Annotated in this window: 39 protein-coding genes; 15 read left to right on the forward strand and 24 right to left on the reverse strand. The window is 72.4% G+C overall.

The features are described 5' to 3' along the window. The 3 genes from ACWD10_RS34060 to fdxA form a co-directional block, all read left to right on the forward strand. A partial coding sequence (locus ACWD10_RS34060) for a 2-oxoacid:acceptor oxidoreductase subunit alpha (RefSeq protein ID WP_451097546.1) occupies nucleotides 1-1,431 on the forward strand: 1,431 nt, incomplete at its 5' end. Next, nucleotides 1,424-2,530 carry a 2-oxoacid:ferredoxin oxidoreductase subunit beta gene (locus ACWD10_RS34065; RefSeq protein ID WP_451097547.1) on the forward strand — a complete coding sequence of 369 codons (1,107 nt, stop codon included), beginning with the start codon at nucleotides 1,424-1,426 and terminating at the stop codon, nucleotides 2,528-2,530. The genes ACWD10_RS34060 and ACWD10_RS34065, both read left to right, overlap by 8 nt. Further along, nucleotides 2,527-2,829 (forward strand): ferredoxin, encoded by a 303-nt coding sequence (gene fdxA / locus ACWD10_RS34070; protein WP_451097548.1) that lies wholly within the window; start codon nucleotides 2,527-2,529, stop codon nucleotides 2,827-2,829. Before ACWD10_RS34065 ends, fdxA begins: the two co-directional genes overlap by 4 nt. 66 nt (nucleotides 2,830-2,895) lie before the next feature. On the opposite strand, the gene ACWD10_RS34075 is transcribed toward fdxA, so the two are convergent. From ACWD10_RS34075 to ACWD10_RS34085, 3 genes are read right to left on the reverse strand one after another with little or no spacing between them, the layout of a single operon-like run. Next, nucleotides 2,896-3,198, reverse strand: coding sequence for an acyl carrier protein (locus ACWD10_RS34075; RefSeq protein WP_451097549.1), 303 nt, complete (start codon nucleotides 3,196-3,198; stop codon nucleotides 2,896-2,898). A 44-nt stretch (nucleotides 3,199-3,242) separates the two neighbouring features. Then, nucleotides 3,243-4,181 carry a carbohydrate kinase family protein gene (locus ACWD10_RS34080; RefSeq protein WP_451097550.1) on the reverse strand — a complete coding sequence of 313 codons (939 nt, stop codon included), beginning with the start codon at nucleotides 4,179-4,181 and terminating at the stop codon, nucleotides 3,243-3,245. After that, a complete protein-coding gene (locus ACWD10_RS34085) occupies nucleotides 4,178-6,823 on the reverse strand; it encodes a LuxR C-terminal-related transcriptional regulator (RefSeq protein ID WP_451097551.1) in 2,646 nt (881 codons plus the stop codon). Before ACWD10_RS34085 ends, ACWD10_RS34080 begins: the two co-directional genes overlap by 4 nt. Nucleotides 6,824-7,004: 181 nt before the next feature. Here ACWD10_RS34085 and ACWD10_RS34090 point away from each other — a divergent pair, with 181 nt between their 5' ends. Together ACWD10_RS34090 and ACWD10_RS34095 are read left to right on the forward strand one after the other, a co-directional pair. Beyond that, entirely contained in the window at nucleotides 7,005-8,015 is a 1,011-nt protein-coding gene (locus tag ACWD10_RS34090) for an AfsA-related hotdog domain-containing protein (protein ID WP_451097552.1), read from the forward strand. An 89-nt stretch (nucleotides 8,016-8,104) separates the two neighbouring features. After that, entirely contained in the window at nucleotides 8,105-9,040 is a 936-nt protein-coding gene (locus tag ACWD10_RS34095; RefSeq protein ID WP_451097553.1) for an AIR synthase-related protein, read from the forward strand. 28 nt (nucleotides 9,041-9,068) lie between these two features. Here the strand turns inward: ACWD10_RS34095 and ACWD10_RS34100 are convergent, their stop codons facing one another. After that, nucleotides 9,069-10,628 (reverse strand): MFS transporter, encoded by a 1,560-nt coding sequence (locus tag ACWD10_RS34100; protein WP_451097554.1) that lies wholly within the window; start codon nucleotides 10,626-10,628, stop codon nucleotides 9,069-9,071. A gap of 376 nt (nucleotides 10,629-11,004) precedes the next feature. Between ACWD10_RS34100 and ACWD10_RS34105 the strand changes: the two genes are divergently transcribed. The 3 genes from ACWD10_RS34105 to ACWD10_RS34115 all read left to right on the forward strand — a co-directional run bounded on the left by ACWD10_RS34105 (nucleotide 11,005) and on the right by ACWD10_RS34115 (nucleotide 17,045). Then, a complete protein-coding gene (locus ACWD10_RS34105) occupies nucleotides 11,005-13,926 on the forward strand; it encodes a helix-turn-helix transcriptional regulator (RefSeq protein ID WP_451097555.1) in 2,922 nt (973 codons plus the stop codon). Nucleotides 13,927-14,719: 793 nt separating this feature from the next. Beyond that, nucleotides 14,720-15,751, forward strand: coding sequence for a LuxR C-terminal-related transcriptional regulator (locus tag ACWD10_RS34110; RefSeq protein WP_451097556.1), 1,032 nt, complete (start codon nucleotides 14,720-14,722; stop codon nucleotides 15,749-15,751). A 223-nt stretch (nucleotides 15,752-15,974) separates the two neighbouring features. Further along, complete coding sequence (locus tag ACWD10_RS34115) at nucleotides 15,975-17,045, forward strand: AfsA-related hotdog domain-containing protein (RefSeq protein ID WP_451097557.1); 1,071 nt, start codon at nucleotides 15,975-15,977, stop codon at nucleotides 17,043-17,045. Here ACWD10_RS34115 and ACWD10_RS34120 read toward each other — a convergent pair. The 8 genes from ACWD10_RS34120 to ACWD10_RS34155 all read right to left on the reverse strand — a co-directional run bounded on the left by ACWD10_RS34120 (nucleotide 17,020) and on the right by ACWD10_RS34155 (nucleotide 29,335). Next, a complete protein-coding gene (locus ACWD10_RS34120; protein WP_451097558.1) occupies nucleotides 17,020-17,925 on the reverse strand; it encodes a 4'-phosphopantetheinyl transferase family protein in 906 nt (301 codons plus the stop codon). The two genes, ACWD10_RS34115 and ACWD10_RS34120, sit on opposite strands and share 26 nt — an antisense overlap. Further along, nucleotides 17,922-18,278, reverse strand: coding sequence for an acyl carrier protein (locus ACWD10_RS34125; RefSeq protein ID WP_451097559.1), 357 nt, complete (start codon nucleotides 18,276-18,278; stop codon nucleotides 17,922-17,924). Before ACWD10_RS34125 ends, ACWD10_RS34120 begins: the two co-directional genes overlap by 4 nt. Then, entirely contained in the window at nucleotides 18,253-20,358 is a 2,106-nt protein-coding gene (locus ACWD10_RS34130) for an HAD-IIIC family phosphatase (RefSeq protein WP_451097560.1), read from the reverse strand. The genes ACWD10_RS34125 and ACWD10_RS34130 overlap by 26 nt, the downstream gene beginning before the upstream one ends. Then, the gene (locus tag ACWD10_RS34135; RefSeq protein WP_451097561.1) at nucleotides 20,355-21,410 is read right to left on the reverse strand and encodes a 3-oxoacyl-ACP synthase III family protein; all 1,056 of its coding nucleotides are present in this window, start codon (nucleotides 21,408-21,410) and stop codon (nucleotides 20,355-20,357) included. Before ACWD10_RS34135 ends, ACWD10_RS34130 begins: the two co-directional genes overlap by 4 nt. Continuing rightward, entirely contained in the window at nucleotides 21,407-24,136 is a 2,730-nt protein-coding gene (locus ACWD10_RS34140; RefSeq protein ID WP_451097562.1) for a beta-ketoacyl synthase N-terminal-like domain-containing protein, read from the reverse strand. Before ACWD10_RS34140 ends, ACWD10_RS34135 begins: the two co-directional genes overlap by 4 nt. A 409-nt stretch (nucleotides 24,137-24,545) precedes the next feature. After that, nucleotides 24,546-26,444, reverse strand: a complete 1,899-nt coding sequence (locus ACWD10_RS34145; RefSeq protein WP_451097563.1) for an acyl-CoA dehydrogenase — start codon at nucleotides 26,442-26,444, stop codon at nucleotides 24,546-24,548. Further along, nucleotides 26,441-28,318, reverse strand: coding sequence for a fatty acyl-AMP ligase (locus ACWD10_RS34150; RefSeq protein ID WP_451097564.1), 1,878 nt, complete (start codon nucleotides 28,316-28,318; stop codon nucleotides 26,441-26,443). Before ACWD10_RS34150 ends, ACWD10_RS34145 begins: the two co-directional genes overlap by 4 nt. A 132-nt stretch (nucleotides 28,319-28,450) precedes the next feature. Continuing rightward, the gene (locus ACWD10_RS34155) at nucleotides 28,451-29,335 is read right to left on the reverse strand and encodes a polysaccharide deacetylase family protein (RefSeq protein ID WP_451097565.1); all 885 of its coding nucleotides are present in this window, start codon (nucleotides 29,333-29,335) and stop codon (nucleotides 28,451-28,453) included. Nucleotides 29,336-29,455: 120 nt separating this feature from the next. Between ACWD10_RS34155 and ACWD10_RS34160 the strand changes: the two genes are divergently transcribed. Next, nucleotides 29,456-29,887, forward strand: coding sequence for a MerR family transcriptional regulator (locus ACWD10_RS34160; protein WP_451097566.1), 432 nt, complete (start codon nucleotides 29,456-29,458; stop codon nucleotides 29,885-29,887). An 81-nt stretch (nucleotides 29,888-29,968) separates the two neighbouring features. On the opposite strand, the gene tgmB is transcribed toward ACWD10_RS34160, so the two are convergent. The 3 genes from tgmB to ACWD10_RS34175 are packed head-to-tail and all read right to left on the reverse strand — an operon-like array spanning nucleotide 29,969 to nucleotide 32,141. Next, complete coding sequence (gene tgmB / locus ACWD10_RS34165; RefSeq protein WP_451097567.1) at nucleotides 29,969-30,937, reverse strand: ATP-grasp ribosomal peptide maturase; 969 nt, start codon at nucleotides 30,935-30,937, stop codon at nucleotides 29,969-29,971. A 3-nt stretch (nucleotides 30,938-30,940) separates the two neighbouring features. Continuing rightward, nucleotides 30,941-31,192 (reverse strand): putative ATP-grasp-modified RiPP, encoded by a 252-nt coding sequence (gene tgmA / locus ACWD10_RS34170; RefSeq protein WP_451097568.1) that lies wholly within the window; start codon nucleotides 31,190-31,192, stop codon nucleotides 30,941-30,943. 43 nt (nucleotides 31,193-31,235) lie between these two features. Next, nucleotides 31,236-32,141 carry a trypsin-like serine peptidase gene (locus ACWD10_RS34175; RefSeq protein ID WP_451097569.1) on the reverse strand — a complete coding sequence of 302 codons (906 nt, stop codon included), beginning with the start codon at nucleotides 32,139-32,141 and terminating at the stop codon, nucleotides 31,236-31,238. 563 nt (nucleotides 32,142-32,704) lie between these two features. On the opposite strand from ACWD10_RS34175, the gene ACWD10_RS34180 reads away from it, so the two are divergent. The 3 genes from ACWD10_RS34180 to ACWD10_RS34190 all read left to right on the forward strand — a co-directional run bounded on the left by ACWD10_RS34180 (nucleotide 32,705) and on the right by ACWD10_RS34190 (nucleotide 36,690). Next, on the forward strand, nucleotides 32,705-32,950 hold the full coding sequence (locus ACWD10_RS34180) for a hypothetical protein (RefSeq protein WP_451097570.1): 246 nt from the start codon (nucleotides 32,705-32,707) through the stop codon (nucleotides 32,948-32,950). A gap of 322 nt (nucleotides 32,951-33,272) precedes the next feature. Next, nucleotides 33,273-36,209, forward strand: coding sequence for a BTAD domain-containing putative transcriptional regulator (locus ACWD10_RS34185; RefSeq protein ID WP_451097571.1), 2,937 nt, complete (start codon nucleotides 33,273-33,275; stop codon nucleotides 36,207-36,209). A 22-nt stretch (nucleotides 36,210-36,231) separates the two neighbouring features. Then, entirely contained in the window at nucleotides 36,232-36,690 is a 459-nt protein-coding gene (locus ACWD10_RS34190; RefSeq protein ID WP_451097572.1) for a MarR family winged helix-turn-helix transcriptional regulator, read from the forward strand. A 36-nt stretch (nucleotides 36,691-36,726) separates the two neighbouring features. Here ACWD10_RS34190 and ACWD10_RS34195 read toward each other — a convergent pair whose 3' ends face one another. Further along, entirely contained in the window at nucleotides 36,727-39,681 is a 2,955-nt protein-coding gene (locus ACWD10_RS34195; RefSeq protein ID WP_451097573.1) for an AAA family ATPase, read from the reverse strand. Nucleotides 39,682-39,962: 281 nt separating this feature from the next. On the opposite strand from ACWD10_RS34195, the gene ACWD10_RS34200 reads away from it, so the two are divergent. Then, the gene (locus tag ACWD10_RS34200) at nucleotides 39,963-41,369 is read left to right on the forward strand and encodes an MFS transporter (RefSeq protein ID WP_451097574.1); all 1,407 of its coding nucleotides are present in this window, start codon (nucleotides 39,963-39,965) and stop codon (nucleotides 41,367-41,369) included. A 113-nt stretch (nucleotides 41,370-41,482) separates the two neighbouring features. On the opposite strand, the gene ACWD10_RS34205 is transcribed toward ACWD10_RS34200, so the two are convergent. The 4 genes from ACWD10_RS34205 to ACWD10_RS34220 are packed head-to-tail and all read right to left on the reverse strand — an operon-like array spanning nucleotide 41,483 to nucleotide 45,310. Next, complete coding sequence (locus tag ACWD10_RS34205) at nucleotides 41,483-42,943, reverse strand: amidase (protein ID WP_451097575.1); 1,461 nt, start codon at nucleotides 42,941-42,943, stop codon at nucleotides 41,483-41,485. Continuing rightward, a complete protein-coding gene (locus ACWD10_RS34210; protein ID WP_451097576.1) occupies nucleotides 42,940-44,199 on the reverse strand; it encodes an MAB_1171c family putative transporter in 1,260 nt (419 codons plus the stop codon). Before ACWD10_RS34210 ends, ACWD10_RS34205 begins: the two co-directional genes overlap by 4 nt. Then, nucleotides 44,196-44,759 (reverse strand): hypothetical protein, encoded by a 564-nt coding sequence (locus tag ACWD10_RS34215; protein ID WP_451097577.1) that lies wholly within the window; start codon nucleotides 44,757-44,759, stop codon nucleotides 44,196-44,198. Before ACWD10_RS34215 ends, ACWD10_RS34210 begins: the two co-directional genes overlap by 4 nt. Further along, entirely contained in the window at nucleotides 44,756-45,310 is a 555-nt protein-coding gene (locus ACWD10_RS34220; protein WP_451097578.1) for a helix-turn-helix domain-containing protein, read from the reverse strand. The genes ACWD10_RS34215 and ACWD10_RS34220 overlap by 4 nt, the downstream gene beginning before the upstream one ends. A 314-nt stretch (nucleotides 45,311-45,624) precedes the next feature. Here ACWD10_RS34220 and ACWD10_RS34225 point away from each other — a divergent pair, with 314 nt between their 5' ends. After that, nucleotides 45,625-45,978, forward strand: a complete 354-nt coding sequence (locus ACWD10_RS34225) for a hypothetical protein (protein WP_451097579.1) — start codon at nucleotides 45,625-45,627, stop codon at nucleotides 45,976-45,978. Nucleotides 45,979-46,088: 110 nt separating this feature from the next. Here ACWD10_RS34225 and ACWD10_RS34230 read toward each other — a convergent pair whose 3' ends face one another. After that, a complete protein-coding gene (locus ACWD10_RS34230; protein WP_451097580.1) occupies nucleotides 46,089-46,658 on the reverse strand; it encodes a transcriptional regulator in 570 nt (189 codons plus the stop codon). After that, nucleotides 46,651-48,126, reverse strand: coding sequence for a helix-turn-helix domain-containing protein (locus tag ACWD10_RS34235; RefSeq protein ID WP_451097581.1), 1,476 nt, complete (start codon nucleotides 48,124-48,126; stop codon nucleotides 46,651-46,653). Before ACWD10_RS34235 ends, ACWD10_RS34230 begins: the two co-directional genes overlap by 8 nt. A 164-nt stretch (nucleotides 48,127-48,290) precedes the next feature. On the opposite strand from ACWD10_RS34235, the gene ACWD10_RS34240 reads away from it, so the two are divergent. After that, nucleotides 48,291-49,763, forward strand: coding sequence for an MFS transporter (locus tag ACWD10_RS34240; protein ID WP_451097582.1), 1,473 nt, complete (start codon nucleotides 48,291-48,293; stop codon nucleotides 49,761-49,763). Nucleotides 49,764-49,773: 10 nt separating this feature from the next. Here ACWD10_RS34240 and ACWD10_RS34245 read toward each other — a convergent pair whose 3' ends face one another. Both ACWD10_RS34245 and ACWD10_RS34250 read right to left on the reverse strand, forming a co-directional pair. Continuing rightward, nucleotides 49,774-50,454: an indole-3-glycerol-phosphate synthase gene (locus ACWD10_RS34245; protein ID WP_451097583.1), complete on the reverse strand. Its 681-nt coding sequence runs from the start codon at nucleotides 50,452-50,454 to the stop codon at nucleotides 49,774-49,776. A gap of 33 nt (nucleotides 50,455-50,487) precedes the next feature. Further along, on the reverse strand, nucleotides 50,488-50,856 hold a 369-nt coding region (locus ACWD10_RS34250; RefSeq protein WP_451097584.1), incomplete at its 5' end, for an adenosylhomocysteinase.

Consider the following 50,856-nt stretch of genomic DNA (forward strand, 5'->3'; position numbering starts at 1 on the left):
GAGGCCCTCAAGGACTTCGAGCTCTCGCGCAAGGACGCGGGCCGCTCGAAGAACATGTTCGCGCTCGGCCTGCTGTCGTGGATGTACCACCGGCCCACCGAGGGCACGGAGCGGTTCCTGCGTGCGAAGTTCGCGAAGAAGCCGGACATCGCGACCGCCAACATCGCGGCTTTCAGGGCGGGTTGGAACTTCGGTGAGACGACGGAGGACTTCGCCGTCTCGTACGAGGTACGGCCCGCCGTCTCCGCCTTTCGGTCCGGTACGTATCGGAACATCTCGGGGAACCTGGCTCTGTCGTACGGCCTGGTGGCGGCGTCGCGGCAGGCGGATCTGCCGCTGTTCCTGGGCTCGTACCCGATCACGCCCGCGTCGGATGTGCTGCACGAGCTGAGCAAGCACAAGAACTTCGGCGTACGGACCTTCCAGGCGGAGGACGAGATCGCCGGGGTCGGCGCGGCGCTCGGGGCGGCGTTCGGCGGGGCGTTGGGGGTGACGACGACCTCCGGTCCGGGAGTCGCGCTGAAGTCCGAGACGGTCGGGCTCGCCGTCTCGCTCGAGCTGCCGCTGCTGATCGTCGACATTCAGCGGGGCGGCCCGTCGACGGGGTTGCCGACGAAGACCGAGCAGGCCGATCTGCTGCAGGCCATGTACGGGCGCAATGGTGAGGCGCCGGTTCCGGTCGTCGCGCCGTCCACTCCGGCGGATTGCTTCGACGCCGCCCTGGAGGCCGCGCGGATCGCGCTGACGTATCGGACGCCGGTGTTCCTGCTGTCCGACGGCTATCTGGCCAATGGTTCCGAGCCGTGGCGGATCCCGGACGTGGACGAACTCCCGGACCTGCGCGTCCAGTTCGCCCACTCGCCGAACCACCGGACCGAGGACGGCGCCGAGGTCTTCTGGCCGTACAAGCGCGACCCGCAGACCCTCGCCCGCCCGTGGGCCGTGCCCGGCACCCCGGGCCTTGAGCACCGGATCGGCGGGATCGAGAAGCAGGACGGCACGGGCAACATCTCGTACGACCCGGCCAACCACGACTTCATGGTGCGTACGCGGCAGGCCAAGGTCGACGGCATCGACGTGCCGGACATCCAGGTCGACGACCCGAGCGGGGACGCGGGGCTCCTGGTCCTGGGCTGGGGTTCGACGTACGGGCCCATCACCGCCGCCGTACGCCGTACCCGCGCAACGGGCGAACGGGTGGCCCAAGCCCACCTGCGGCACCTCAACCCGTTCCCCAAGAACCTGGGCGAGGTCCTGCGCCGCTACGAGCGCGTGCTTATCCCGGAGATGAACCTCGGCCAGCTCGCCACCCTCATCCGCGCCAAGTACCTGGTCAACGCCCGTTCCTTCACGCAGGTCAGCGGGATGCCGTTCAAGGCCGAACAGCTCGCCACGGCTCTCAAGGAGGCCAAGGAGGCCCTCGATGGCTGAGATCACGGAACGCAAGACGACGGAACGCAGGACGGTCGAAGCGCTCTCACTCGTGCCCAAGGCCGAGGCGAAGCAGTCGATGAAGGACTTCAAGTCCGACCAGGAAGTCCGCTGGTGCCCCGGCTGCGGCGACTACGCCGTCCTGGCGGCCGTGCAGGGCTTCATGCCCGAACTCGGCCTGGCCAAGGAGAACATCGTCTTCGTCTCGGGCATCGGCTGCTCGTCGCGGTTCCCGTACTACATGAACACGTACGGCATGCACTCCATCCACGGCCGCGCCCCCGCCATCGCCACCGGACTCGCCACCACCCGCCGCGACTTGAGCGTCTGGGTGGTGACAGGTGACGGCGACGCACTGTCGATCGGCGGCAACCACCTGATCCACGCGCTGCGCCGCAATGTGAACCTGAAGATCCTGCTGTTCAACAACCGGATCTACGGCCTCACCAAGGGCCAGTACTCCCCGACGTCCGAAATCGGCAAGATCACCAAATCCACGCCGATGGGGTCCCTCGACTCCCCCTTCAACCCGGTGTCGCTCGCGATCGGCGCGGAGGCCTCGTTCGTGGCGCGGACGGTCGACTCGGACCGCAAGCACCTCACCGAGGTGCTGCGCCAGGCCGCCGACCACCCCGGCACGGCCCTCGTGGAGATCTACCAGAACTGCAACATCTTCAACGACGGCGCCTTCGAGGCCCTCAAGGACAAGCGGCAGGCCGAGGAGGCGGTGATCCGCCTCGAGCACGGGCAGCCGATCCGCTTCGGCATCGACGGCGCGCAGGGAGTCGTACGCGACCGGAACAGCGGCGAGTTGAGGGTGGTCACGGTGACACCGGAGAACGAGGTGGACGTCCTGGTCCACGACGCGCACGCCACCTCCCCCACCACCGCCTTCGCCCTCTCCCGCCTCGCCGACCCCGACACCCTGCACCACACCCCCATCGGCGTCCTGCGCTCCGTCACCCGGCCCGTCTACGACACGCTCATGGCCGATCAACTCGACGCCGCCACCGAACAGAACGGCAAGGGCGACCTCGCGACGCTGCTCGCCGGCCACGACACCTGGACCGTCAAGAAGCCCTCCGAGGAGCCCCAGTGACCTACGTCATCGCCCAGCCCTGCACCGACGTCAAGGACAAGTCCTGCGTCGAGGAATGCCCCGTCGACTGCATCTACGAAGGCCGAAGCCTCCTCTATATCCACCCGGATGAATGCGTTGACTGCGGAGCCTGCGAACCCGTCTGCCCCGTAGAGGCCATCTTCTACGAGGACGACCTCCCCCAGGACTGGGCCCCGTACGCCGTCGCCGCCGAGGAGGTCTTCGCGACCCTCGGTTCACCTGGTGGCGCGGCCGCTACCGGGCCGCTGCCCGAAGACCACCCGGCGGTCGTCGGCTGAGCAGTCGTCGGCTGAGCGATCGTCGGCTGAGGGGCCGTTCAGGGCCGTGGGTGGCTCCGCTCCGGGTCACCCACGACTCTCGGCCCGGCGAACAGCGGGGTCCCGGGCGAACAGCGGGGTCAGGTAAGTGACCAGGTCGGAAACCGTCGGGTGGTCCCAGACGAGGGTCGGCTCGAGGATGAGCCCGTGCTCGTCCTCCAGGTCCCCGACGAGGCTGAGCGCCGAGACCGAGTCCATGCCGAACTCCGCGAGCGGGGTCCAGTGGTCGATGGTCGCCTCCGGCCGGTCGAGGTAGAGCGCGAGCCGGGCGGTGAGCCAGCCGCGTACCTCTTCGGCGAGCGCCGCCTGTCCGGCAGTGGGCGTGATCATGGCCCCTCCTCAGTCGTCCCCTTTATGCATGCTTTCCGCCGCACCTAAAGCGCTGCTTGTGCTGGTACGAGCGCTGGTACGAGCAGGGCCAGGTCGGCCGCCGCGTCCGGGCCGTACGCGTCGCGGATCCGCTCCGGCAGGCTCGGGAGCGCGGGGGTGTACCCCTGCGGCCCGGGGTTCTCCAGAGCCACCGCCGCCAGGGCGCAGCCCAACTGGGCGGCCCGCAGCACGTCCAGGCCCCAGGCGGCAGCCGTCAGAAACCCGGCGCGGAAGGCGTGCCCCGCCGGATACGCGGTCTTCTCCGCCGGATACGCAGTCTTCGGCGCCGGATACGGAGCCCTCTCCGCCGGATGATCGAGCGGGACCGCGGGTACACGCAGCGGATAGCGACCAGGGCGTACGACCACCGCGCCCTCGGCTCCCCGCGTGATGACCCAGGCCGCCCCGACCCGCCCGAGAACCTGCTGTTCGGTCAGAGCGGCGCGCTCCTGCAGACGTACGCTGTCCGGCTCGCTGGTGAACAGCCAACGCGGACGGGCAAGCAGGGCACGGGCCTCGACCCGGGTGAGCCGCCCGAGCCCCCGGCCCGGACTCGCGGCGAACGGAATACCGAGCTCCACGCTGCGCCGGGCATGCCGCACCATCGCCCCGGGAGCACCGGGCCCGACCACGACGAGGCTCGGATCACCACCGACCCGATGACACACGTCAGCGAGATCGGGCTCTCGCAGCACTGCCGCCCTGCCCCCGTCCCCGTCCCCATCCCCATCCCCGCCATCGGGCCCGATCCGTACCGAGTCGGTGTCAACGCCGTACTGCTTCAACCGAATCCGCTGGTTCTCGAAGTCCGTCCCCGCCGTACCGACGAGCAGCGGGCGCAGCCCGAGCGCACCCAGTCCGAAGCAGATCTGCACGGCAGCGGCGGCGGGGGCGCCGGCGGGCGGACGACCGCCGACGATCGAGCCCGTAACGGCGATCCTCATCCGCGCCCGCTCCTCTCCACACCCGCAACACCCGCAACACCCGCAACGCCCTCGACGCCCGCAACGCCCTCGACGCCCTCAACTCCGTCGCCCGCCGCGCGCAGCATCTTCTGGGCCACGTGCACCCGTGAGCTGCAGTCGAGCTTGCGCATGACCTTGCGGAGGGTGTTCACGGCGGTCCATTCGGCGATACCGAGCCTGCGGGCCACCTCGCGGTTGGTGAGTCCCTCGGCGACGAGCGCGGCCACTTCCTGTTCGCGACGGGTGAGCAGCCCGGTACAGCCGGGACCGGCGCCGGGGGCCGCACCCGGCACCGGATCCTGGTGCGGCGGAGCAAGAGCCCGCCCGACCGCCTCGGCAGGCGTGAGCCTGCGGGCGGTACGGCAACACGCGTCGTACGCGGCAGCACCAAGCCGTACGCGGGCTTCGTCCGCCAGCAACTCGGCTTCGCCAGGCGGCAGTTGGGACGGCAGTCCACCCACCCGTTCCTCTATGGCGACACCCGCGGCAAGCAACAGGGCGGCCCGTTCCCAGGACCGACTCCCGCGACCGCGCGCGTGCAACCAGGCAAGGACGAGAAGCGCGGCGCCGGTACCGGGCAGATCCCCGAGTTCGTGCAGGGTGACCAGGGCAGCGCGCGCGGGGGCGAGGACGGCCTCAGCATCGGCGTCAGGCCCGCCGTCGGCCGCGGTGTCCGGGTGTGCGTCAGCCGGTTCGGTCGTCGCCGTGGCCATGAGGCGGGCCCGTACGAGAGTCGTGCACGCGATGCGGTGCGGGTCACCGAGCCGTTCGGCGGCGTGGACCGCGTCGTCGGCCAGGCGCAGCGCCAGGTCCGGCGCACCGAGGGAACCGAGCACCTCGGCAAGAAGCGAGGTGGCGCGGACCCGCCCCGGCAGATCGTCGAGCGCCGCGAACTCCTCGACGAGCGGCGCGAGCAGATCGCGCGCGGTAGCCGGTTCGCCCTGCTCACGAACGGCCCGAGCAAGGACGAGACGGGCCTGAGCCAGCCCCTGCCGATCACCATGCGCGGCACACAGCTCGACGGCCTCCCGTGCACGGGCGCGGCCTTCGGCCAAGGCACCACAACCCAGCTGCGCCCGGGCAAGCGCGGTCAGCACGGCCGCACGCACCTCCGGCTTCAGCGGTCCGGCCGCCCGCCCGAGCGCGTCGAGCGCCGTGAGACGGGTGACGGCGGCCGCGGCCTCACCCCGGTGCAACCAGTACGGCAGCGCGGCCGCGGCAAGCCGGGCGGCAGCATCAACACCCCCAGAGGACTTGGAAGCCAAGGACTTGGAAGCCGAGGACTCGGAAGCCGAGGACTCGGAAGCCCTGGAAGACTCATCCCCCGCCAGGGTGTCGAGAGCCGCGAGCAGATCCTCGTGTACGCGATCGAGCCGCTCAAGGGCCCCGGGCCGTTCGGGACCGTCCAACAACGCCAGCACAGCATGGACCTGTTGACAGACATACGCGGCATGGGCGGCCCGCGCCGCGTCCCACGCCCCGTCACGGCGCAGCACACTCCGGGCGTGGCTCCGCGCGAGACTCGGCATCCGGAACCGCATCCCGCCGTCCGGCTGCTCCTCGCACAGCAGCAGACTGTGATCGACGTACTCCTCGAGCGCGCGATGCACATCGGGGAGCGGCAGCCCATACGTACCCGCCACATCCCCCGCATCGAAGCCACCGGCGAACACCGCGAGCCGCACAAGAAGATCACGGCGATGCGGGGGCAACGGCGACCAGCCATGAGCGAGGGCACCAGGCATGGTCAGATGCCGCGACGTGGTGTCGGCACGGGTGCCGTACAGGGCCCCCGGAGACCGCTCGAGAGCATCGACGAGGGCGGCCGGAGAGGTCACCTTGAGCCGAGCGGCGGCGAGTTCGGCGGCAAGCGGCAGACCATCGAGCCGCAGAGCGAGATCAGCGACAACGGCACAGTTCTCACGGGTGAGCCGGAACCCGGGCCGCCCCGCACGCAGACTGGACAGCAGCATCGCAACAGCGGGCACACGAGCGAGCCGCACCGGATCGGCACAGTCCCCCGGCCCGGGAACACGCAACGGCGCAAGCCGCATCCGCCGCTCCCCGTACACCCCGAGCGCCCGCGGCGCGACCGTAAGAACCCGCACGTCACGGGTGGTGTCCAAGAGTTCGGCGACGGCCGGGGCAAGGTCGTGCGTGTGCCGGATACCACAGTCGAGAACGGCGAGCGCGGTCACCCCCGGCGGCGGGCCGTCGCCGAACTCCCCAGCAAACGCCCGCAGTTCACCCAACGCGGCACGGGTGTCCCGAGGAGACAGATCGTCGAGCTCCAGATACCGGCCGCGACCGCCGCTCTGAAGTACGGAGTCGAACACGGCCGCGGCAAGACGACTCTTCCCCACGCCCACGGGCCCGGTGAGCGCGAGCATCCGGCTCTGGCCACCCTCGATCCAGGCGGCCAGCTCGGCGAGTTCGGCATCGCGGCCGACAAGAGGGGTGAGAGTGCGCAGTCCTCCAGCGCGGACGGTGCCGGTACGGGTATCGGTACGGGTATCGGTACGGGTGCGGGTGACGGTGCCCCCGGCCCGCACCGTGTCGTACGCGATGTCGTCCGCAATGTCGTCCGCGAGCACCATATGGCTCCCCCTGCCGATGGACATGGCCGGGAGGCTGGCAGCGGTGGCCTAAGTTCGCCTAAAGGACCGGGGATGGCGCCGATGTGTACTCGCTGCCAGGCAGGGACTTGTCAGCGGGGCTGTCTTGGCCGGGGCCGATGGCGCAGCGACGCTGAAACCGTGCGGCAGGGTACGGCGCAGGCCCGTACGACACGCAGGGAGTCTCATGGCACAGTCCACGTCCACCGTCGCCGGGCCCGGCTTCGGGCTTGAACTCTCTTCTGTCACCGGTCGGTTGACGCACCACCGCCGTACGGCTCCCGGGGCGGAGGAGCGGTTCACGCTGGCCGGGGAGATGCCGGTGGGGCATCCGCTGTTCGGGGACGCTCCGGGGCGGCACGACAGTCTCGTCTTCCTGGAGATCGTGCGGCAGGCCGGGCCGTTCCTCGGGTACCGGGGCCTTGGCGTGCCTGCCGAGCGGCCGTGTCTGTTCTCGCGGCTTGCGTTGCGTCTGGCCGATACGTCGGTCTGGGATGCGGCGGGGGTGGGGGCAGAGGCGGGGGCAGAGGCAGGGACCGGGGCTGCTATGGCGGTTGATCTGCGGGTGGCGCCTACGAAGTCGGTGCATGGGGTGCCGCGGGGGTTTCGGCTGAGTGGTGCCTTGGAGCTGGACGGGGCTCTGGGGTGTACCGGGGCGGCTGAACTCGTCTGTCTCGCCCCGGGGGTGGCTCGTCAGCACCGTGCCTCGGCCCGTCTCGCTACGCTCGCCGCCCGCGAGGCGCCGTATCCGGCCGGGCCTGCGCCTCGGCCGGTCGCCCCTGGTGAGGTGGGGCGGGGCGATGCGGCGAACGTGGTCGTGTCGGAGCCGGTGCCGGTGCGTGGTGTGGACGGGCTTGTCTCTGTGCTGGTGGTCGACCCGGCGCACCCTGTCTTCTTTGCCGAGGCTACGGACTCCGTACCGGGGTTGCTGCTTGTGGAGGCGGTGCGGCAGAGCGCCATGCTGGCGGTGGGGCGGGTGGTGGGGCTTGATGTGCGGCGGACGGTGCTGACCAGTCTGGCGCTGCATATCCGGGGGTTCGCGGAGCTTGATCTGCCGGTGGAGTGCACCGCGGTTCCCCAGCGGGAGTCCGGCGAACGCGGAGCCACCGGCGAAATCCGGGTCGTACGGAGCAGCCTGACCATGGCTCAGGCCGGACGGGTCGTCGTCGAGGCGGACGTGGTGGCGGTAGAGCAATGACGGAAACGGTGAGCTCCTTGACGTCAGCACCGGACAGCGCCGCCCGTGGGGCGGGACACGTCGGCCTTGGTCAGGATTCGCTCCACGTCTTGTTCGAGGATGTGCTGGGTGAGTTGCTCGGCGCGTGCCCGTCGTTCGGGTCGGGGGTGCCGGTGGTGCTTCCTGGTACGTACGTTGTCGATCCGCCGTTTCATGGGTGCGGTGACATCGGGCATGTCGCGGTGTGCGGCACCGTCAATGAACTTGCCGCCGCCGGGGCCGAGCCGCTCGGGCTGACCTTGTCGGCGGTGGTCGAGGCGGGGCTTCCCGTGCAGCGGGTGTTGCAGGTGGCCGCCTCTGTGCGGGAGGCGGCGGCCGCTGCCGGTGTGGTGGTCTGTGGTGTGGATGCTCGTGTGGTGCGGGCTGGTGAAGCGGACCAGATCTATCTGCACACCACTGGGCTTGGTGTGCTGCGGCGGCCGGGCGAGCGGTCGGCGGGAGCGGCGGATGCTCGCGCAGGTGACGCGCTCCTCGTCAGTGGGGCGCTTGGTGGGCATGGTGCGCATGTTCTTTCCGCGCGGCGGTCTCTGGGGTACGAGGGTGTCGTGTCCGGTGGGTGTGCGCCGCTGAACGGGCTCCTTGAGCAGGTGCGGGAGGCCGTTCCGCGGGAGGCGGTGCGCGCGGTGCGGACGGTGACGCGGGGCGGGCTCGCTGCGGCGTTGCGTGCGCACGGCGGTGCGGCGGGGCTTGCCGTGCGGGTGGACGAGGCGGCGCTTCCGGTGCGGTACGAGGTGCGGGTGGCTCTGGACGCTCTGGGGATCGATCCGTTGGACGCGGCCGGCACCGGATGTGTGTGCCTGTGTGTGGCCGCTGAGCATCGGGATGCGGTGCTTGCGGCGTTGCGGGCGCATCCGTTGGGGCAGGATGCGGCGGTGGTCGGCGAGTTGTGTGCGGGGCCTGCCGGGACGGTGCGGCTTGCGCGGGCCGATGGCGGCGGCACTGTGCCGGTCAGGGCCGAACCCGGGCCGCCTGCCCGGTTGTTGTGACCTCGGCCGTCCTCTCGCACCGCCCGCATTACCCGTATTGCCCGTACTGCCCGTACTGCCCATCCCTTCCGTACCGCCCATCCCTGCCGTACCGCCGTAGGCACCACAGCCCGACGCACACGGCCAGTGCGGGCAGCACGGACATGCCCGTCAGGACGCCCCAGTGCGCCGCCTCCGTCTGCTCGGCGGCGTGGCCGGTGTCCGAGGGGACGTATCCGGAGAGCTGGAGCGCGAGTGCGAACACGAAGGGGCCTACGGCGAGGCCCGCGGTTTCGGCTCCGCTGAAGGTTCCCGACATGGTGCCCGCTCGTGCGGCGTCCTGGGCGGTGCACTCGGCCAGCATCGCGTACAGGAAGAGGAGTTGACCGGCGTGCCCCACCCCGGCGATCAGCATGACGCCGAGTGTCCATGCCGCCGGTGGCGCGGCAGGCAGTGCCGGGGTGACGAAGAGCAGCAGGCAGGCCGCGGCGAAGAGGGACGACGCCGTGACTTGTCCGGTACGCGTGCCGTGGCGGGTGCCGTATCGGGTCCACAGGGGCGTGGTGCACAGGTTGGGCAGCACGAAGACCGCGACCATGGCGCCGATCAGGGTCTCGCTGCCCAGGACGTGGCGGGCGTAGTACGGGGTGCCGGCGAGGAGACAGCCGGTGGCGGTCACCTGCGCGAGGGTGCAGCGCAGGAGCGGCCCGAAGGAGTGCTTACGTATCAAGGGGTGCTTACGTATCACGGTCCGTGCTGTCGGCTCGGTGGACGGATCTGGGGGCTGCGCCCTCAGCGGCCCCATCGGCCTGAACGGCCTGAACGGCCTCGTCCTCAAACGCCGGACGGGCTGATTCTTGGCCCCCCGCCCCGTACCGAGGACCACCCCCAACGTCCCCAGCGTGATCACCCCGGCCCCGAAAAGACCCGCCCACCGATGCCCCGCGAGGCCCCCGCCGCCGGCCTCGACGACCGCCGGGGCCAGCGTGCCCGCGCAGACCGCCGCGACGGCGATGCCCGCGACGCGGCCGCCGACCAGGCGCATGCGGGACTCGGGGTGGTCGACGAGTTCCGCGGGCAGGGCGGCGTAGGCGGACTGGAAGACGGCGCAGCCCGTGGCGGTGAGCAGGAAGCCGACGGCGGTCAGGACGACGCCCGCCGTGCCCGGCCCGGCGAGGCCCGCGAACATCAACGCGAAGGCGGCGGCGGTGGCGAGCCCGCCGACCAGGATGTACGGGCGACGGCCACCCCGTCCGCCACCGTGCCCACGGTCGCTGACGCGGCCCGCCAGTGGCGCGAGGACGACCGCCCAGGCCTTCGGCAGCAGCACGACCAGACCCGCCAGCGCCGCCGCCACCCCGAGCGTGTCCGTCAGGTACGGAAGCAGCAGAAGTCCGGGCAGAGTGGTGCAGGCGCCGGTGACCAACGCGCCCAGGCCGTAGCCGATGCGGGCGCCCGCGGTCACAGGGCTTGGTCCGGCCGGGTTCGCGGCGGGGTGCGCGGAGGGGTGCGCGGCGGGGTGCCGCGGGCCGGTCGAGCCCGCCCGCAGTCCCGTCGTCACGGTGGGTGTCGCGGGCGTCGTCCCGGCTGTCGTCCCGGCTGTCGTCACGGTCGCCTCCCGGGCCTCAGGGCCTTGTGTGGTCTCGACCAGGAATCGCTCCGATCATGTAACTCGGGCTCCTTTGGCACCAGTCGGGCGATTTCCTTCGCTAGCGCGCGCGAGCCGACTCACGCGCCTCGAGGCCGCCTCTACCGAAAATCAATTCGGATGCGTCCTCGGTGCGCCGACGCGACCCGGCGTCAGGTATTTCCCGGACACATTCCGGGATCGGTAATGACCCGGGCCGTGAAAACCAGTACGTACTGCGGGAGACAGGAAGAGGGCATGTTCCAGAGTTCCCATCGGTCCACCGGTTCCCTCAAGTTGGCCGGTTTCCATCGGAGCGCCCGTACCGGGAGATCGTTCGGGACTCGAGGAGGTTTCCGTGGCTGAGGCTCATCGGGCCGGTCCGCGACGCCGCGATTTCGCTGTGTTGCAGCGCCAGTGGGAGCTCGCCCGTACCTCCGCGCGCTTCGTACGCATCACCGGTGAGCCCTGGTCCGGCAAGACCGCGCTGCTGCGTCAACTCGCCGAGCGGGCGGGGCGGGACGGCTGGATCTTGGCCATGGGGCGGGCGCCGCGCACCGGCCGGTCGAGCCCGTTCGACGTCCTCGTGGACGCCCTGGACGAGCATCTCGTGCGGGCCGACGGGTCGCTGTTCGAGCGCCTTGGACCGGTCGGAACACGGTGTCTCGCGCCGTACTTCCCGTCCCTGGCAACGACCGCCGCCCTGGCCGGACTTGAGACCGACCCGGACGCACGGCCGGTGGGCGACGACGGGGACGACGGGGACGACGGGCACGCCGTGATCCGTACCGTCCGCGCGCTCCTCGAACTGCTCGCCGCCCGTGGCAACGGGCTCGTGCTCGCCCTCGACGATGTGCACCGGGCGAGTCCGCGGGTCCTGGACTTTCTGGAGCACCTTGTCCGGCATCCGCCCGACGGGCCCGTGCTCACCGTGTTCGCGCACCGCACGCCGAGCACCGGGCGCCATCTGTGGGCGGTCGCCGACGACACCGACGCCGTACGGCACATCGCGCTGCGCCCGCTCACCGACGCCGAGGCCCGGCCGCTCCTGCCGACCTCCCTCGGGCCGCTGGCACGGGAGTTGGCGCTGCGCGACGCGGCGGGCGTACCGGGGCTGCTGCGGGCGGTGGCGGGGTACGAGCGCGGGGCGGACGGGCGGACGGGGGATCCGGACGACCACGACGGCGGCGCGGCCTGCCCCACCCCGGGGGCGCACCGCCACCGCCACGAGTCCCGGCCGTACGCCGCGCACGGCTCGCCCTGCTCGTGCAGCTCGTCCTGCTCGTGCGGCCGGACCTGCTCGTCGGTGGGGTCGTCCTACGACGCCCCGGGCCTGCACGGCGTCGCGGAGCTGCGCACCGGCACGCCGCCCGCGACGCTGCCCGGTGTGCCGGTCGAGCTGCACACGTTGTCGTCCCTGGGCTGGCGGACGGCGTGTGCGGCGGCCGTGGCGGGGGACCCGTTCTGTCCCGAAGTGGCCGCCGCCGTCGCCCGGTTGCCGGTCGAGGACGTACGGCGTGGCCTGGACGAACTGCACGACGAAGGTCTGGTGCGGGCCGGACGCGGCGGACTGCGGTTCGTGCGTCCTGCCGTACGGGTCCTGGTGCTTCAGGGCTGCGGTGCCGGGTGGCTGACGGCGGCGCGGCCGCGGGCCGTCGCGGCGCTGCGGGGCCGGATGGCTGTGGGCGCCGAGGGCGTGGCGGCGGCCTCGGTGCCGCTGGCCGCGCTCCTGGAGGACGCCGCCGACCTCACCGCGGAGGATGTACGCACCCTCGCCGTGACCGCCCGGGACGGTCTCTTCGTACGGCCATGGCGGGCGGTACGGGCACTGCGGCGCATCACGGGCAGGACGGGTGGACCTGGCGGACCTGCTGGGTCTGGCGCGTCTGGCGGGCCTGATGGGTCCGGCGGGTCTGGTGGGTCCGGCGGGCCGGATGGCTCGGGCGGCGCGGACGGCTCGGACGGTCCCGTCGGCACGCGGGGGTGGTGGCCCGTCGAGGCCCATTTGCTACTGCACAAGGCGCAGGTGGTGGCGGGGCGTCCGAGCGACGCGGTACGCGGGTACCGGGCGGTGTGGCCGCGCCTGCACGAGGTGCCGCCGGCCGCGGCGCGCGCGGACGCGGTGCTCTGGTACGCCCGCGCGCTGCGGTACGTGGGCCGCCGCGAGGAGGCGCGGGCGCTGCTCGCTCCGCTGACGCGCGCGCCGGGGGCGGGCTGTGCCGAACTCCTCGCCGAACAGGCCGCGCTCGAGCTGGAGTCGAGGGCGGGGGCAGGGGCAGGGGCAGGGGCGACGGTGCCTACGGTGCCGATGGCCGGTGCAGGTGCCTCCCCGGCCGCGTCAGCCGTGGTGGGCGCGCCAGCGCCATCGGGCCCGGGGGCGCCGACCGTACGTTCCGTACCCGAGGCACCGGGCGTACGAGCCGCACGCGCCGCACACCCCCCACGAACCGTCCCGGCCGGACCGACCAAGCCCACCGCGCCGAACGCCCCGACCACCCCGACCGCCCCGACCGCCCCGACCGCCCCGACCGCCCCGAACACACCTCCCCCGCCCACCACACCCACCCCACCCACCACCCCGGCCCAGTCCGCCCTGACCACCGCCCGTGCCGCCGTACACGCGGCCGACCCCGAGGACGCCCCGCGGTCGGGCACCGCCCTCGCGCTGCTCGCCGCGGCCTGTGCCGCCGTCGGGCGCCGGGCGGAGGCGCGGGAGCGGGCCGATGCGGCGGCCGAGCTGCTCGACGCGCTGCCGGACGGCGAACTCGCCGCGCACCTGGAGGCGTTGGGGCACCTGGGCGCCGCGCGCCTGGCTCTCGGGGACGGCGAGCGGGCCGGGCACCACTTCGGCCGCGGCCTGCGTGTGGCGCTCGACTGTGGGCAGGGCCCGCAGATCGCCGCGCACGCGCTCGGCCTCGCCCGGGTGCTGCTCGCCGCCGGGGAACTCACCGGCGCTGCCGACCGTGCCGCGCTCGCGCTCGACGCCGCGCGTCGGTTCGGCGGGCCGCCACTGGTCGAGGCGGCCCGCGGCCTCGGCGCCCTGGTCGGCGAGCTGTCCCTGTCGGCACGGCAGGACCAGCGGGTCGCCCAACTCAGCCACCGGGAAAAGGAAATCGCGGAACTCGTGGCATCCGGCTGCACCAATCGCAGCATTGCCGCGCGGCTCGACATCAGCGCGAAAACCGTGGAGACGTATATGAGCCGTATCTTCAAGAAGCTCGACGCGAATTCTCGGGCTCAAGTCGCACACACCATGGGACTGAATTCCCACATCCGTTGAACTCGTGAACCCGTGAACCCATGAATCCGTGAACCCGTGAATCCGTGAACCCGTCCCGAATAAATCGACCGGATCCAGCGTTCGCCATTCCCGGACGATCCGCCGTTCGCTATTCAGGGTTTTGACGGTGCCGCGGTGCGCGGGCCCTGCCGGTAATCCCGTGACGATTCCGGGTGCTGCGCTTCGGTTTCTGTACGGGCGGTTCTGAAGGCCGCACAACAAAAGCCCCGCCTCCCGGCCTTGGGGTTCCGGGGGGCGGGGCTGGGGGCGGGCTCGACCGACGGGGGATCCGGGAGTCGCCCGAGCCGAGCGTCACTCACCGTACTTGCGCGGCCCTAAAGGTGCGCTCGCGCGCCCCGTCCGCGCGCAGCATGCGCAACCCGCACACACGCCGACGGGCAGGTCGGCCGCCTGTGTGGCGGCCCACCTGCCCGTCGGGAGAGGACTGGAGCGGTCCGGGAGCTGCTCAGCCCCACTCGTCGTCGTTGGGTCCGTCGCCGATGCCGCCACCGCCGATCGGGGCCACCGCCACCACGTGATCATTGATTCCCGCGTCGGCGTCCGATACACCGGACACCCCCGCACCGACCACCGCCATTAGACCGGCGGAGACGGCAGCCGCAGCCAGAAAACCGCGAAAACGCACACTACCCATTACTGACCCCCAAGTAGGTTTCGGTGTTGCGTCGTGGTGCCAGTCTGCTCATCTCTGAAGCTACGCCCAAGAGTTGACCAATGACGTAAAGTTGCCTGGCAACTTGTTCTTCATTCGTCGGCCGGGGGTAACTGCTGGATGTCTGGAACTTCCCTTTCTGATCCAGAGTTCAACAAGTTCGACGGGATGGACGATGTCTGCGCCTCGGCCTACCAGCACGCGGTGCTGCGCGGCCGATTTGTACGGGACGAGACGGCCGCCGCCGTCGACCTGGACGAGAAGGAGGCGCAGCGAGTCGAGGAAACCCTGCTCAAGCTGCGCTTACTTCGGCCCATGCCGGGCCAGCCCACGGTGCTCGTGCCGGTCAGTCCGGACGCCGCCGCGGCCGACCTGGTGGGGCCCGCCGAGCACCACATACGCGCCCTGCAGCAGTCCGTCAGCGATGTCCGCACCCGCATGCTGGGCCTGCTGCCCGACTACTTCGAATCCCGGCGGAGACGCAATCACGACGAGGCGTTCGACGTCATCACCGACATCGGCATGGTGCAGGCCCTCATCAACGACTGGGGCCAGCGCTGCCGCAAGGACATGCTGACCGTGCAGCCGGGCGGCCCCCGCGCCCAGACCCGGCTCGAGCGCGCGCTGCCGCGCACCCTGGAACGGCTGGAGCGCGGCGTCCGCGTCCAGCACCTCTACCAGCACACCGTGCGCCGGGACCCGCCCACCACGGCGTACGTCCGGGCCGTGACCGCCGAGGGCGCGGAGGTCCGCACCACGGACCAGCTCATCGACCGCATGCTGATCTACGACCGGGAGATCGTCTTCCTGCCCGAGCAGCACGACGACCCCGACCGGCCACCCGGCGCGGTGGTCGTGCGCGAGCCCACCCTCGTCGGCTTCCTGTGCAAGCTGTACGACCATCTCTGGGCCAGGGCCACGGTGTTCGAGCCGGACGCGGAGGACGCCTCGGACATCACGGACGACGTGAAGCGGGCCATCGTGCGCCTGATGGCCCAGGGCCACAAGGACGAGCTGGTGGCCCGGCGCCTGGGCATGTCGGTACGGACCTGCCGACGCCATATCTCCCAGATCATGGAGGAGTTGGCCGCGTCCAGCCGCTTCCAGGCGGGGGTGAACGTGGCCCGCTCCGGGATGCTCGACGACGAGTAGTCGCCGGGGCAGGGGCCGGGGCCGGGACCGGGGTGGTGCGGTGTGGTGCGGGTGGCGGGAAGTACGCGTAGTGGGCCGGAAATAACTGTCGCGCAACTTGCTGCCACCCCGGGTCCCTGGCGCCCCGTACGACCTCGGCGCGACGCTGTCCGTACGGCTTGAACGACGCACAGATACACAGACGCACAGACGCACGCGGACGTACAGGGGAGGTGGTGGGCGCATGAGCGGAACCGCTCTCGCCGAAGGGCGCGCCGCGAGCGACGGCGGGCGCCGCCTCATCCACCGCCCGCGCGCGTGGGAGCACAGCGCGCTCGCCGTACTGCCGGACGTCGAGGAGGAGTTCGTGCTCAGCGGCGGGCTGCCGCGCGCACACCCGCTGCTCTGCGACGGGCCCGGGCTCTTTCACGATCTGCAGTCGGCGGCCGGGATGCTCCGCGAGGTCAGCGAGCTCATCGGCCGCAGCCATTTCGGGGTGCCGGGGCACCGCACCGGCGTGTTCTACCGGTTCGCCGTCGACACCGGCGACATCGGCGCCTGGCGCACCGGGGCGGGCCCCGGACAGCTCACCTCCACCCTGCGGGTACGCCCGGACAAGGTCATCGACGCGGTGCCGCGGGCCCTGGAGTTCCGTACCGAACTCACCCTGGACGGCGTGCCCTGCGGCACCGGCTCGGCGAATGTGGTGTTCCTGCCGCCCATGGTGCTGCGCGGGCACCGCGAGCACGGCCGCGCGTCGGCTGTCTCCGCCGGGTCTGCTGGCTCTGCTGGGTCTGGCGGGTCCGCCGTGTTCGCCGGGTCTGACGGGTCCGCCGGGTCCGCTGTGTTCGCCGGATCCGCCGGTTCCCGGGCGGGGCAGCGTCCGGAGCACGGCGGCGCGCCGGTGCCCCCGGCCGAGGTCGGCCGCACCACGCCCGCCACGGTGCTCCTGCACGACCCGTCGCCGGTCGCCAACGGCCGCCTCTCCGTGGCGGTTTCGGTGCCTGAGCACTGGCCGCTGGGCGGGGGCAGCAATCACCTCTCCGCGCTCGTGCAACTGGAGACGCTCCGGCAGACCTCGCTCCTCGCGGCCGGGCGCGCCCGGGGGCTCGCGCCCGCGCGCAGCACCCTCGGCTCGCTACAGGTCCACTTCCGCGGCTACGCGGAACCGGATCTGCCGCTGCGCTGCGCCGCGGTCGCCGGCCAGGCGGGCACGGACGGGCACGGCCGCCGCCGGGTCCCGGTCACGCTGACAATCGCCCAGTCGGGGCGTGCGGTCCTGGAGGCGGTCACGACGGTCGTGGAGGACCACTGAGCATGGCCTCGGACGACGTTGGCTCCCTCGGCTCACCGAGAGCCGCATGGATCGCCGAGACCGCCTCCGCGTCCAGCATCGTCGTGATCTCGGTGTCCAGGGTGCGGCCCAGGCCCGCGTCGTGCACCGCCGCCGAGACGCAGAAGGCCACGCCGCCGACGTCGAGTGCGTACGTACTGAAGGACCACTCGGCGCCCGAACCGGGCGTTCCGTCGGGTCGGTTGACGCGTACGGGCCTGCCGTCGGGGCCGAAGCCGAACTCGGTGAAGCGAAACTGCAGGCCCTGCCCGATGGCCTTGCTGTACGCCTCCTTGAGGGTCCACAGCCGCACCAGGCTCGGGTTGCGCCCATCCGGGGGCAGCGCGTCGAGGTCGCGGCGCTCCTGCGGGGTGCAGATGTGCCGGTCCAGGCCCTTGCCGTACAGCTGCCGATCGGCGCGCTCGGCGTCCACGCCGATCAGGCCGCGGGTGGTGAGGCCGACGAGCAGCAGGTCGTCGGTATGGCTGAGGCTGATGTCGATCTGGTCGCAGCCGCGCAGGGAGGGGCGTCCGGTGGGCCCGTAGGTGAGCTCCAGGTCGGCGGCGTCGGCGCGGAGCGCGGCCGCGGCGGCGTGTTTGAGCAGCCGTCGGGACGCGGCGTACCGGTCGCGGACCTCGGTGTGCGCGAGGTCGAGATAGCGCGCCCAGTCGCGGCCGAGCAGAGTGCGCAGCTCGGCGCCGGCGGCGCTGTCGGCGTCGCCTGCGGTCTCGGGCCGCCAGTCGGCGAGGCGGCCGTGGACGAGGACGCTGCCGTGGGTACGCAGTTCCTCGCGGACGAGGCATGACCAGCGTCCCCGGCCGTGGGGGGAGACGGCGAGGGGTTCGCCCGGACGCGAGTTCACAGCCGACCGTTTCCAGAGCCGACGCCGCCGCCGCCGACGCCGACGCCGCCGACGCTGACGCTGACGCTGACGCTGACGAGGGTGTGCAGACGGCGTACGGTGCGGGCCTCCAGGACGTCGGGCAGCGGCAGGCGCCGACCGGTGCCCTCCTCCAGGAGCAGGACGAGCCGCAGCAGATGGACGGAGTCCCAGCCGGGCAGGGCGTCCAGGTCGGTGTCCAGGTCCCGCTCGGTCAGTTCTACGCCCAGCTCGTCACGGAACAGAGCAATGAGTCCTGCGAGTTCAGTCCCTGCCGACTCAGTCCTTGCCGGCTCATTCCCTGCCGATTCAGTCCTTGTCGACAGAAGATCCATCGTCGTCCTCCCCGGGGCGGGCCTCTGCGAGGTCTGCGTCCAACGTCAAGTGCGTGGGTACGGGCGGCAGTTCGGTGAGGTCGTGGGTGAAGGACCCGACCTCGGACCCGGGCACGGGACGGAACCCGAGCGAGGGGTAGAACCCGGCGGCGCGGGCGTTCTTGTCCGTACGCCGGTAGCGGGCGTGCACCGCGGGCAGTCCGCGCCGGGCCGCGTCGGCGAGCAGCGCGGCGAGGCAGCCCTGCTCCACGCCGCGAGCCAGGACGCGACAGCTGAGCAGTACGGCATCGAGGTGCCGACCCTCGGCCCCGTCCCGCACGAGCAGCGCCCCCACGAGGCCGCTGTCCCCGAACCGGTCCCCGGCCCGCACGGCGAGCACCCGGCACCCGGGCCGCCGCGCGAACGAGGCGAGCTCCGCCTCCGCGAACCGTTCCCCGGTGAGGTTGAACTGATTGGTCCGCAGGGAGAGTTGGGCGATGCGGGCGAGGTCGTGGGGCGCGGCGGGCGCGAGCTGCACCCACGCGCCGAGATCGTGCAGGTATGCGTCGTAGCCGCCGGCGGAGCTGCCGCTGCGGCGGCGCAGTGCGTCGCGCGCGGCGGCGTCCCGGTAGCGGTCGGTCCGGAGGCGGTCGTCGTCGGTGAGGCGGGGGACAGTGAACCAGCCGTCTTGCAGCAACTGTTCGACGTAGTGGGCGGGTTCGGAGCCGAGCGGCACGACGGCGACCTCGGGCAGACGGTGCCGTATCAGGGCGCGCTCGGCCGGTGAGTCGTCGACGAACACGAGCGAGTCGACCCCGATGCCGAGCCGCCCGGCGATCTCCCTCAGGGCGGCGTCCTTGGGTTCCCAGGAGGCGGCGATGTGCACGAAGTCGCGCTCGCGGAGGGTCATTTCGGGGTGCTCGCGGAGGACCGCCCGGACCGGTCCGGGGTCGTTCTTGCTACTGACGGCGAGCAGGACGCCCTGCGCGGCCAGCTGCTTGACGGCCCGCTGGAGCGCGCCGTGGGGCCCGCCGCGCAGCCCGGAGGCGGTGACCCCGTCAGGGCCGTCGTCGCCGAGCACCCCGGACCACAGCGTGTTGTCGAGATCGAGGACCAGGCATTTTCGCGTGTGACCGCGACGCCGGGCCCGTAGTACATGGGCGACCTCGCGGGCGTACGCGGCGAACAGGGCGGTGGAGAACGGCGACCCGGTGTAGCGGGCAAGGCGGACGTCGACGGCCGGTCCGGGGGTATCGGCGACGAGGGGGTCGAGGTCGATGACGGCGATGTCAGCGCTATCAGTGATGTCGGTGTCCGGCACGGGCACGGGCGCGGCCGCCCGCCGCAGTACCCCGGCATTGAACTCCCGCCACACCACGGACAGTTGGGCCCGCTCGCGCTCGTCGATGAGCTGCTGGCTGTGGGTACGCAGGAGGGGCAGCGTATTGAGTACGAGGGTGCCGTGGCCGTACGCCGCATGGGCCCGGGTCACGGCGTCGAGCCGCTCACCGAGCCGGGCACAGGCGTCCGCCACGTCGTCGACGCCCCAGGGCACGGGCAGCTCGTCGAAGACGGCACCCGCGTCGAGCAGGCACAGCGTCAGATCGGCGTGGGCAGCGAGGAGTTGGCTGTGGCCGGGACCGGGCTCGGTGAGGTCGCGCAGATAGGCCCCGTGGTCCCCGTGGACGAGCCGGGCGAGCAGGCCGTGGCGGGCGAGCTCGGCGGTGAGCGGGTCGGTGAGCTGGGCGAGGGTGCCGTGTCCGGTGACGGCGACGGTGACGGTCGGCGTGTCGGGGTGGTGGGCCAGCACGTCGTCCGGGTCGAGCCCGGAGAGGATCCGTCCGCAGGCGAGCAGATCACCGGTCGGGGCGTTCCCGCTCCCCCCGGCGTTCCCGCTGCCCTCGACGTCCCCGACGCGCCCGACGCGCCCGGCGTTCCCGCCGTTCCCGGCGTTCCCGGCGTCGACGACCTCGGAGAGCAGGCTCGCGACCTCGGGATACGCGGCGGGGAGCCGCCCCTCGGCGCGCAGTTCCCGCAGGCGTCGTACGCCCTTCGCGGCGGCCGCTGCTGGCGACGCGGGCTCCACTCCGTACGTCGTCATACGGCCCCACCCGTCCTCTCCGCCGTAACGCGTTCCAGAGCCAGCCCCGCCTTGATCCACTTGCTGGACTCGATGCAGAGCGCCAACGCCCGTCGTCCCTCGCCCAGTTGGGGCATGAGCCGGTCGAGCTGGAGGAGGGGGAGCGCATTGCCGGTGTTGCCGGTGTCGGCGACGCAGGACACCTCGTGCAGGCCGGGGACGCCGAGGCTTGCGGTGATGCGGTCCGTCATGCGGCCGGAGAGCTGTGGCGGCAGCAGGAAGTCCACGTCCTTGCGGGCCCATTGGACACCGTCGAGCAGCTCCCAGAGGATCTCCGCGGCCATGGCCGGGACGTGGTCCTCGATGGCCTTGTAGTCCTCGCGCATCATCTGCCGGTCGGTCCCGCGCCGGGCGGGTCCGTCCCAGTCGAGGATCTGGCCGGGCGGGCGGCCGAGCCCGACGAAGCGGTGCACGAGGCCGCGTACGGCGACGGCGTCCCCGCACGGCTCGGCGGTCACGACCGCGGCCCCGGCCCCGTCCCCGAACAGCACGTAATTGACCAGTTCGTCGGTCGGCAGGGTGCTGGCACCGCGCCGCAGGTCCATGAACCGGGTGGTGGTGTCCCCGGCGAGCACCAGTCCGGTGCGGTGTCCGGCGGCGAGCAGCGAGCGGCTGAGGTCGAGGGCCTGTACGGCGCCCGCGCAGCCGGCCTGGAGCTGGTACGTCGGCAGATGGTCGAGGCCGAGCCGGTCGGCGACGTCGTTCGCGGTGCTGGGCAGGAGCAGGTCGGGGGTGGCGGTGGAAAGGACCACGAAGTCGAGGTCCTGCGCGTCGAGCCCGGCCGTGGCGAGGGCCTGCCCGGCGGCCTCGGCGCACAGGTCGGCGAGGGTGTGGGTGCTCTCGCCGGTCTTCGGGTCCCAGGCGAAGTGGCGGCTGCGGGTGCCGACGAACAGGTCCACCCACTCGCCGCTGATGCCGAACACCTCGCTGAGCGCGTCGTTGCCGACCGGCTCGCCGGGCAGTACGGCGCCGGTGCCCGCGAGGTAGAAGGGGGTGGCGAGGGCGGCGGTCATGACGTGACTCCCGCGCGCGGGGGGACATGGCCCAGCCACTCCCCGAGGAACGCGGCGAGCGTGCCGACGGTGCGCAGTTCGGGAAGGAGCTGTTGCACGGTGACGTCGGCGGCCTGCGGCAGGCGGGTCTCGATACGGTCCTTGAGCTGCATCAGCATCACGGAGTCGAAGGCGAGGTCTTCGTAGAAGCGGGTGTCGCGGTGGACGCGCCCGGGCTCGTATCCGCCGACTTCTGTGACGGCTTCCTGCACGGCGGTGAGGACGGAGCAGTCCCCGGCGGCTCGGCGTGTGGCGTCCGGCTCGACAGGGCTGGATGGCCTCAGGGCCGAGGGCTCGTACTGATCCGCCTGATCCGCCTGATCCTCCGTACGAACGTGGTGAGCCACCGGGCTGCGCCAGAAGCGGCGTTCGGTGTCGAAGGCGTACGGTGCGAGCCGCTCGAAGCGGCAGGCTTCGGGGGCGTAGAGGCCGTCCCAGGAGAGTTCGTGTCCGGCCCGGTACAACTCCGCGAGTACGGTGGCGAGTTCGCTTAGGCCCGCGTCCGGGTCCGGTACGGCGTGGAGGAGTGGGAGGCCGTCGGGCAGGGCGGCGCGGGCGGCGGCCGGGAGCGGGGCGGGGCCGAGGTGGACGAGGGCGGTCGGGGCGTGCTCGTTGAGCAGGGCGGTGAGCTTTTCGGTGCACCGGTCCTGTTCGGCGTACGGGCGCTCCTGTGGGGTGGGGGTGGCCGCGAGCCGGGCCGCCGCACCGAGGGCCAGCGCGCCCTCGGCCACCGCGGCGGTGAGCTCCCCGACACCGTCGCCGAGGACGACGTCGGGCACGGCGCCCAGCTCGCACAGGGTCGCGAACAGGGCGTGCCCGACGGCGAACAGCGCGGGCCGGGCCAGTGCGCCCCGGCGTACCTCCGCACTCCGCGCGAGCAGCGCGTCCCGTACGGACGTGCCGTCCAGGTGGGGCCGCAGCGCGGCGTCGACGCGGTCCAACTCGGCTCGGTACAGGCCGGATTCGGCGTACAGCCGCGCACCCGCACCTACCGGCAGGGCATCCGCGGCGCCACCCACGAGGAGCAGAATTCCAGCCCCTCCGGCGTCAAACCCAGCCCCTCCGGCGTTTGAGGAGCGGGGGTCCGGGGGCAGCGCCCCCGAAGCGCCGTCAGGCTTACGGGAAGGGGCGGGGCTGGGGAGGAGTTCCGGTTCGGCCGCCCCGGCCCGCAACGCCGCCGCAAGCGACACCGTGTCCTCGGCAACGAACGCCGCCCGGTACGGCAGTCCGGCCTTGACGCGGTTGCTGGTCCAACAGAGAGCCGCCGCATCGCCACGTGGGCGGCGCGCGATCGCCTCGGCCTGCGCGGCGAGGTTACGGCGCAGCGCCTGCGGGGTGTCGGCGGAGACCGTGAACACCCCGCCGGACGGGCGGCCACCACCGCGGCGAACCGCGGCGCGCCGGAGGCGGGGAGCGGAGGACAGCACGGCGTGCGCGTTGGTGCCGCCCATGCCGAAGCTGCTGACCCCGGCGACGGTCGGCCCGGCGGGCAGCCGTTCGGGCGCCTTGAGGAGCCTGAGGCCGCGTTCGGCGAGCCGGAGGCGGGGGTTCTCGCGGGTGGCGTGGCGGCTTGCGGGCACGATGCGGTGGTGCAGGGCGAGTACGGCCTTGATGAGCCCGGCGATACCGGCGGCGCCCTCGGTGTGGCCGAGGTTGCCCTTCACCGAGCCGATCACGCAGGGGCGTTCGCGGGGTACGGCGTGCAGTTCGCCGAGGGCGGCGCACTCGATGATGTCGCCGAGTACGGTGCCGGTGCCGTGCGCCTCGACGAACCGTACGTCCGCCGGGGTGATTCCGGCGCGGCGACAGGCGGCGGCCACGACGTCGCGCTGGGACCAACGGCTGGGCGCGGTCACGCCGTTGCTGCGGCCGTCCTGGTTGACGGCGGTGCCGTCGATCACGGCGTAGATCCGCTGCCCGTCGGCGAGCGCGTCGTCGAGTCGCCGCAGGACGATGGCGCCTACGCCGTCGCTGCGCCCGATTCCGTCCGCGTCCGTGCTGAACGGCTTGCACCGGCCGTCCGGCGCGGCCAGGCCCATGTGCCGGTAGACCTGGCCGAGGGCGGGGCTGAGCACGAGGTTGACGCCGCCCGCGAGTGCGGTCGAACACTCGCCGGAGAGGAGGGAGTTGACGGCGAGGTGGACGGCGACGAGCGAGGAGGAGCAGGCCGTGTCGACGGCCAGGCTGGGGCCCTTGAGATCGAGGTGGTACGAGATCCGGTTGGCGACCATGCCGGTGCTGCTGCCGGAGCCCAACTGTGCGGTGATACGGGCAGGTTCACCGAGCCCTCCCCCCATGGCCCCCATGGCCCCCATATGCAACTGGGCCCACTCGCTGCCCATGACGCCGATGAACACGCCGGTGTCACGGTCGGCGGTACGCGACAAGGCAGCCGGGGAACGTCCGGAGTCCTCCAGGGCGCGCCAGGCGCAGGTGAGAAGCAGCCGCTGCTGGGGGTCCATGGCGGCGGCCTCGCGCGGCGAGACGGAGAAAAAACCGTGGTCGAAGACGTCGGCGTCGCCGAGGAACCCGCCCTGAACGCTCCCGTCGAAGCCGCCTTTGAGCCAACGCTGCCGGGGCAGCGGCCCGATGGCGTCGCCCCCGCGCATGAGCAACTCCCAGTAGGCGGCGGCCCCGTCGGCGGCAGGGAACCGGCAGTCGAGGCCGACGACGGCGACGCGAGTCATGGGGTCCTCCTGCGGGCGGGGGTGCGGGGGCGGGTGCTGGTGCGGGGGCGGGTGCGGGGGCGGGTGCAGCTGCGGGCGCGGGCCGTCGGCGGTTGTTTCCCCAGCCCCGCCCCTTCCCGAAAGCTTGCAGCGGCTTCGGGGGCTGCCGCCCCCGGACCCCCGCTTTCGTCGCGCTGAACGCGCTCGTCCTCAAACGCCGGACGGGCTGATAGGTCCTCCCCTCCGGGCGGGAGGGGGAGGCGGGGGCGGAGGCGTTTCCCACCCTCCCCGGGGGCCGAAAATCCAGCCCCTCCGGCGTTTGAGGAGCGGGGGTCCGGGGGCAGCGCCCCCGGAGCGGCCGTCAGCCACGCGGCGTTAGCCGCATCGTCGACACAGCCGGGAAGGGGCGGTGTTGGGGAAAAAAGCACTCTTACTCCTCGTACGCGGGGCCGGGGCACCCGGGCAGCGGGGTGTTGTAGAGGTCGTAGCCGCGGTGGTCGGCGAAGCGGGCGAGTACCTCCTGGTGGACCCGCCGACCGCACTCCGCGGGCAGCTCCACCCCCCGCACCCCGAGCCGCCGCGCGATCCTGTGCAGCGCGGCCGCGGCCCACGCGGGGTCCGCGAGAAACGGGTCCCCGGGGCCGAGTCCGGACCCGGGCCTGGACCCGGACCTGGACCCGGACCCGGACCTGGACCTGGACCCGGACCCGGCCTCGGAGCTCCCGTGGCGCCACACCCCGAGCACCGCCGCCGCCGCGAGCACCAGCACGTACCGATCCGTCAGCGCGAACCAGGCCGGGCTGACCGGCCCGCCTCCGCGCCCCCCGCCCCCGCCCTGCCCCAGCGGCGGCAGCGCAAGCACCCGCCCACGCAGGTCGCGCAGCTCACCGACCATCGCCTCAGCGAGCGTGCGCAGCGCTCGCTCCACCGGGCCCCGTCCCGGAATCGACGCCGCCGTGGCCAGCAACGTCGCGCTCAGGCTGTCCCGGCCGCCTGCCAGGGCGAGTTGGTCGTACGAGAACGGCGGCAGCGGTTCGCCGGGGCGGAACAGGGCCGCGGGGGCCTCGTCGTCGCGGAACCAGGAGTTCCGCGCGAGCCCCCGCAGCTGCGGGATGAGCGTCGCCTGGCAGGCGGCCGTACCGGCGTGGCCGAGGCTGATGATCGGGACGTCCCGGGTGTGTTTCTGGAAGAGCCCGACCCGGCCCTCACGGGTGTGGAAGCGGGCGCCGAGCACCGTGGACAGGTCGTACATGGTGTCCGGAAGCACCCTCGGGAGCAGGGACTTGACGGCCGCCGAGTAGAGGCTGGTCTCGGCGGGCCGCAGCTGAAGCGCCCGGGTGGCGACGACGGCGAGGCTGTCGTACAGGAGGAGGTCGACGAGCGCTCCGGTGAGCGTGGCCGCCGCGTCCTGCGGGTCGGCCCTTCGGGCGCCGCCGGGCTGTCTCTCACGGTCGACGCCGACGGCGGTACGCAGCCCCGCGTCGACCGCCGCGGCCACGAGCGCGGCCATCAGCGTACGGCTGACCTGGAAGGAGCGCAGAGCCGTGGTCACGCCGGAGCCGGGCGGGCCGAGCAGCGCGTCCTCGGGCACCGGGCAGTCGTCGAAGCGCACACTGTCCGCGAAGTAGCCGCGCAGCCCGACCGCCGCGGACGCGGGCCGCCGGGTGACCCGGAACCGGTCGGGCGGCAGCGCCCGGGGGTCGAGGAGCAGCGCGGAGTGGCTGCGGGTACCCGTGTTGACGGCGGAGCCGTCGGGGGTGTCAGGGGCGGTGCGGCAGAACAGGACGAGTGCCGCGGCCCGGTGCAGGTTGTTCACGACCGGCTTGGCGCCGGTGACCGTGAGGCCGCCGGGGCGGGGCGCGGCACGGACCTGGCTGCGTACGAACTCGTTGGTGTGCGCGGTCTCGTGCTGCGCGATGGCGGCCTTGGCCCCGGCCAGGAGCAGTTCGGCGGTGTGGCGGCGCTGCGTGGCCGAGCCGCACATCCAGACGTCGGACGCGGCCATGAAGGTGGTCATGCCGTAGCCCATGCCGAGGGCCACGTCCCGGCGGAAGACGGGCCGCATCACGCGCAGCAGCGTCTCGGCGGAGTCGAAGCGGCCGCCGAGCTCGCGGGGGACGAACTCGTGATGCATTCCGTACGCGTCGAGGACCGCCTCGGCCTCGGTGTTCACGGCGGCGGCGCGGTCGGCGGCGAGCAGCGCCCGGTGGCCGAGCGGGTTGTCGTCGGCATCGAGATCGCCGAGCAGCCGCTCGATACGGGCGACGCGATCGGCATCCCCCTCGGCGGAGTGTTCGTCGACGCGTCGCTCCACGGTGGGGGCCGTCACCGTACGTCCCCGTCCCCACCGACAAGCACGGCCCCGAGGCGCGCCTCCTCCGGCCGGATCAGTGCCCGTACCGCCGGGTCCACGTGCTCGTGCAGCGCCGCGAGTTCGCCGTCGAGGAAGAGCTGCCGCATGCGGGTGCGCTGCACCTTGCCGCTGGTGGTACGGCGTACGGTGCCGGGCGCCACGAGGAGCACATTGGCCGCCGGCACCTCGAACTCCGTGCCGATGACCGTCTGCACGCGCCGGGTCAGCGCCCGGAGCCGCTCCCCGTCGGCGTACGGGGCGTGCACCTCGTGCACGACGACGAGATGTTCACGGTCGCCGCCACCACCGTGCTCCCCGCCGGGCACAGGCACGGGCACAGGCACGGGCACGGTGAACACGGCCCCATGCCCGGCCCCGAGCGCCGTAGACGTCTCCCGTACCGCCCACTCGATGTCCTGCGGGTAGAGGTTCCGCCCGCCCCGGACGATGACCTCCTTGATCCGGCCGGTGACGTACAACTCGCCGCCGTCGAGCGCCCCGAGGTCCCCGGTACGCAGAAAGCCACCCCGGCCGTCGGCCGTGCGGGCGCCGAACGTGGCGAGGGTCTGTGGCTGCCGCCGCCAGTAGCCCTGGGCGACGCTGTCGCCGCGCAGCCAGATCTCCCCCACCCGTCCGTCGGGCAACGGCCTGCCCACATCGTCCACGATCACCACATCGAAGTCACCGCAGCCGTCGAAGCCCGGGACCCGTCCGCTCGAGACCAGATCACGGGTCGGCTCGCCGCCGCACGGCGCGCGCAACTCGCCCTGCTCCAGGCCGGGAGCGGACACGGTCCGGTACGTGTACGGGCGGCCGGGCGCGCCGCCGCTGACGCACAGCGTGGCCTCCGCGAGGCCGTACGCGGGGAACATGGCCTCGGGCCGCAGCCCGGCGCGCGCGAACCGGCGCGTGAAAGCGTCGAGGGTGGCCCGGCGCACCGGTTCCGCGCCGTTGAGGGCGATCCGCCAGCGGGACAGGTCGAGCCCGTCGATGCGGTGGTCGTCCGTGATCCGGCGGGTGCACAGGTCGTACGCGAAGTCGGGCGCGCAGGCGATGGTGGCGCCGTATGTGTCGATGGCGCGCAGCCAGCGCGCCGGGTGTTTGACGAAGGCGCGGGCGGAGAGCTGCACGGCGACGGTGCCGAGCCACAGCGGGTGCAGAAGCTGGGCCATGAGGCCGAGGTCGTGGTAGTGCGGCAGCCAGCCCGCGAAGCGGTCGTCGGGGCCGGAGCCCAACACCCGTTGCAGCGCGGCCTGGTTGGCGAGCAGATTGCGGTGGCTGACCATCACGCCCCGGGGTTGGGTGGTGGACCCGGAGGTGTACTGGAGCAGGGCGAGGTCGTCGGGGCCGATGTCCGGGGGCCGCCACGCGTCGGGGTCGGCCGCCGGATCGGCCACGTCGGTGGGCAGGCAGACGACGCCGTGGCCGCGCCCCGACATGGCCAGCCAGACGGACACGTCGGGCGCGTGCTCCGCGTCGGTGAGAACGAGCCGGACCCCGGCGTCCCGGACGATCCCGGTCACCCGCCGCACCCGCTCCGCGCCCCGGCCACCGGGCAGCGGCGCGGGCACGGCCACGGCACCGGCGTACAGACACCCCATGAACGCCTTCAGAAACTCCGGCCCCGGCGGATACAGGAGCAGCACCGGCTGCCCGGCGATCACCCCGTACCGCTCCGTGAGTCGTACGGCCAATCCGCGGGCAGCGCGGTCGAGTTGACCGTACGAGAGGTGCTGCGCGGGAGCACCCGCGTCGTCGGGCAGAAAGACATGGGCGTCGGCGGGGCCGAGCTGCTCGGCGCGGGCGGCGAAGAGTTCCGTGAACGTGGAGCACGTGGCTGAGGTGGTCAAGGAGCCCTCCTGGCGCTTCACTCGGGACAGCGACCGACAGGCCTGACAGACCTGGCACCCGGCCGTCGTCGTCCGCATCGTGCGCAGCACCCCTAAAGAACCCCTTGCGGGTGGCGGGGTAGGGGACGGGGACTACGGGAGGGCGCCGAACGGCGTAGCCGCAGCCGTACGGGCGTAGTGGTCGGCGATCTCGTCACTGGTGGTCAGCCATACGCCGGGGTGGTTCGTGATGTATTCGAGCGCCTGGTCCAGGTACTTGTGGCGGAAGGGCTGGTTGATGACGAACGGGTGCAGAACGAGGGACATCACCCGGCCGCTTTCCGCCGAGTCCTCGTAAAGCTGGTCGAGTTGGTCCTTGACGATCTGGAGGAAGTCGGGGCCGCTGAGGCTCTTGCCGACGAACATCTGGACGTCGTTGATCTCGATCGAATAGGGCACGCTCAGCATGCCCGGCACGTTCAGCCGGTACGGCTGGTCGTCGTTGGCCCAGTCCAGGACGTACTCCAGGCCCAGCTCGGCGAGGAGTTCCGGGGTGCGGAAGGTCTCGGTGAGGGCGGGGCCGAGCCAGCCGCGCGGCCGGCGGCCGGTCGCCTTCTCGATCGTGGCGATCACCTCATCCAGATACGCGCGCTCCTCGTCCTCGGTCATGTCGGCCTGGAGGATGGAGTTGTTCTTGCCGTGTGCGGCCCAGGCCCAACCACGCTCCAGGCCGGCCTTGATGATCTGCGGGTAGTGCGCGGCCACATCGGAGTTGAGCATCACGCTGGCGCGCAGACCGTGGCGGTCGAGGCTGTCGATCAGCCGCCAGATACCGACCCGGGGGCCGTAGTCCCGCCATCCGTAGTTGAGCGGGTCCGGGGCCAGGGTCCGGGTGTCGGGGAAGATGCTCGTGGAGGGACGGTCGACCTGGTAGTGCTCGACATTGAGCCCTACGTAGAAGGCGACCCGGGCGCCGCCGGGCCACTGGATCGGCTCCCGCTCGACGATGGGGCTGTAGTCGAAGAGCTGGTTGTCCATCGGGGGTCACCTCGTGACTAGGGTGTGCTGCGACTTCGTTCGATGGGTATCGTCGAACCCTCACATTGATGAGAAGGTCAAGATGAGAAGGCCAAAGCACCACCACGTGGGGTGAGTCACATGCGCATCGGGGAGCTCTCAGAGCGCACCGGCACCTCCCGCAGACTGTTGCGTTACTACGAGGAGCAGGGCCTCATCGCCGCTGCCCGCGGTGCCAACGGCTACCGCGAATACGACGAACGGTTCGTCGACCGTGTCCTGCAGATCCGTGGACTGCTCGACGCCGGACTGCCGACCCGCATCATCAAGCAGATCCTGCCGTGCCTCGACAAACCCCGGACCATCTACTTCCGCGACGCCACACCGGAGATGATCGCCACACTGCAGCACGAGCGCGACAGGATGACAGACCGCATCCGGTGCCTGACTCGCAACCGTGACGCGATAGGGGAGTACCTCGACGCGGTGCTCGACCACGCCCGTGCCGACGCGGGCACCGGCAGTGGCACCGACGCCGAAGCGGCCCCCGTGCCCGGGGTGCCGTCGGCGTAAGACCGTCGCCGACGGCATACGCGACATGGGCGCGCCACGCGGGTGGGGGCCGCGGCCGCAGGCCGGATGGAGCGGACCGGCTCACGCTTCAGGGCCCTTCTCGAGTTGGTCAGCGATGGCAAGGGCGATCGAGTCGGTGATCGCATCGGGTTGCCATGCCCACTGTCCGTTGGGGTTGCACTCGAGGAAGTACCAGTCGCCGGTATGCGTGACGGCGAAGTCGAACGCGCCGAAGGCGAGTCGAGAGAGGGTGAGGTAGGTCGACACCGAGCGCGCGACCCGGTCGGGGACGGCGATCGGCGTGCACTCCATCAGGGACTGCCGCTGCCGCCAGTCGAGATCGGGACTGTCGATCCGGGCTGCGAACAGCCGGTTGCCAACAGCCGTGAGACGTACGTCGAACGCCTTCTCCACCTTGGCTTGGAACAGGTGCGGGCACATGGCCACGGCGGCGGTGATCTCGTGCGGGCGCACCTCCCGTACCCATACCTGCTGTGCTTGGCCGTCAACCGTGTAGGGGGTGTTCCACAACGGCTTGTAGACCACTGAGCCGGTCTGATGGGTAGCGAACTCCCGTGCCTGGTCGGGGTCGTTGGTGATCAGGGTCCTTGGAACCGAGAGGCCGCTGCGCTGTGCGGCGGCGAGCTGGGCCGGTTTGTACTCCGCCGCCCGGTTGTTCCACGGGTGGTTGACGTAATGGGCTCCGGGGAGCGACGCCAGGATGCCGCCGACGCCCCACAGGGATTGCGAGGCTGCGAACCGGCGTTCCTGGCCGTCCAGTTCGGGCGGGCCGTCGAAGGGTGAGGGACGGCGTGTCCAGACGGAGCGCACTTTGGTGAGGTCGAGCTCGCGGCTCGGCGTGCGCAAGGTGCCGCGCTGATCGCCCGTGCGGTACGTGGCGGTCAGCGCGGCACCGGTATGCAGGTCTGTGCCGGGGTCGAGACGGACTACCGGGACCTGGCGTTCCGCGAGGATTCGCAGTACCACGTCGGTGGTCACGTCGTGAGGGTTGGTCAGTACCAGCACGGACCCGCTCGGGCCTGTCGTCATGAGTCAGTCGTGGTCGGAGTCCGAGGAGTCGTCGGAGTCGTAGCTGTCGGCGGTGCTGGTACTCGTGGAGTTCGAGGTGCTGCTGCTGGTTCGTCGGTGGTCGTAGAGTTCGACCGTGCGGCCGTGTTCGTCGATGACGACGGCGATCTGGGTTTCGGGGTCGATCACCGGGGTGCGCAGGGGAACCGGGTCGGTCTCGGCATATGGCGCCATGCGGGTGGTGCCCCAGGGTGCGGCGGGGTCTCGCGTTTCCATCGTTCGACTCCCTTGCTTCCGACTGTTCGTTCATACGCGAGTATCAGTGCTTCGAGACCTTCTCGTACACGTTGATCGCGGCGTCCCCGTGGTTGGAGGAGCGCATGTACGGCTCGTCCCAGTCGTTGTCGGGGTCGTTGGGGTCAGGGTCCGGGATGTTGGACGTGGCGCCGACTATGTAGCCGATGCCGTCGTCCGACAGGTCGTCCAGCCAGGGCCCTCCGCTGCTTCCCTGTCCCATGTCGCACTCGATCTGGAGTTGCTCGACCCACGGCAGGACGCTCCGGTCCTCGGTGTCGCCGTTGCAGTAGTAGAGCTGGTCACCAGGGAAGTTACGACCGTTGCCCGCGGCCGGGTAGCCGAGCACCGTCACGTCGGAGAACTCCTGCCCGTACCCGAACCGGTATCCCTGCGCACCGGTCCAGGGCTGGAGATCACCGTTCCGCGGCTGCGGCGCTACCTGGACGGCCGCCACGTCGTACTCGAAGCTTCCGTCCTCGGTCCAGCCCTTGGGGGCGGCGGCGTAGGTGGCCTCCCACAGACCGTGCGGCTCCTGGTCACCGTCGTTGTCCGGCACGAAGGCCATGTCCCTGAGGTCGTAGAAGTCGTCCTCCCCGCCTTCGCCCGGATGGACACAATGGCCCGCTGTCCACACGGTGTTCCGGTTCTCAGCCGTGATGACGCTCGCGGAGCAGGCACTGTCATTGCCGTCGTTGTCGACGAAGAAGAACTGCCCGGTCGTGCGGGCCGGTTCCGTCCCCGCCTGCCCCCACCGTTCGGCCTCGGTCAGCTCCTTCGCGTCCGCGGCGGGTGCCGCCGTCTTCGACCTGCTGGACGCCGCCCCCGGTGCTGAGCGGGGCTCCTTGCTCGGTACGGATTCGTGTGCGGCGGCCCGTCTCAGTTCCGCCGCGCTCGGGGTCGGCGCCTCGGCGGGCTTCGCCGCGGCCATGCGCTCCGCCGTCCAGTATTCTCTCGCGTCGCTCCCGGAGCTCGCGCTCGTGCTGACCGCCGTGCTGCGGTCTTCTTCGCCACCTGCACGCGCGGTCGGTGCGGCAGTGGCCTGCTGAGGGATGGAGACCGCCAGTGCGGTCAGGACTGCGAGCGCGGTGGCTCCCATTCCCTTTCGTAATGTTCTGTGGTGACGGTGCATCACCGATTCCCCCTCCGTCGTACGGATGTCGTACGGATAGCTGTGAAGCCGTGCGGCGCCGTGCTCGCCCCCCGAGCCCACGCAGCAGCTTGGGGGGAGGCGACACGGAGAGCAACGACGCCTGTGGGAGTTGGCCGGGTAATGACCGACACACATTTGTGGAGGTGACGTGGAGGCGAAGTGAGTAGACAGTTGTACAGTGCAGGGCTGAGCGGAGGCCGCTTCACAGCCATGCCGTGGCACCCGCAAACGCCCGAGTGCCGGATGGCAGAAAGAGGACCGTTGCGTCGGAGGTCCGGAACCGGGACTCTCGCCGTGCCGTCCCTTCGTCGAAGGCACGGCCTCTGAGATGGAGTTGACCGATGAAGCGCAGGAACGCACTCTCCCTCCTGACCGCTGCGCTCGCCTCGGTGGCAGTCGTCGGCACGGTGATGCTGGCCTCGGGCAGCGGCTCGTCGGAGCCCACGAGCCCCGGCAACGGCCCGAGCGGTGACCCCCGCGAAGTGCAGCCGGCCCCGACCACCGAGCACGAACCGGGAAGCGCATCCTCGTACTGGACCGAAGAACGCCGACGCAACGCGTCACCGGCGGACATGCCCAGAGACTGAGCACCACCGGCCTCCCGCCCTCCGGGTGCCGCCTGCTGCCCCCAGCCTCCCCGCCCCAAGGGGTCGTACCGCCAAGGACAGGGGTACGGCTGTCCGAACCCGGGGGCGCGTGGCGTCTTAAGGTCGGGCACCGTCGCACGCTCTGGCGCAGGCGGCGCCGGGCTGGACCCAGGCCTTGCCTTGCCTTGGCGGCCGGACCTGGGCTCAGGAGGTGCGAACCGACGGAGCGGGGGTCCGTATGCGCTATCGGGTGCTTGGCCCGCTGGAAGTGAGCTCGCCCACGGGGCAGGCGCTCACGCCACGGGCCGCCAAGGTGAGAGTCGTGCTCGCGACTCTCCTGGTGCGTGCCAACGAGGTCGTCTCGGTGGACGGCCTCATCGACGAACTCTGGGGCGAGGAACCGCCTCGTACCGCGATGACGACCCTCCAGGTGTATATCTCGCAGCTGCGCAAACTGCTGCGGACCGCCGAGCAGGGGGCGATGGCAACCAACGGCACCCGTGCTCCCGACGTACGGCCGCCGGACGCAGGCCCGTTGGAGACCCGCTCCCCCGGCTATCTGCTGCACGTCGAACCGGCCCAGCTGGACCTGGCCGTCTTCGACGAGCTGCACACCGGCGGCCGGGAGGCCCTGGAGCGCGGCGACGCCGAGACCGCCGCCGATCTCCAGCGCCGGGCGCTCGCCCTGTGGCGCGGTCCGATGCTCTCGGACACGCCGCACGGGAGTCTTCTGAACAGCATGGCGGTACGCCTCGCGGAGGTGCGGGTGGTCGCCCAGGAGCAGCGGGTACGGGCGGAGCTGCTGCTCGGGCGGCACCAGCAGCTGCTCGGCGAACTACAGTCCCTTACCGCGGAGTTGCCGCTGCACGAGGAGTTCCACGCGCATCTGATGGTGGCCCTGTACCGGACGGGTCGGCAGGCGGACGCGCTGCGCACCTTCGGGAAGCTGCGCCGCACCCTGGTGGACGAGCTGGCCATCGAGCCGGGCCGCCGCCTGCAGCAGCTGCACAGCCGCATCCTGACCGGCGACCCGAGCCTGCTGCGCGCCCCGGCCGCCCGCGAACGTACGACGGTCCGCACCGCACCCCGTCCCCCCGCCGCACCCACCACGGCGCCCCCGGCCCCGGCCCGACCCTCAGGCGCCACCCCGACCACCCCCCAACCCCCGCCCCTGGACTCCCTGTTCACCGGCCGTACGACGGAACTGTCCCGGCTCGGCGCATGGCTCGGCACCCCGGCGGACGGCGGCGGCTGTGTGCAGCTGACCGGGGCCGCGGGGGTCGGCAAGACGGCGCTCGCGGTGGCCGCCGCACACCGGACGCGCTCCGCGTTCCCGGACGGTGCGGCGCTGCTGCGGCTGCGCTCGGGCGACGGCACGCCGCTGGAGCCCGCGCAGATCCTCGCGGCGCTGCTTCGCCGGTACGGGACCGGGACCGGGACCGGGGAGCCGCCGCCCGGCGACGAACCCGGACTCCGTGCCGCCGTGGGCGCGTTGCTGCGGGGCCGCCGCATGCTCCTGATCCTCGACGACGCCACGTCGGCGGCCCAGGTGCGCCCGCTCATCGCCGCCGCACCGGACTGCCGCACCCTGCTCACCTGCCGCACCGGCCTGCCGGGCCTGGGCGGCCGCGTCCTGCACCTGGACGCCCTCAGCCCCGAGGACGCGCGCGCCCTGCTGCGGCGGGCCGCGGGGCCCGGGGCGTTCGACGGCACAGGGGAACGGGGCACACAGGGCGCGCGGGGCGAACAGGGCGGCCGACACGAGAGATCCGACGGAACTGACGGACTCGACGGAACCGGCGGACCCGGCGACCGTGACGCGGACGCCCACACCCACGCCGAGGCCCACGTCCACGCGTACGCCCACGACGAGCCGGGCCGTGACTCGGCCCGCGAGCCGCAATCGGAACCGAACCCGGACCCGGCCCCGGACCCCGCCCCGGCCCCGGGCCCCGCCCTGAAGGACGGCACCGCCGAACTCGTCGACCTCTGCGGCCGGTTGCCGCACCCCGTACGCGCCGCCGCGGCCCGGCTCGCCGCTCGTCCGCACTGGTCGGCGGCCGACCTGGCCGCCCGGATGCGGGACGAGGCGAGCCGCCTGGCCGAGTTGCGGGCCGGGGACGAGGAGTGCGGCGTCGCGTTGCGTGCCGTGTACGACGCCGCGCCGCCCCGGGAGCGCCGGGCCGCGCATCTGCTGAGCCTGCTGCCTGCGGGGGCCTTCGGCGTACCGGCGGCGGCCGCGGCGCTCGGCGTACGCGCGGACGCGGCGGAGCGGGCCCTGGAGGCGCTGGTGGCGACGGGCCTGCTCGCCACCCACCCGGAACCCCGCGACCACGACCACCACCACGACCGCCACCACGATGACCGTCACCACGGCCACTACCACTTCCCCGACCCGTACCGCCTGGTGGTGGCCGAGCGGCGGGACGCGGTGGAGTCCCCGATCTGGGTACGGGCGGCCGTGGCCCGGCTCACCGCGCTCGCGGCGGACGAGACGGAGACGGCACGGCACGCGCCGCACGTGAACGGCGAGCACGCCCTGACGTGGTTCTCGGCCCGCGAAGCGGCCCTGCGCGGCACGCTCGAACAGGCGCACCGGGCGGGCCTGTGGCAGCAGACGGTACGTCTGGCGGACGCGATGACCGTATTTCTGGAGGCCCTGGCCCGCTGGCACACGTGGGAGCACACGCACACGCTGGCCCTGGACGCGGCGGACCGTCTCGGCGACCCGGCGGCGCGGGCCCGCATGCTGCGGTCCCTCGGCGATCTGGCCTGGCAGCGCGGGGACGCGGACACGGCCCGTACCCGCTACGAGAACGCGGTGGCCGCGGCCGAGTCCGCCCCGGCGGAACGCTCCCGCGCGCTCGCGGGCCTGGCGGATCTGCACCTGGACGCCGGTGCGTGCACGGAGGCGGCGGCCCTGGTCTCCCCCACCCTGGAACGTCCCGCGGAAGACCTGCGCGGCCGCTACGAAACCCACCGCGTCCTGGCCCTGGCCGCACTCCGCGCCGGAGAACGGGACGCGGCGCGCGACCACATCGAGACCTGCCTGTCCCTGACGGCCCCGCTCAAGGACCGCCGCCTGGAGTCGTACGCCCGTCGCTGGCTGAACCGCCTGCACGCCGAGGCCCCCGACGCCCCCGACGCCCCGACTCCGACCGGCGGCGGCACCACCACGGGCTGGCTGGAGATCCGCCCCGGCGTCTGGCACTGGGAGCCGGAGCCCACCGGCCCCGGAACACCCTTGACCTCAACTTAGGTTCAATTTCTACGGTCGCACCATGAAGTACTCACACCCCGACACCGAACTGATCAAGCAGCCCATCGGCTACTGGAGTTGGGCGGCCTCCCACGCGGTCGTCTCCCGCACCCGGGCCGCCCTCGCCGGGCTCGGTACCACGCAGCCGCAGTGGTGGGTCCTCGCGCAGGTCGCCCGTGCCGACACCGTCAAGACCCGCGACGAGGTGTCCCGCACCCTCCAGGGCTACCTCGACGTCGGGGCGGAGCCCCTGGCGGCGGAGATCGACGAGGTCGTCACGAACGGCTGGATCACCGAGGACGCGGAAGGCCGCCTGGAGATCACGGCGGAGGGCAGGGCGTTCTACGACAAGGCCGCGGCGCTCCAGGACGAACTCTGGGCGGAACGGCACGCGGGGATCTCCGACGAGGAGTACCTGACCACCCTCAAGGTGCTCCAGCGCTTCATCCACAACACGGGCGGCACCGCCTGGCACCACTGACAGCCACCACACGGATCATGATCCGTGAGACACGCCCTACACCCTCGTCGCGTCCAGGTCGTCGAACTGTAGCTCCATGGGCAGTTCCTGACGGCGGGAGATCTTCAGCTTGCGGTACACCTGGGTCAGGTGTTGCTCGACCGTGCTGATGGTGACGTACAGCTTCGCGGAGATCTCGCGATTGGTGTAGCCGAGCGTCGCGAGCGAGGCGATGCGCCGCTCCGATTCGCTGAGCCGGTCGTACGCCGCACCGATCCGGCGACCGGCGGGTGCACGCCCCGCGCCACGGCGCGTCACCGACGTGTGGGCCTCGCCGGACGCGCGTGCCGCCGCGGGCTGCTGCCGTGCACCCGGCAGGATCGCGTCGCACAGCGGACCGGCGCCGCAGTCGGCCGCCAGATTCCAGGCCCGGCGCGTCATGGTGCCCGCCCGGTTGCCCTCCCCCGCCAGCTGTAGGGCGCGGCCCAGGTCCGCGAGTGCGCGGGCGTGTTCGAGCCGGTCGCCGGAGCGGCGCAGCTCCTCCACGGCCCGGGTGAGGATCCGGGGCCGCTCGGCGGGCGGCGCGAGGGCCGCGCGCAGCCGCAGGCTGATCCCGTACACCCGGGGGCTGCGGGCGTCCGGCGAGGCCAGCTGCTCGGCGACGTACCGCTCGGCCTGCTGCCGCTCCCCCAACTTCAGCAGTACGGCGGCCGCGTCGGTGCGCCACGGGACGTGCCGCGGCCGGTCGAGGGCCCAGTGCCGCGCGAGCCGCCCCGCGTCGTGGAACTCACCGAGCGCGGCCCGGTGCCGGTGCGTGGCCAGGTAGTAGTGCCCGCGCGCCCGCAGGTAATCCAGGGCGTGCACGCTGCGGAACAGCTCGTCAGGGACCGGCAGTTCGAGCCTGCGGGCCACCGCGTCGTACCGCCCCTGCGCGGTCAGCGCCGCGACCTCGGCCGCGACCAGGCCGAACAGCAGCGTGCCGCCCCGCCCCTCGACCTTCTCGGCCGCGGCGGCCGCGGCCCGCGCGGCACCCTTCAGATCACCGAGTCGCAACAGGGCCTGTGCGTGCAGCAGCCCGAGCGCCGCGTACCAGCCCGGCGCCCCGGCCCGGTCCGTCTCCGCCTGAAGCTTCTGGCACCACACGACGGCCCGCGCGGGGCGGTCGGTGTGCACGAGCACGCGTACGGCCTGGAGGATCAGGTCGATGGTGTGGTGCGCGAGGGGGGTGTCCCGCAACTGGGCTTCTACGCCGGTGTCTTCACCGTCAGCGGCGGACGCCGCCTTGGCCGGGGTGGCGGCGGGAGCTGCCCGCCCGGGGTCCTGGCGTCGCTGGCCGCCCGTACGGCCGGGCTGGCTCCACAGGGCGGCGCAGGAACGCATCAGGGCGGCGGAGGGGAGCTGCGCGGGGGGCCGGTCGGTTGGCCGGTCGGATCCGGGAGCACGGTTGCGGTTGTCCTGAGGCGTCGTCCCCTCCGGCGACAGCGCGAACAGGGGCCGCAGCGGATCCTCGTACGGGGTACGCGCCACCCGCTGCCGCTCGGCGCCCTCCAGGGCCTGAGCCGCCTCCTCGATCCGGCCCTGGGAGACCAGGGTGCGGGCCAGCAGCCCCGCCGCGCCGGGCCCCAATGCGCCGCTGCGCAGGGCCCGTAGTGGCCCGGCGAGCTCGGTCTCTGCCGCCGCCGGGTCGGTACGGCGCAGCAGGGCGGCGAGCCGGAGGGTGAGCTGCGCGTGCTGCTCGGGGTCGGCGGTGAGGTCGCGGGCGAGTTCGAGGCAGCCGACGGCGTAGCCGCAGTCGTCGTCGAGGAGGGCCTGCCGGGCGGCCTCGCGCAGCGCGGGCACGGCCCACCGGTCCGCCGCGTCGTGTACGGCGAACGGCCCCGGGGCGTCGAGGAGTTGCTGTGCCACGGTGGCGGCGCGGGCGCCGGTACGGTGCAGGGCGCGGGCCGCCCGGAGGCGGAGCTCCGTGCGCTCGGCGGGCGCGCAGTCCTCAAGGACTCCGGCGGCGACCCCGGGATGGCGCAGGCGCAGGGCTTTGGTGAGGCCCGCGGCGTCCAGGGCCTCGGCGGCGCGCTGGGCGGCGGCCGGGGTGCTGTCCGCGACGGCGGCCGCGAGGTCGGCGGTCACGTCCTCGCCCAGGACCGCGATGCTCGCGGCGAGCCGCCGGGCCGCGGGCCCGCTGCGTCGCAGGCACACCGCGACGGCCTGCGCGAACGGCCCGGCCGGTGCAGGAACGGGCCACTGGTCGCCGCGCGGCTCGGGGTGCTCGGCGAACAGCGCCTTGACGAGGAGCGGGTTTCCGCCGGTGATGCGGTGCAGTTGCAGGGCGAGCCGGTTCGGACGCGGGCCGTCACCCGCGTGCGCGGTGAGCAGGGCGGCGGTGCCGTGCACGTCCAGGCGGCCGACGCGGAGCCGCGCGAACCCCGGGTGCCGTAGCAGTTCGGTCCGTGCCTCGGCCCCGTACGGCGCGGGCCCACCGGGGCCCGCGCCGAGCGCGAGCAGCACGGGTACGTCGCGCAGGCCCCGTACGACCCGGAGCAGCCGGTCGATCGAGGCCCCGTCCGCGTACTGAAGGTCATCCACGCACAGGACGACCGGACGCCCGCCCGCCAACTCCCTCACGATCTCGCCGAATTCATGGGCCGAGGGAATTCCGCGCGCCCGGAGAGGGTCAGCCGCGCTTTCCTGACCCTCCTTACCCTCCTTACCCTCCTTTTCCACCGTGTCCGGCGGCGCTTCCGTGACCGCCTCCGACACTTCCCGTACGCCGCCGGGGATGCCGTCCGTCAGCTGGCGAAGCACCCCGTGGTCGACGTCCTGTTCGGCGGCCGTGCCGGTGCCGCGCAGCACGAGTGCGCCCTGCTCACCGGCCGTGCGGCAGAGCCACATCAGCAGTTCCGTCTTGCCGCAGCCCGCGGCTCCTTCGAGCAACAGAATTCCGGTGTTCCCGGCCAGACACCGGCCCCACACACTTTCCATCCGGGCCAATTCCGAATCGCGGTACAGGAGTGCCATGCCCCTGTCCACCCCCCTCCGCGGATAGCCCTCACCTTCGACAAGTCTACGAACGCTTGAAGTTCCCTTGAGTGGCCAGAACTGTGGCCAGAACTTGCGCGGCAACAATTCACGCGAAGTCCGCGGAAGGTTCTCAGGTGCCAGGGGATGCCAGGGGATGCCAGGGGGTGCTGCCCCGGCTGACCGCGGTGTGACTCCGGGGAGCCCCTCCACCGGGGAACCTGACAGATCATCAATTTCGAAGAGCGCTTTTTCACATGTCACCGCCAGAATCCGGTGCCATGCGCCCTGCGTACGTAGAGGAGTTCGGCCCCAGACGCCATTCGATCCGTACGAGCGAGGAACGCACCCGGCGGGTACGGCGGGCCTACCTGCTGGTCTCCGGCCTCGACCACTTCGCGGACATGCTGCTCGCCGTCACCTCGGTGCTGCTGCTCCAGTCACTCGGGATGGGGTCCGGGGGCGTGTTCGCGCTGTTCGCCGCGGTGTGGATCGTCGAGGGACTGTCCGAGCTCCCGACCGGGATCCTCGCCGACATGTGCGGCCGCCGGGCCTCGGTGACGGTGAGCTTCGTGCTCCGGGGCGGCGGATACGGGGCGCTGTTCTTCAGTGACAGCTTGGCCGTGGCCGCCGCCGGGACGCTGCTCGCCGCGTTCGGCGGCACGTTCGCCTCGGGGGCCCTGGAGGCGTGGGCCGTGGACGAGAGCGGCAGACGGGAACCCGGCGCTCTGGACCGGCTCTTCGCGGGCGGCAAGATCGCGGAGAACGCCGGGATGGTGCTCGGCACCACCGCCGGTGCCGCGCTCGGCTCGGTCGGCCTCGCGCTGCCACAGCTCGCCGCGGGCTGCGCGTGCGTGGTGTCGGCCGTGCTCGCCCTCGCCCTGATGTCCGGGCGACGGCGAGGGCAACAGGCCCGCCCCACCGGCCCGTTCCTGCGGCGACTGCGCGACTCGGGCGCCGAGGTGGCCGCCGGGGCCCGGCTCACGCTGCGCGGCGACCGGATCCTGGTCGCGCTGATGACCGGCTCCGGGCTGCTCTGGCTGTGCCGCGGCATACCCGGCGTGCAGTGGCAGATCGTGTACGAGGGCTTGGCCGGGGGCCACTTGATGGTGCTCGCGCTGATGCGCAGCATCAGCTCGCTCCTGGAGATCCCGCTGCTCGGCCTGGCCATGTCCGTGCAGCGGCGCGGCCGCGCCGGGCGCCGCACCGTGCTCAGGACGGCCGCGCTCACGGGCGCGCTCGCCCTTGCCGCGGCGGCCGTGGCGACCGTGGGGCGGGACCCGGTCGTCTCCGTGAGCTGCTACATCGTCTTCTGCACGGCCTTCGGGCTGTGTGTGCCGGGCATCCGGGCCGCGCTCAACGAACGGGTCGACGGCGCCCATCGGGCCACGGTCCTGTCGGTGGCGTCCCTGTTCAACGCCCTGTTCACCGGGTGCGGCCTGGTGATCGCGGGCTCCCTGGTCGGCGACCTCGGCGCGGTGGGAGCCACCTGGCCACTGGCGGCGGTGGGCACGGCGGCGATGGGACTGTGGCTGGCGAAGCTCGCGGCGCGGCCGGTGGCGGCGGGACGACCGGTGGCGGAAGAGCGGCCGGTCGTGGCGGCGCCGCCGGTGGTTGCGGGGTGGCCACTGCGTACGGGGGCGAAGGCGCCCGCCGCCCCGCTCGTTGAAACGCCGGGCAGCCGTTGAGCGAGTCAGCAGTGTCGAGGATCAGCGCCCCTCGGGGCTCTCGCGGTCAACTCCCGTACGCCACCGGCTCCGTACCCCCTTACCGCCTTACCTTCTTACCGCCCTTGCCACCCTTACTCGCCAAGCAGCCGCGACAGCTCCTCGGCCACCGCGAGTACCGTCCGGTCCCCCAGGTACGGCCCCACCACCTGCACCGACAGCGGAAGCCCGCCCTCCGTACGTCCCACCGGGACCGTGGCCGAGGGCAGGCCCACGTGGCCGGTGAGATTCGCCCAGGTCGTCTGGTCGAAGTACGAGCGGTTCGGGTCGTCATCGACCGTCAACCGACGCTGCGGCAGCGGCGTTCCGGTGAGGTCCGGGGGTGCGGCCGTGGGCGCGGAGGGCGTGATGAGGACGTCGTGGTCGGTGAAGTACTCCGCCCAGCGGGCGGCGAGCTCGGCCCGCTCCTCGTCGGCGCGGAGCCAGTCGCGGTGCCGCTGGGTGCGGGACCGGAGGAGGAACGCGCGCGGGCCGTGGTCGTCGTCGGCCAGACCGGCGGCGGCTTCCGTCTCGGCCCGGAACGCCTCGTCCGGCGTAGCAGCCGTACTCGTGGCGAACATCAGGGTCGTGAAGAGCCGGTCGGATGCGGGCAGGTCCACCGGACGGGTGTCGCGGTCGAGGGCGGCACCGGTTCCCTCCAGCAACTCGGCCGCCCGGTCGAGGAGTTGGCGGGTCGCCGCGTCCACCCGGCAGTGCGGGTCGTCCGTCCAGATGCCGACGCGGTAGTCGGCCAGGCGCGGGTGCCGGGGCGCGGGCAGGTCGAGCCGCCAGGCCGGGGCGTCGGCGGGGGCGGGCCCGGCGAGTACGTCCAGGAGCAGCGCGAGGTCGGCCGCGGTGCGCGCGAGCGGCCCGGGCGTGAGCATGTCGCCGCTGGTGAGCCAGCCCGGCGGGCGCGGTACGTGGCCGCGCGGCGAGATCAGGCCGCGGCTGGGGCGGAGTGCGAACACGCCGCAGTAGTGGGCGGGCAGCCGCAGCGAGCCCGCGAGGTCGCTGCCCAGGTCGGCGGCGGCGAGCCGGGCGGCGACCGCGGCGGCGGCCCCGCCGGAGGAGCCGCCCGCGGTGTGGCCGTCCGCGTGCGGGTTGCGGGTGGTGCCGAAGAGGGCGTTGCCGGTCTGGACGTCCTGGCAGTAGGCCGGGGTGTTGGTCTTGCCGAAGATGACGGCCCCGGCGGCGCGCAGCCGGGCCACGGCATCGGCGTCCCGGTCCGGCACGTGCGCGGCGAGGTCGTCGGCGCCGCAGGTGGTGCGCAGGCCCGCGGTCTCGAAGGAGTCCTTCACGGTGACGGGAAGCCCGTGCAGGGCGCCGAGCGGCCGCCCGGTGCGGGCCAGGTGCGCGTCCGCGCGATCGGCGGCCTCGCGGGCACGGTCGGCGTCGAGCGTGACGACGGCGTTCAGGCCGGGGTTGACGGCGTCGTGCCGCTCCAGGGCGAGCTCGAGGAGCTCCCGGCTGGAGATCTCCTTGCCGCGCAGCGCGGCGAGTTGCTCGTGGGCGGGGGTGAGGTGGATGTCGTGGTGGGGATGGGGGGTGGTGCTCACGGTTCTCCGGTGGTCTTTGATGCGGGGACAGTTGCGGAGGAGTCGGCTTCGGACGACCCGGGGTCGGCGGAGGGCGGGGGCACGAAATACGCCGCCACCCGCAGCAGTACCTGCGTATCCCGGTCCGTCGTCGGGCTGGCGAGCCGGGCGTCCGCGTAGTCCGCGGGGTGCTCCACCGGGCCGCCGTCGCGCTGCCGCAGCAGCGCGTGGTGGAGTTGGTCGGCGGTGACGGCCGCGGCGAGCTCCGGGTCGGTGAGGCCCTGCTCGCGGCGGCGGCGCTCGGCGGCTTCGCGGACCTCGGGGTCGAGGTAGGTGCGCAGCTCGATCTGGCCGTCGCGGATCTCCACGGTGCGCCGGTACAGATGGAACCGGAATCCGCGCAGCCGCAACAGCTCGGGCAGTTGGCGGGGCGGCGGCAGCAGCGCGATCGCGGGCACGGCCTCGTACAGGGAGGTCCACAGCGGCCCGAGACGGCGGTACGCGCGGTGCTCGCGCACCCAGGTCCGTACCTCCGCGGCACGGGCGGCGACGGTCGGCAGGAAGTAGCCGATCTGCGTGATCACCGCGCCGATGTCGCCGCACATCCAGGCGTACGGCTCCAGGTGCGTCACGCTGAAGTCGAAGACCGCGCCGAACACCGAGCTGATGCGGATGGCCGAGTAGCCGAGGGTGACCACGGCGCCGACGGTGACGATGCGCAGGCCGCGCGCCACCCACGGGGACGCGGCGATCCGGGCCTGCCGCCAGCAGCCGACGGCGAGGTAGATCTCGGCGGCCGTGTAGGTGGCGATGTAGACCGTCAAGTACGCCTGGTAGTACGGGTCGTGGGCGTAGTAGAGCGTGAAGTCCGCGGGGCGCTGCACGGCCGGGGTGAGCAGCGTGAACAGGATCGCGAGAGTGGCGACGACACCGCCGCCGAGGAGCACGAGCAGCCGCGTGCGGCGCCGGGCGAGGTGTTGCTGCTCCTCGGGCACCGCCCAGTAGGCGAGGACGACGGCCTGCGCGACGAGTACCCCGATGACGCAGCTCTGCGCCATCGGTACGGCGATGTTGGTGACCCCGAAGATGCCGTCGAGCCGTACCCACACGGGGCTGAGCGACAGGAAGTAGCTGAGTGCGGAGGCGAGGTAGGCGATGCTCAGGGCCACCAGGGCTGAATCTCGACGGCCCCAGCGGTCCTTGCGCAGATCGCGCAGGAGCAGCAGGAATCCGGTGCCGGCGACGGCGAGGCCGAGGGGATGGAGGAGGTCCTTCACTGCTGGGTCTCACCCGATCTACGTCTCAGCAAGGTGCGGGCCACGGCGGCGGCCTCCTTGCTCGGTGGGGGTTCGTAGGCGTTGGCGTGGGCCTGTAGGTAGGAGCCGATGAGTTCGGCCTCCTTCTCGTCGTGCGCGGTGTAGTCGGTGCGGCCGAGCACCATCCGGACCACCGCCGGGTCGATATGGCTGATCAGTCCGGAGCCGTCCTTGCCGCTCGCGCCGGGCAGCTCGGGGCCGCCGCGGTGGTCCTTGAGGATGTGGCCGAACTCGTGGGCGATGATGTGGTCCTGGTGGGCGCGGCTGGTGCGCGGGTCGTAGAACACGTAGTGCGTGTCCTGCGTGGCCAGCCACATGCCGCAGGGGATCGTCTCGGAGGCGGCGAGCTCGGCGGGCTGAAGCGACAGGGCGCGGCCGACGCGCCGCTCGATCTCGGGGACGAGGTCGCGGACGCTGGCGACGGGCGGCAGGGTGAGCCCGCGCACGAAGTCCCGGCTGCTGCGCAGGCACGTGTCGGATACGGGGTCCCGGGACTCCCGGGGGCGGCGCCACATGGTCATCCGCGCTCCTCCGAGGGTGGCAGCCCCTCGAGTTCTCGTACGCGGTCGATCATCGCGAGGACGGCGTCCATCGACTTGGGCGAGAGACCGACGGCGCGCAGCGCCACGTTCTGCACCCCGGCCTCGCGCAGCCGGCGCAGCGTATCGAGGTCGGAGTCGACGCGCCGCGCCACGTCGTCGTCGAAGAAGTAGGCGGCCGGTACGCCGAAGAAGTCGGCCAGGGCCTCCAGATGACGCTTGGTCGGGTTGTCGCGCCGCCCGGTGCGCAGCTGCCACAGATAGGTGCCGGAGACGGTGGGGCCGCCCTGTTCCTGGAGCCGCGCGGCGACCTCGTCGTTGCTGTACGGCTTGCGGCCCGCGGGGTGGATCACCTCGAAGAGGTGGTTGATCCGGTCGGCGAGCGTGGCGCGGCGTGCGGCCGCGCTCGCTGCTTCGGCCTCGTCCAAGGCCCGGTCGGCGGCCTCGTCCGTGGCCGGGCCGGTGACCCCGTTCGTGGACCGGTCGGTGGCCTCGTTCGTGCTGGTGTCCGTGCCCGTTTGAGTCATGGTCATGACCTTCCCCGTACTCTCTTCCCCCGCCCCTGCGATCAACGTCAGTTGACTATTGCTCACCCGGAACCGTAGTTTTCGGGCGTCACAACAACTCAGATGGATACGCTGTGCGGTGGGACGGCCTCCTCAGCCGCGTCCGCACGGAGCGGCACACATGCTCTCACCTCCAGCGGCGGCTGATCGAACCGGATGGGCACGGACGTGCAGACAGGCATTCCCGACGGGACGGAGTACCACGTGACAACCTCCGACGCCACACCACCCGACACGACTCGGCCAGCCTTCGGCCGGATGCGGCGCCACCTCGGAGCGGTATGAACAGCCCCGCGGAAGCAGCCCGGCTGCGCTTCTTCCAGCACCTCGACGACCTGCGCGAGACCCTGCCGCAGCCCCAATACGCCCTGCTCCTGCGGGTGTTGACAAGCTGGGCGCGACAGGGCGGGGACCGGGCCCGGTTCCGCGTCCACGAGCAGGAACGCGTCCACTACACGCCCCTGGTGCAGAACGAAATGCTGCGCACCTGGGCCCTGATCGGCCCCGTCGTCCTGACCGACCCGGCCCGCCTGCACCAGCTCATCGAGGACCTGGAGCACGCGGTCGAGGGGACGGAACGGCAGTCGACGGTGGTACGGGGCATCGCGCGCGCGAGCGGCCTCGCACCGCACTGAGACTCCCGGCGCCTACGGGGGGGCGCCGGGCCCTAGGCCCTGTCTTCAACTCCCGCCTGCCGTGCGAGACCTAGGAGCCTGACGGGTGACGAGCTGGGGCCTGGCTCGTCTCAGGCAGCGAACCCCACATTGGTGACGTACTCGTACTGCCCCCACTGCGAGCCCAGGTCCACGATCTGGTCGATCCAGGCGTCGTCAAGGGCCGTCATATCGCCCTCGGCCCACGCCCGCACGATGTGGTCCCAGCGGCGGATGTTGAGGGTGCGGAACTCCAGGAAGCGCTGACGCTGCCGCGGCACCTGGGACTGGTTGAGCGGGTGCAGCTCGACCCGGGTGCCGCCGCGGGAGTTGAGGCGGCGCAGCAGATAGCGGGCGACGTTGTGGCGGCGGACGGTGCGGTACGCCGTCTCGATCCGCTCCAGGTTGCGGGCGTTGGGGCGGCGCGTGCCCGCCAGCCAGGCGCGCAGCGTCCGGTCGGTGACCGTGAGCCCGGCCGCGCGGGCGGCGGCGCGGGCGTGCGGGGAGCGGGTGAGGTAGTGCAGGCGGGCCATCAGTCCGCGGGTCGACTCGACGGGCGACGCGATGAACCCCGCGAGCTCGTCCAGCTGCCGGGCCACGGCCTCGCTGCCGCGGATGCCCCGGGCGCCGTACTTGCCGAACTCGAGGGTGTACTCAGGCATCGGGGTCCGTCTCCGCGTCGTACGGCTCGTGCTCGGACACGCCGCCGTCGGACATGCTGCCGAGCGTATAGACGTCCTTCACCTTCACCTCGGAGACGCCCCGGCCCTCCGGGAAGACCCGGCGCCAGTCGCCGGTGACGTGGAGCTCGTCGGTGCCCATCGCCCGTACGACCGTCAGGCCCTGCTCGTGCGCGCGGTACGCCTTCATCCAGAGGTTGGCGAACGCCTGGGAGCGGATCAGGTGCATCCAGTCGGGACGGTACAGCTCCCGGTTGTAGTTCGACTCCCCCATCGTCGAGACGAACTTGGCGTACATGGCCTTCACGTACTCGACCGTGACCTCGTCCCCGTCCGCGATCGCCTGCTCGCGGGCGTCGCGCAGCGCGGTGCGGAACTTCTCCAGGAGGTTCTCGGTCGCGCCCGACGTGAACGACTCGTGGATCTCCGGGGGTTCGCACAGGCCGTACTTCGGCGAGGAGAGGCGGAGCAGCAGCCGCAGCGTGGGCTCGGTGACCCAGAGCGGGCCCGGCTCGTCGCGGTTGCCCAACGGGTTGGGGAGCTCGTCCTCGTGCTGCCACTCCGGCGGGGTGACCAGGTGAACCCCGGCACGGCGGCGGTCGTGCCCGAAGCCCGTCGAGTGCTCCAACTGCCCGATCGGCAGATGCGTCTTGAGCGCGGACAGATAGGCGCCGTTGATGTCCAGCGCGGTCACCTCGTGGCGGCCCGGCGGCAGCACCGGTCGGCGCCACTTGGGCCGCGCCTCCCAGATCTGGTCACTGCCGCGCGCGGTCTGCTTCCGCAGGATGTCCGGCACCCAGGGGTGCGCCACGGTGTCGTACCGACCACCCCTGCGGCACTCGTCGAGCAGCGCCATGGCATCCGGGATGGCCCGCCGCACCAGGGCGGCGGTCACGGCCTCCAGGTCGCCGCCGTGTTTGGCGAGGGCTTCTTGGACGGCTCGGGTGATCAGGTCGGATTCGGGGGAGGGTTGAGGGGTTTGTTTGGGTTTGGGGGTCTGCCTTGCAGGGGTGTGCTTGGCAGCGGCGGGATTCGTACGCTGCTCGGGCTCGGGATGGGGCTTCGGATCCGGCTGCGGCTCCGGCTGGGCGCAGTCGGACGGGTCCAGGTGTTGGGCGTAGCCCTCGATCTCGTCGGTGGCCGGGGCGCCGCAGAGGACGCAGGGGCGTTCCGGGGCGGGCTCCGAGGGCGGGGCCTTTTCCGGTTCTGGCGCCGTCTTCGCCCGGGCCTCCTTCAGGAAGTACGCGTACGTCGTGCGGGTCTGCCCGGTGGGCTCGCGGCCGCTCTCCCAGCCGCCGACCGTGGAGGGGCTGACGCCGAGCGCGCGGGCGACCTGCGCGCGGGACAGGCCCAGGGCCTCGCGCAAGGTACGGCGTTCCTCGGCGGGGGGCAGCGGCTCCTGCTCGGTGGCCTGGGCGAGCAGGGCGTCGACGGCGTCGAATCCGGTCATGACCCCGGCATCGTACCCACGAGGAATTCTCCAGGCGGGCACCGGTGTCTCTCCGACGGTTCTTGGGACCGTGGCCGGTGATCCCCATCCCCGTACCGCCGTGTACCGCCGTGTACCGCCGTGTACCGCCGTGTACCGCCGTGTACCGCCGTCAGGAGGCCGCCATGTCCGCGCAGGTGTCGGAGCGACCCGTGGACGCGGTGCGGGGGCGGGCAGGGGCCCGTTCGCGGGTCCGTGGTGTGGTCGCGCTCGGGGTGATCGCCGGGTGCAACGCGATGATCCAGCTGGACGACCCGATCGTGAACACCGCCCTGCCCGGACTGCGCGAGGGGCTCTCGCTCTCCGCGGTCGGCGCCGCCTGGGTGATCAACGCGTATCTGCTCGCGTTCGGCGGGCTGCTCCTGCTCGGCGGCCGGGCCGGGGACATCCTCGGGCGGCGGAAGGTGTTCCTCGCGGGGGTCGGCCTGTTCACGGCGGCGGCCGCGCTGCGCGGGTTCGCGCCGTCCGTGGAGTTCCTGGTCGCCGTGCGGGCGGTGCAGGGCGTCGGGGCGGCGCTCGCGGCGCCGAGCGGGCTCGCGCTGCTGCTCAGTACGTTCGCGGAGGGCGCGGCACGCAAGCGGGCGATCGCCGTGTGCACGGCCGTCGGCGCGGTCAGCACGGCCGCGGGGCTGCTGCTCGCCGGGGCGCTGACCTCGCTCGGCTCCTGGCGCTGGGTCCTGTTCCTCGACGTACCCCTCGGCCTGGCGATCCTGCTGCTCGCCCCGCGATTCCTTGACGAGACACCGCGCCACCGCGGCCGGTTCGACCTGACCGGGGCGCTGCTCTCGGCGGCCGGGGCGGCGTGTCTGGTGTACGGGCTCGCGCAGGCCGCGGAGCGTGACTGGCGCGACCCGGCGGTTTTCGGGTGGGTGGCGGCCGGTGCCGTGCTGCTCCTGCTGTTCGCGGCCGTGGAGCGGCGGGCCGAGCAGCCGATCGTGCTGCCGCGGCTTTTCGCCGACCGGGACCGGGTCCTCGCGTACGCGGGAACGCTGGCGATTCCGGGGGCGCTGATCGGCACGTACTTCTTCCTGAACCAGTTCTTCCAGGGCGGGCAGGGCTGGTCGGCGCTCGCCGCGGCCGCGGCGCTGCTACCGCTGCCGGTCACGATGGCCGCCATGGCCGGGCTCGCGGTGCGGCTCGAGCGGCGACTGGGCGCGAAGCGCCTGATGGCCGCCGGGGCCGGACTGCTCGTCGCCGGAAACCTGTGGCTCGCGACGCTCGGGCCGGGCGGAGGGTTCGTGGGGTACGCCGGGTTCATGGGGTACGCCGAGTTCGCGAAGTACACCGGCTACGCGATGTCCGTACTGCCCGCGCTCGTGCTGCTCGGCGCCGGGATGGCGTGCAGTGTGCTGCCGCCGACGATCCTCGCGACGTCGCGGCTCGCGGGAGACGAGGCGGGCGCGGCCGCGGCCGTCCTCAACTCGCTGCAGAGCGTGGGCGGTTCGGTCGGCCTCGCGACCCTGGTGATGGTGGCGTCGCAGGCCGGGGGCGCGGGACCGGGGGCCGGGATGTCGTACGGCTTCCTCACCGGGGCGGGCTTCGCCGCGCTGGCGCTGGCGGCGGCGGGGCTGCTGCGGGGGCGTGCGGTCGGTCGGTGAGGCGGTGCGGCTACGGGGTTGAACGTGCCGCCGTGGGCCAGGAGTTCAGGTCCCCCTCGCGGAGCAGCGCCGTACCGACGAGCAGGCCCCGGTACCCGGCTGCCAGGAGGCGGGCCGCCGTGTCCGGGGTGTCGATGCCGCTGGCGCTGACCGGGCAGGGGGTGCCCGCGGCTCGCAGGGCGGGCAGCAGCGCGAGGCTGCGGCCGATGTCGGCGGGACCGCGCTCGCGCGCCTTGATGTCCTTGTTGTTGACGGCGATCACGCACTCCCCGGGGTGCGGCACGGCCGCGATCTCGGACTCCTTGGTCACCTCCACGAAGGGCGTGAGCCCGGTCCGCAGCGCGGCCGTGACGAGCTTGCCGAGGCTGCTCGCGGGCAGCAGGCCCGCGGTCAGGAGGACGGCGGACGCACCCGACTCCCGTGCCGTCACGAGCTGTTGGGCGCGCGTGACGAAGTCCTTCTGGAGCAACGGGAGCCGGGTGTGCCGGGCGACCTCGCGCAACAGCTCGGGCGTACCGCCGAACCACCGCCCGGTGACCACCGAGACGCAGGGCGCCCCGGCGGCCTCGTACCCGGCGACGATGTCCGCTGGGGATCGCCCGGCGAACAGGTCGGTGCCGTCGGCGGAGGCACGCTTGACCTCCATGACGAGGGGGCGTTCGGCGGCGAGGAGTGCCTCGATGAAGCGCATCAGTAGCCGTATCCGTAGGCGTATCAGGAGCGGTCAGTAGCGGTAGTGGTCGGGCTTGTACGGGCCCTCCACCTTCACGCCGATGTACTCCGCCTGCTCCGGGCGCAGTTCCGTCAGCTTTACGCCGAGGGACTCCAGGTGGAGGCGGGCGACCTTCTCGTCCAGGTGCTTGGGCAGCACGTAGACATCGGTCGGGTACTCCTCGGGCTTGGTGAAGAGCTCGATCTGGGCGAGGGTCTGGTCCGCGAACGAGTTCGACATCACGAACGACGGGTGGCCCGTCGCATTGCCCAGGTTCAGCAGACGGCCCTCGGAGAGCACGATGATCTTCTTGCCGTCCGCGAACGTCCAGGTGTGAACCTGCGGCTTGACCTCGTCCTTCACGATCCCCGGGATCTGAGC

Source organism: Streptomyces sp. NPDC002851, assembly GCF_053591935.1.

Bases quoted from the DNA above. Each gene is read 5' to 3' on its own strand.
- ACWD10_RS34065 (WP_451097547.1), top strand. From the start codon at position 1,424: ATGGCTGAGATCACGGAACGCAAGACGACGGAACGCAGGACGGTCGAA.
- ACWD10_RS34075 (WP_451097549.1), bottom strand. From the start codon at position 3,198: ATGATCACGCCCACTGCCGGACAGGCGGCGCTCGCCGAAGAGGTACGC.
- ACWD10_RS34080 (WP_451097550.1), bottom strand. From the start codon at position 4,181: ATGAGGATCGCCGTTACGGGCTCGATCGTCGGCGGTCGTCCGCCCGCC.
- ACWD10_RS34085 (WP_451097551.1), bottom strand. From the start codon at position 6,823: ATGTCCATCGGCAGGGGGAGCCATATGGTGCTCGCGGACGACATTGCG.
- ACWD10_RS34090 (WP_451097552.1), top strand. From the start codon at position 7,005: ATGGCACAGTCCACGTCCACCGTCGCCGGGCCCGGCTTCGGGCTTGAA.
- ACWD10_RS34110 (WP_451097556.1), top strand. From the start codon at position 14,720: ATGTCTGGAACTTCCCTTTCTGATCCAGAGTTCAACAAGTTCGACGGG.
- ACWD10_RS34115 (WP_451097557.1), top strand. From the start codon at position 15,975: ATGAGCGGAACCGCTCTCGCCGAAGGGCGCGCCGCGAGCGACGGCGGG.
- ACWD10_RS34125 (WP_451097559.1), bottom strand. From the start codon at position 18,278: ATGGATCTTCTGTCGACAAGGACTGAATCGGCAGGGAATGAGCCGGCA.
- ACWD10_RS34130 (WP_451097560.1), bottom strand. From the start codon at position 20,358: ATGACGACGTACGGAGTGGAGCCCGCGTCGCCAGCAGCGGCCGCCGCG.
- ACWD10_RS34135 (WP_451097561.1), bottom strand. From the start codon at position 21,410: ATGACCGCCGCCCTCGCCACCCCCTTCTACCTCGCGGGCACCGGCGCC.
- ACWD10_RS34140 (WP_451097562.1), bottom strand. From the start codon at position 24,136: ATGACTCGCGTCGCCGTCGTCGGCCTCGACTGCCGGTTCCCTGCCGCC.
- ACWD10_RS34155 (WP_451097565.1), bottom strand. From the start codon at position 29,335: ATGGACAACCAGCTCTTCGACTACAGCCCCATCGTCGAGCGGGAGCCG.
- ACWD10_RS34160 (WP_451097566.1), top strand. From the start codon at position 29,456: ATGCGCATCGGGGAGCTCTCAGAGCGCACCGGCACCTCCCGCAGACTG.
- tgmB (WP_451097567.1), bottom strand. From the start codon at position 30,937: ATGACGACAGGCCCGAGCGGGTCCGTGCTGGTACTGACCAACCCTCAC.
- tgmA (WP_451097568.1), bottom strand. From the start codon at position 31,192: ATGGAAACGCGAGACCCCGCCGCACCCTGGGGCACCACCCGCATGGCG.
- ACWD10_RS34175 (WP_451097569.1), bottom strand. From the start codon at position 32,141: ATGGCCGCGGCGAAGCCCGCCGAGGCGCCGACCCCGAGCGCGGCGGAA.
- ACWD10_RS34180 (WP_451097570.1), top strand. From the start codon at position 32,705: ATGAAGCGCAGGAACGCACTCTCCCTCCTGACCGCTGCGCTCGCCTCG.
- ACWD10_RS34190 (WP_451097572.1), top strand. From the start codon at position 36,232: ATGAAGTACTCACACCCCGACACCGAACTGATCAAGCAGCCCATCGGC.
- ACWD10_RS34195 (WP_451097573.1), bottom strand. From the start codon at position 39,681: ATGGCACTCCTGTACCGCGATTCGGAATTGGCCCGGATGGAAAGTGTG.
- ACWD10_RS34200 (WP_451097574.1), top strand. From the start codon at position 39,963: ATGCGCCCTGCGTACGTAGAGGAGTTCGGCCCCAGACGCCATTCGATC.
- ACWD10_RS34215 (WP_451097577.1), bottom strand. From the start codon at position 44,759: ATGACCATGTGGCGCCGCCCCCGGGAGTCCCGGGACCCCGTATCCGAC.
- ACWD10_RS34220 (WP_451097578.1), bottom strand. From the start codon at position 45,310: ATGACCATGACTCAAACGGGCACGGACACCAGCACGAACGAGGCCACC.
- ACWD10_RS34225 (WP_451097579.1), top strand. From the start codon at position 45,625: ATGAACAGCCCCGCGGAAGCAGCCCGGCTGCGCTTCTTCCAGCACCTC.
- ACWD10_RS34230 (WP_451097580.1), bottom strand. From the start codon at position 46,658: ATGCCTGAGTACACCCTCGAGTTCGGCAAGTACGGCGCCCGGGGCATC.
- ACWD10_RS34235 (WP_451097581.1), bottom strand. From the start codon at position 48,126: ATGACCGGATTCGACGCCGTCGACGCCCTGCTCGCCCAGGCCACCGAG.
- ACWD10_RS34240 (WP_451097582.1), top strand. From the start codon at position 48,291: ATGTCCGCGCAGGTGTCGGAGCGACCCGTGGACGCGGTGCGGGGGCGG.
- ACWD10_RS34245 (WP_451097583.1), bottom strand. From the start codon at position 50,454: ATGCGCTTCATCGAGGCACTCCTCGCCGCCGAACGCCCCCTCGTCATG.